The sequence below is a fragment of the Salegentibacter sp. genome, from assembly GCF_036568425.1.
Lineage (GTDB): Bacteria > Bacteroidota > Bacteroidia > Flavobacteriales > Flavobacteriaceae > Salegentibacter.
In genome coordinates this window covers 1-42695 of record NZ_DATCSO010000039.1, presented here as the reverse complement: position 1 = coordinate 42695, position 42695 = coordinate 1, and the positions used below count along the sequence as shown (strand labels likewise).

29 protein-coding genes and 1 tRNA gene are annotated in these 42695 nt (G+C 40.0%); 10 read left to right on the top strand and 20 right to left on the bottom strand.

The window, feature by feature from the left end:
• From VIM94_RS04505 to VIM94_RS04480, 6 genes are all read left to right on the top strand, one after another.
• The coding region (locus VIM94_RS04505; protein WP_332038094.1) for a 30S ribosomal protein S15 at window positions 1–93 on the top strand (93 nt) is incomplete at its 5' end.
• A gap of 217 nt (window positions 94–310) precedes the next feature.
• Entirely contained in the window at window positions 311–2557 is a 2247-nt protein-coding gene (locus VIM94_RS04500) for a polyribonucleotide nucleotidyltransferase (RefSeq protein ID WP_332038093.1), read from the top strand.
• A 241-nt stretch (window positions 2558–2798) separates the two neighbouring features.
• Window positions 2799–3662: a sigma-70 family RNA polymerase sigma factor gene (locus VIM94_RS04495; RefSeq protein ID WP_011708302.1), complete on the top strand. Its 864-nt coding sequence runs from the start codon at window positions 2799–2801 to the stop codon at window positions 3660–3662.
• Window positions 3663–4145: 483 nt separating this feature from the next.
• Window positions 4146–4550 carry a BLUF domain-containing protein gene (locus tag VIM94_RS04490; RefSeq protein WP_332038092.1) on the top strand — a complete coding sequence of 135 codons (405 nt, stop codon included), beginning with the start codon at window positions 4146–4148 and terminating at the stop codon, window positions 4548–4550.
• A 42-nt stretch (window positions 4551–4592) separates the two neighbouring features.
• A complete protein-coding gene (rpe, locus tag VIM94_RS04485; RefSeq protein ID WP_332038091.1) occupies window positions 4593–5255 on the top strand; it encodes a ribulose-phosphate 3-epimerase in 663 nt (220 codons plus the stop codon).
• Window positions 5242–6228, top strand: a complete 987-nt coding sequence (locus tag VIM94_RS04480) for a YpdA family putative bacillithiol disulfide reductase (protein WP_332038090.1) — start codon at window positions 5242–5244, stop codon at window positions 6226–6228. The genes rpe and VIM94_RS04480 overlap by 14 nt, the downstream gene beginning before the upstream one ends.
• 361 nt (window positions 6229–6589) lie before the next feature.
• Here the strand turns inward: VIM94_RS04480 and VIM94_RS04475 are convergent, their stop codons facing one another.
• A complete protein-coding gene (locus VIM94_RS04475; protein ID WP_332038089.1) occupies window positions 6590–6955 on the bottom strand; it encodes a hypothetical protein in 366 nt (121 codons plus the stop codon).
• A 526-nt stretch (window positions 6956–7481) separates the two neighbouring features.
• Here VIM94_RS04475 and VIM94_RS04470 point away from each other — a divergent pair.
• The gene (locus VIM94_RS04470) at window positions 7482–7613 is read left to right on the top strand and encodes a hypothetical protein (protein ID WP_332038088.1); all 132 of its coding nucleotides are present in this window, start codon (window positions 7482–7484) and stop codon (window positions 7611–7613) included.
• Window positions 7614–7707: 94 nt separating this feature from the next.
• On the opposite strand, the gene VIM94_RS04465 is transcribed toward VIM94_RS04470, so the two are convergent.
• The 9 genes from VIM94_RS04465 to VIM94_RS04425 form a co-directional block, all read right to left on the bottom strand.
• The gene (locus VIM94_RS04465; protein WP_332038086.1) at window positions 7708–8598 is read right to left on the bottom strand and encodes a carbohydrate kinase; all 891 of its coding nucleotides are present in this window, start codon (window positions 8596–8598) and stop codon (window positions 7708–7710) included.
• A gap of 89 nt (window positions 8599–8687) precedes the next feature.
• The gene (locus VIM94_RS04460; RefSeq protein ID WP_332038085.1) at window positions 8688–9845 is read right to left on the bottom strand and encodes a DUF4960 domain-containing protein; all 1158 of its coding nucleotides are present in this window, start codon (window positions 9843–9845) and stop codon (window positions 8688–8690) included.
• Window positions 9846–9856: 11 nt separating this feature from the next.
• Window positions 9857–11683 carry a DUF5018 domain-containing protein gene (locus tag VIM94_RS04455; RefSeq protein ID WP_332038084.1) on the bottom strand — a complete coding sequence of 609 codons (1827 nt, stop codon included), beginning with the start codon at window positions 11681–11683 and terminating at the stop codon, window positions 9857–9859.
• 30 nt (window positions 11684–11713) lie between these two features.
• Entirely contained in the window at window positions 11714–13417 is a 1704-nt protein-coding gene (locus VIM94_RS04450) for a RagB/SusD family nutrient uptake outer membrane protein (protein WP_332038083.1), read from the bottom strand.
• An 18-nt stretch (window positions 13418–13435) separates the two neighbouring features.
• Window positions 13436–16480 (bottom strand): TonB-dependent receptor, encoded by a 3045-nt coding sequence (locus tag VIM94_RS04445; RefSeq protein ID WP_332038082.1) that lies wholly within the window; start codon window positions 16478–16480, stop codon window positions 13436–13438.
• 16 nt (window positions 16481–16496) lie between these two features.
• The gene (locus VIM94_RS04440) at window positions 16497–18686 is read right to left on the bottom strand and encodes a GH32 C-terminal domain-containing protein (protein WP_332038081.1); all 2190 of its coding nucleotides are present in this window, start codon (window positions 18684–18686) and stop codon (window positions 16497–16499) included.
• 72 nt (window positions 18687–18758) lie between these two features.
• Window positions 18759–20360, bottom strand: a complete 1602-nt coding sequence (locus VIM94_RS04435; protein WP_332038080.1) for a glycoside hydrolase family 32 protein — start codon at window positions 20358–20360, stop codon at window positions 18759–18761.
• Between the two features lie 14 nt (window positions 20361–20374).
• Window positions 20375–21721 (bottom strand): sugar porter family MFS transporter, encoded by a 1347-nt coding sequence (locus VIM94_RS04430; protein ID WP_332038079.1) that lies wholly within the window; start codon window positions 21719–21721, stop codon window positions 20375–20377.
• A 241-nt stretch (window positions 21722–21962) separates the two neighbouring features.
• A complete protein-coding gene (locus VIM94_RS04425) occupies window positions 21963–24683 on the bottom strand; it encodes a substrate-binding domain-containing protein (protein ID WP_332038078.1) in 2721 nt (906 codons plus the stop codon).
• Between the two features lie 72 nt (window positions 24684–24755).
• Between VIM94_RS04425 and VIM94_RS04420 the strand changes: the two genes are divergently transcribed.
• A complete protein-coding gene (locus VIM94_RS04420; protein WP_332038077.1) occupies window positions 24756–24920 on the top strand; it encodes a DUF6266 family protein in 165 nt (54 codons plus the stop codon).
• A 368-nt stretch (window positions 24921–25288) separates the two neighbouring features.
• On the opposite strand, the gene VIM94_RS04415 is transcribed toward VIM94_RS04420, so the two are convergent.
• Window positions 25289–25362, bottom strand: a tRNA-Arg gene (locus VIM94_RS04415).
• A gap of 7 nt (window positions 25363–25369) precedes the next feature.
• Window positions 25370–25801, bottom strand: coding sequence for a GatB/YqeY domain-containing protein (locus VIM94_RS04410; RefSeq protein WP_414707149.1), 432 nt, complete (start codon window positions 25799–25801; stop codon window positions 25370–25372).
• 151 nt (window positions 25802–25952) lie between these two features.
• Between VIM94_RS04410 and VIM94_RS04405 the strand changes: the two genes are divergently transcribed.
• The gene (locus tag VIM94_RS04405; RefSeq protein ID WP_332038075.1) at window positions 25953–26852 is read left to right on the top strand and encodes an alpha/beta hydrolase; all 900 of its coding nucleotides are present in this window, start codon (window positions 25953–25955) and stop codon (window positions 26850–26852) included.
• Between the two features lie 28 nt (window positions 26853–26880).
• Entirely contained in the window at window positions 26881–29481 is a 2601-nt protein-coding gene (locus VIM94_RS04400) for a glycoside hydrolase family 2 TIM barrel-domain containing protein (protein WP_332038074.1), read from the top strand.
• Between the two features lie 434 nt (window positions 29482–29915).
• Here the strand turns inward: VIM94_RS04400 and bglX are convergent, their stop codons facing one another.
• The 8 genes from bglX to VIM94_RS04360 form a co-directional block, all read right to left on the bottom strand.
• Window positions 29916–32186 carry a beta-glucosidase BglX gene (gene bglX, locus VIM94_RS04395; protein ID WP_332038073.1) on the bottom strand — a complete coding sequence of 757 codons (2271 nt, stop codon included), beginning with the start codon at window positions 32184–32186 and terminating at the stop codon, window positions 29916–29918.
• A 37-nt stretch (window positions 32187–32223) separates the two neighbouring features.
• Window positions 32224–34032, bottom strand: coding sequence for a family 43 glycosylhydrolase (locus VIM94_RS04390; protein WP_332038072.1), 1809 nt, complete (start codon window positions 34030–34032; stop codon window positions 32224–32226).
• Between the two features lie 21 nt (window positions 34033–34053).
• Window positions 34054–34851, bottom strand: coding sequence for a dienelactone hydrolase family protein (locus VIM94_RS04385; RefSeq protein ID WP_332038071.1), 798 nt, complete (start codon window positions 34849–34851; stop codon window positions 34054–34056).
• Window positions 34852–34883: 32 nt separating this feature from the next.
• A complete protein-coding gene (locus VIM94_RS04380; protein WP_332038070.1) occupies window positions 34884–36251 on the bottom strand; it encodes a glucoamylase family protein in 1368 nt (455 codons plus the stop codon).
• A 23-nt stretch (window positions 36252–36274) separates the two neighbouring features.
• On the bottom strand, window positions 36275–37600 hold the full coding sequence (locus VIM94_RS04375) for a glucoamylase family protein (RefSeq protein WP_332038069.1): 1326 nt from the start codon (window positions 37598–37600) through the stop codon (window positions 36275–36277).
• 174 nt (window positions 37601–37774) lie between these two features.
• Window positions 37775–39505 (bottom strand): LamG-like jellyroll fold domain-containing protein, encoded by a 1731-nt coding sequence (locus VIM94_RS04370; RefSeq protein WP_332038068.1) that lies wholly within the window; start codon window positions 39503–39505, stop codon window positions 37775–37777.
• A gap of 2 nt (window positions 39506–39507) precedes the next feature.
• Window positions 39508–41073 carry a RagB/SusD family nutrient uptake outer membrane protein gene (locus VIM94_RS04365; RefSeq protein ID WP_332038067.1) on the bottom strand — a complete coding sequence of 522 codons (1566 nt, stop codon included), beginning with the start codon at window positions 41071–41073 and terminating at the stop codon, window positions 39508–39510.
• Between the two features lie 10 nt (window positions 41074–41083).
• A partial coding sequence (locus VIM94_RS04360; RefSeq protein ID WP_332038066.1) for a SusC/RagA family TonB-linked outer membrane protein occupies window positions 41084–42695 on the bottom strand: 1612 nt, incomplete at its 5' end.

Genomic DNA, 42695 nt, shown 5'->3' with positions numbered 1-42695 from the left:
GTAGGTAAGAGAAGAAGCCTGCTTGATTACCTAATGAAGAAAGATATTATGAGATATCGTGCTATCGTTAAGGAATTAGGATTAAGAAAATAAATTTCGAGGGGGCTTTACGCCCCCTTTTTTTATATAGAAGCAATTTGTAAATTGCCTTAAATTGTCACCCTGTAGCTCCAATATTGTCCGGAGCGAAAGGTAGTTTTTCATTGGTCTGCAACAACTACACACAACAACACAACCAGACCGTCCTGAAAGACGGAGACCATTGTTTAACACAGGCCTTGATACTACGGCCTGATTTGAAATTTTTATTATGATTCCACAAACATTTAAAGAGGTTATCGATCTTGGAGATGGAAGAGAGATCTCGATCGAAACCGGAAAATTAGCAAAACAAGCCCACGGGTCGGTTGTTGTGCAAATGGGAAAAGCCATGCTGCTGTGTACCGTTGTTTCTTCTTACAAAGAAAGCACCATGGATTTCTTTCCATTAACCGTAGATTACCGTGAAAAATTTGCTGCTGCCGGGCGTTACCCCGGAGGTTTCTTCAAAAGAGAAGCAAGACCAAGTGATGGTGAAGTTTTAACGATGAGAATCGTAGACCGGGTGTTACGTCCATTATTCCCATCAGATTATAGAACTGAAACTCAGGTGATGATCCAGTTAATGTCTCACGACGAAGAAGTAATGCCAGATGCTTTGGCAGGACTAGCTGCTTCAGCAGCTATTCAACTTTCTGACATTCCCTTTGAAACCGCTATATCTGAAGCCCGTGTAGGTAGAATAAACGGAGAATTTGTGATCAATCCAAGCCGAAGCCAGTTACTGGATTCAGACATCGATATGATTATTGGTGCTTCTGCAGATTCTGTGATGATGGTAGAAGGTGAAATGAAGGAGATTTCAGAAGAAGAAATGGCAGATGCCATCCAATTCGCTCACGAACACATTAAAAAACAAATAGACGCTCAGTTACGTCTTGCAGAAGCTTTTGGCAAAAAACCAGTTAGGGAATATGCCACTGCTGAGGAGAAAGAAGATATTGAGAAAAAAGTTCGCGATACTGCTTACGATAAAATTTATGAGATTGCTAAAGGCGGTCACGGTAAAAAAGAACGTAGCGAAGCATTTGCTGCTGTAAAAGAAGAAGTTTTGGCTTTATTTTCTGAAGAAGAATTAGAAGAAAATGAAAAGCTGATCAAAAAATATTATAGTAAAACCGAAAAGGAAGCAGTAAGAGAACTTACTCTTGCAGAAGGTGTTCGTCTTGATGGTAGAAAAACCGACGAGATCAGACCTATCTGGTGTGAAATCGATTACTTACCATCGGTTCACGGTTCGGCTATCTTTACCCGTGGGGAAACTCAGGCCCTGGCAACTGTAACTTTGGGAACTTCCAGAGAAGCGAATACTATCGACATGCCAACCCACCAGGGAGAGGAAAAATTCTACCTTCATTACAATTTTCCTCCTTTCTGTACCGGAGAAGCTTACCCAATAAGAGGTACTTCACGACGTGAAATTGGACATGGAAACCTGGCACAACGTGCCTTAAAAGGTATGATTCCTGAAAACAACCCATATACAGTAAGAATTGTTTCAGAAGTTTTGGAATCTAATGGTTCTTCTTCTATGGCTACTGTTTGTGCCGGAACTATGGCAATGATGGACGCTGGTATTCAAATGAAAAAACCGGTTTCAGGTATCGCAATGGGATTAATCTCTGATGGTGAGCGTCACGCTGTACTTTCAGATATTCTTGGTGATGAAGATCACCTGGGAGATATGGACTTTAAAGTAACGGGAACGGCCGACGGGATTACCGCCTGCCAAATGGATATTAAAGTAAAAGGACTTCCTTATGAGATTTTAGTTAAAGCACTAAAACAAGCTCGTGCAGGTAGACTGCATATTCTTGAAAAACTTACCGAAACCATTGCTGCTCCTAGTGAAAGCGTTAAAGCTCACGCTCCAAAAATTATCACCAGAAGAATTCCAAATGAATTTATTGGTGCATTAATTGGACCTGGAGGAAAAGTAATCCAGGAACTTCAAAAAACAACCGGAACCGAGATCGTGATCAACGAAGATCCTGAAACCGAAGAAGGTATTGTTGAAATTCTTGGTACCGATCAGGATGGTATTGATAAAGTTCTTGCCAAAATTGAATCTATCACCTTTAAGCCTGAAAAAGGTGCTACTTATAAGGTGAAAGTAATCAAAGTTCTTGATTTTGGAGCTGTAGTAGAATATCTTGATGCCCCTGGCAACGAGGTGTTGCTTCATATTTCTGAATTGGCCTGGGAACGCACCGATAATGTTACCGATATCGTAAATCTAGGGGATGTTATTGAAGTGAAATACTTTGGTGTAGATCCAAAAACCAGAAAAGAAAAAGTTTCCCGAAAAGCTTTGCTTGAAAAGCCTGAAGGTTATCAATCAAGACCACCAAGAGATAACGATCGTAACGACAGAGGTCGTGATAATCGTGGTTCTCGTGACAACCGTGGTCGTGATGACCGCCGTGGCAGAGACAACAGAGATCGCCGGGACAACTAATATGTCTGAGGTATATTAAAGTGAAATCCCCGGGAATTTTTTTCGGGGATTTTTTTTGCGTTAGGGATTGCAGTGAAAAGCCCACAGCGCGCGGAGCAAGCGAGGACTTGCAATGTAAAGCCCGGCCCGTAGGGAAACGCCCAAATAAAATTTATTAAGGTTCTTTGTAACATTTCGACTACTCTTTGCGTATAAACTAATACAAGAGCTATTCATAATTTAAAATCCAAGGAGACGATAGATGAGACAACTTAAAATTACGAAGCAGGTAACAAACCGTGAAACTGCTTCGCTGGATAAGTATTTGCAAGAAATTGGTAAGGTTGATTTGATTACTGCCGATGAAGAGGTAGAATTAGCGCAACGAATTAAAGCGGGTGATGACCGTGCCTTGGAGAAATTAACAAAAGCGAATCTTCGTTTTGTTGTTTCTGTGGCAAAACAATATCAAAATCAGGGCTTAACCCTACCCGACCTTATTAACGAAGGAAATTTAGGATTGATTAAAGCTGCTAAACGTTTTGACGAAACCCGTGGTTTTAAATTTATATCATATGCTGTTTGGTGGATTCGCCAGTCTATTCTACAGGCACTGGCCGAGCAATCACGTATTGTACGTTTACCATTGAACAAAATTGGATCTATTAATAAGATCAACAAAACTTTTGCTTTCTTAGAACAATCTCATGAGCGCCCACCAAGTGCTGAAGAAATTGCGAAAGAGCTGGACATGACGATTAATGATGTTAAGGAATCTATGAAGAATTCCGGGCGTCACGTATCTATGGATGCTCCTTTGGTGGAAGGTGAAGATTCTAACCTTTACGATGTATTGCGTTCCGGTGAATCTCCAAATCCTGATAAAGAATTACTACACGAATCGCTTAGAACCGAGATCGAGCGTGCTTTAGAAACCTTAACTCCGCGTGAAGCTGATGTTATTCGTTTGTACTTTGGTTTGGGAGACCAGCATCCAATGACCCTCGAAGAAATTGGCGAGACTTTTGATCTTACACGCGAAAGAGTTAGACAAATTAAAGAAAAAGCCATTAGAAGATTAAAACACACCTCAAGAAGCAAGATCCTGAAAACTTATTTAGGTTAAAATATTTAAGATGACAACAGTTAATACCGGCTGATTACCGGTTACTAATATAACTGTTCGTTTTTTGATTGATGAATGACCCCGGCGTGATGACCCGGGGTTTTTTTTACCTAATCCCGGCTTACTTTAAGACCTTCCCTACAAGCATTTTTATATAATTACCGATGGATATACTGTATCTAAAACCCTAAAAGAATAACTCCTTTATTGTAAATTAAAAAAAGGTGCAAAAGAACGAATTCCAATAAAACACCAGCTTATACCTGCGAAAATCATACAAGCCGAACATGGCAATTTAAACTTCAATCCTTTTAACTATATTTGAGATTGCTAGCAATTGGATTTTTAACTATAAAATGAACCTGCTCCCGTGATAGAAGCCTAGAGGTAGTTCCTTTATTAACCTTTTAAGCGTTTATTTTGGCCCCGTGGCGGGGGCTAAAAACATTTGGAAAACAGTTGAATTAAATTCATATATATGATATGAGATATGCAATATGCTATGTGAGCAACGCAAATACAAACTTAAGCAGAGAGGAAATTAAGAGGCTGCTTGAAGTTTCAAAGCAAACCAATACGCAGAAACAAATAACCGGAATTCTCCTTTTTTCTGAAGGGAATTTTTTTCAGGTACTCGAAGGGGAAAAGGAAATTGTTTTGGAACTGTTTGAAAAAATAAAAAAAGATCCGCGTCACTCTAACATTATCAAAATATTCAGCAAAGAAATTACTAAGAAGAAATTTGAAGAGTACCAAGTAGATTTTGTTGCAAATAAACATAATCCAGACAAAATACAGGACTATTTATATCACATACAAAGCCTTGACGAAAGTTCTCAAAAAGTAGTTAAAGAAGTCCTCTCAATTTTTATAGATAGTTACAAATAGTTATATTCTTCTTACTTTTGCCGCCAGAACAACACAATTACGATGACAAAAAAACTTATTGCACCATCTATTCTTGCTGCAGATTTTGCCAATCTCCAGCGTGATATTGAAATGGTAAATCAAAGTGAGGCAGATTGGTTTCACATAGATATTATGGACGGTGTTTTTGTTCCGAACATTTCTTACGGCATGCCGGTATTAAAAGCCATCAACCAACACGCCCAGAAAACCATCGATGTTCATCTTATGATAGTGGATCCTGATAGATACATCGGCGAATTTGCTAAACTGGGAGCAGATAACCTTACGGTACATTATGAAGCCTGCACGCATTTGCACCGCACGCTCCAGGCGATTAAAGCGGAAGGCATGAAAGCAGGAGTGGCTATTAACCCACATACAAGTGTAGATTTATTGCAAGATGTCATTAAGGACATAGATATTGTCTGTTTGATGAGTGTTAATCCGGGATTTGGAGGACAAAGTTTTATTGAAAATACTTACAAAAAGGTACAGCGCCTAAAAGAAATAATCATCACCCACAATGCTACCACGCTAATCGAAATCGATGGGGGCGTAACCGATGAGAATGCTGCCCGATTAATTGAAGTCGGTGCCGATGTATTGGTTGCCGGGAGCTTTGTTTTTAAGGCGAAAGATCAAATTGAAACCATTAAAAACCTAAAACTACTTGCAAACTCCTGAGGATATTTTTGATGTTATTATTATTGGTGGTGGTCCCATAGGAATTGCCTGCGGACTTGAAGCACAAAAAAAACAACTTTCATACGTCATTCTGGAAAAAGGATGCCTTGTAAATTCGTTGTACCACTACCCTACTAAAATGACATTTTTCTCTACTTCAGAAAAATTGGAGCTGGACAATATTCCCTTCATCAGTAATAACCCTAAACCGGTAAAAGCTGAAGCGCTTGAATATTACAGACGAATTACAACTTCAAATAAACTGAACATCAAATTATTTGAAAAGGTGGTTTCGGTAGAAAGCCCCGAGGAGAATCTGCATATGGTTCATACACCAAAAAATACCTACAGGACCAAAAATGTGGTCGTAGCGACTGGTTTTTACGATATCCCCAATTATCTGAATATTCCCGGAGAAGATCTTCCTAAAGTTGCACATTATTACGACGATCCACATTATTATGCTACGCAAAAAACTGTTGTGGTTGGCGCAAGCAACTCGGCGGTAGATGCTGCACTGGAAATTTATCGTAAAGGTGGAGAGGTTAGTATGATAGTTCGTAAGGAAGATATTGGCGAACGGGTAAAATACTGGGTTCGCCCCGATATAATCAACCGAATTAAGGAAGGTAGCATCAGGGCTTTTTACAAGTCAAATCTCAAGGAAATTAGAGAAAATGAAGTGGTTATAAGCAGTCCTGAGGGAGAAATTATTCTTGAAAACGATTTTGTTTTGCTTTTAACAGGCTACAGACCAAATTTTGAATTTCTGGAAGATATAGGAATTAAGCTATCAGATGACGGAAGAAAAATTCCTCAATATAATGAAGAAAGCATGGAGACTAATGTTAAAGGTATTTACCTGGCCGGTGTTATTTGTGGCGGAGTAGAAACACATAAATGGTTTATAGAAAATTCAAGGGTTCACGCAAAAATGATCATGGAAGACCTGGCCAATAAGAAAAAGGAATAGCTATAAATTTTCTAAAGAATATTTTATCACTTAAGGGTGTGCTCCCCTTTACGTCTATTGTCTAAACTCTTAAATTTTCAACAATCTTCTTCCATTTTCTGATAATTCCCCCTCTATTTTTTCCTGAATCATGCCACTGAATTCGCTCAGGATGAAATCATTGCTTGAATCATCTTTCTTAAACCAAGAACCCTGATCAGCATTTTCTTCGGGCTAAACCAAGGCCGGTTAATAAGTTACTGAATGCTGCTGAAGCCTTTTAAATCTAAGCTTCTGCCAGTTCTAAATCTCCCTAATAGAATAAAAAAAGCGATTTCAAAGTATATTTAAAAATCGCTTTTAGTTGGGGCAAAAAAAGGTATCATCTACTCATCAGGATAACCTCCGATGAACTTAAGATTTCATTACGGTTTAAGAGTTTTCCGTAAAATTCCATATCTCCTCTCGTGTTTTTAAAAGACCTATCGAGCCATTCTGATGCTTTCTTTACCGGGAATTTATACACTTTTATTTCGGGATAAGTTTCCGGGGAATTGGATTCATCGATCCCAATTTCAATATGTTTTTTCTCCTTATTATAGTAAACGTATTTTGCCAAAAAGTTATGTTTAATAAGGCTTATAAACTCCTCGGAAAGGCTACCACAATCTTCACACTCTTCAATGTATTGCTTTACGAGCTGCCTTAGGGAAGCTTTGATTTCAGTTTCATTTAAATAAGAAGCCATAATTATATTAGTTTAGGTGTTAGATTCTGGAGTAAAATTATGGGTTCAATGCGGAGTGAAAAACAATTTATGCCTAGTTTAACGCACATTTCTAAAAATTTCTAAATTATTCCGTCAAAACTTCAATAGATAAATACGCCTATAACCTGAGCCTCTTGCTCTAACAGTCCAGAGCCCGGGCCTTCAAAATTTAGACCTTAACTTTATACTAAGAGGCTTTTGTACCTTATTCCTATTTCTTCAAAAAATAAATTGAATGTATTCATAAAGCACAGTATTGAAGCTGTTGTAGGCCGGGGCTTATCCAATAAAGTTTTTTTATTATAGCAAAGGAGGCCGGGTGAGAGACAGTATTTTAATAATGAAGGATTGATATCTTTAGAACAGATTAAAAAATCTAATTCTAAACAGGGAAACTATCAGGTAGCTTCCATCGATCACCAGCCCTTTCGCTTTAAAGCAAATAAGACCAAAGAACACCCCCATATACTGGCAAATAAATAGGAACTTTTTCTCTATTTCAGCAATGTACAGAAATTTAATGTATACCGGCACAGCTCGCCAGCCAGAGGTGGCAAAACTTGTCCCGAAATTACTTTGGGAAAAGCAGGAATTTCAACATAACCCCAAAGTAGCTAATCCTCACCGCGATTCATAAATAATTAATTCAATTATAGCTAAACGGAAATAGGTAAAGCCTATTGAAATTATAAATAGGAAAATGAAAATATCAGCACTTCCTAGTCAAATAATTAAATATTCATAAATTCACTTATTTTAGCATTAGAGACAATTGGATTTGCGCCTTCTTCTGCTGCAACCAGCGCACCCATTGCACAAGCAAAATCTAAACTGTATTGTGGACCTTTCCCCTGAAATAAACCACTAATTAGGCTTGCCAAAAAGGAGTCCCCGGCACCTACGGTATCCTTCACTTTAATTTTATATCCACTGTTATAAAAACACTCACCATTATACAATAAAACCGCTCCGTGCCGACCCTTAGTTACACAAATGCTCTTAGTATTTGTTTTTTCGGCTATAAAATGCAGATTTTGCTCTAAGGAATTATATTTCGAGTCCATCATTTCCGCTATTTCAAAAAGCTCATCATCATTGAACTTTAAAAAATCGGCCTTTTCCATTAAGTCGATCAATAATTTTTTTTCGTAATACGGAGGTCGTAAATTAATGTCAAACACCTTATATCGGGCAATTTCCAATAGATCAATTAGGGTGCTTTTACTTTTTTCATCACGACAGACTAAACTTCCAAAAATAAATACATTACTATTTGAAACAGAAGATTTTATAGCATCAGTAACCTCTATTTTATCCCAGGCAGCAGGATGAGCAATCTCATAAGTGGCAGAACCGCTTGCAGAAAGAGTCACATTTACTAACCCGGTTTGGTATTCTCCTTTGATTTGAATATTCCCAGTTGAAATATTCTTATCCTGAAGATAGGATATAATTTTTTTTCCTCTTTCATCGTTCCCAATACTACTTATCATTTCGGTTTGTATACCCAGGCTACTTAGCCGCGAAGCAACATTTAAAGGAGCTCCTCCAATACGCTCCCCATTAGGAAAAATATCGAATAAAACTTCACCAAAACAGACGGCTTTAATTTCCTTATTCATCAGATCTAAAAATTTAGGTTTAATAAATAAAACACGGGATAACCTCCCGTGTTTTATAGCTAATTTACTTAAAATGAACCTCGAAGATTCTAAAGTGTTCCCAGATAATCAATTGAATTCTGGTATATACCTTCAATATTTCCACGGTAAGCGTTGGTACGCCCATCATTCATATTCCATTCCATACCGCCAACACCAATTGCTATAATGGTTCCGGCGTAAGGTGTTTTAGGTTTGAATTCTATAATACCGGGGCAACACTCGTCTGTCACACCACTCCAAACAGCTAAGACCTCACCCCCATAAAGACGATCAAATTCATTAAACTGGCCAAGCTGATTACCGGGTCCCAGAAGAGAAGATGCGTCCCAAAGATTGTTATGGTCTTCTCTGAAACCGGCATCTATAACGGGGAAATAACCTTCTTCATTTTCTTCAACTAATCCTTCATTAAAGGTATAGATTGGATGTGATTTTTTAGAACTCATGAAGTTAACTCCCCCATCGATGGCCCAGGTATCGGGTGAATCAAAACCTTCTCCATTGCCCTGGATAGTCAACAAACCGCTTTGATCTCTTCCTATGGTCTCAGCAAAACTTGTTGCCATACCTCCCAGAAGCATTTTTCCACCTTCAACCAAATACTGAATAAAAGCCGATTTGGCTCCGCCTTCGGTAAAAACTTCCGGTAATTCAGAACTTCCAACCTGGTCATAGTAAAAAACCACCACGTTTACACTTTGAAGATCTTCAAAGCTTACCTCGGCAGCATTTAGATATTCAAAATCTTCTGAATAGGTTTCCTGTACCCATTCTGCGGCCGCAACAATGTCGTCATCGGCATTTTCAAGAAGTTCCGCAAAGGTTTCCTGTTCTCCCAGAAAAGCAATTTTATTGGGTAAAACCCTCGTGATCAACTGGTAATTCCTGGTTGAATTTCCGTAGGTTGAAGTAATTTCTACTCGTTCAGACAGATCTAAAGTGGTGCCCGAAGAAGGATTTACCTCTACCCCTTTAGGAGCTGTAATCTCCAGTTCAACATTGGTAATATCGGTTCTTGGAGGAAGGACCAGATTAATCCTTCCCTGTAAATGGTCTATATTCGCCCGGGTTCCATTTCCTTGTAAAGTGGTAACAGAATTTAGCACCGGGCTCAGATCTTCGTCAAAATTTTCTCTTTCTTCACAGCCCAGTAAAATGGCCAGAGCAAAAAAGCTGAAAATTATATAGCTGAATTTATATTTCATGAGCTTTAGTTTTAGTCTTCAAGATTGTACAGGTAATCAAGAATATTCTTTGTAAAAGTTTCTATGTTAGACTGAAAATCATTTGTAGTACCATTTGAATCCCACTCATACCCTACAATAGTGTTTTCGATACTAAAGATAGAACCTTTAAAATCATTTGAAATTTGATCGTCGAAGCTTTCGTGAGTATTTTGATCGGTCCTGTTCCATAGAACAGCCCCATATCCAAAGGCATCACCTATGTGCCCCAAGGTTCCAAATTTTGTAGCATTTAAGGTCTGCTCAAATACTAAAGCAGCATCCTGACCACAGCAGCCCGGGTCAAGAATTCCATCGAAGTGCTGCCACCAGATTAAACGTACTTCCCTGGTTGCTGAATTTTGCAGCGCAAGAAATTCATCGTTCTGGAAACTTAATCCGTCAAAAATTGGATGAACTCTGCGATCTTCTGAATTGTTTTCTGGCCTCATTCCAAGTCCCCATATATCATCAGCTGGTTTTCCTGTATCTACACAACCGGAAGAACCGGCACAACCAAATTCAGAATAAACATAATTCCCCGGTTCCCTTGGTGCTGAAAAATCGGCTGGCACTCTGTCTATCGAAAAGATGAGAGGAGTTGCATCTCCTGCAATAAGCATATCGCCACCGGCTCTCACCCAGCTTTTCAAAGCCTGGGCCCTGGTTCCTCCGGGTCTCAATCCTGAAGGCAAGAGAGTGGAAACATTGTCGGGCGTAGCACTATAACCTACATCTTCAGCAGGGGTCAAATAATAGATCATCGCCACTTTTACATCCGCCATATTCTGTGCTGTAATTTCACTAAAAGACACGTATTTAAAATCCTCCCCATAAGTATCTCTCATCCAGATGGCAGCTGCTTTGGCATCATCGTCTACCAGCGCATCGATATCGTCCTGCTCTCCAAGGAAAGCGTAGTAGGTAGCCTCTACATCCTGGGCTTCAACAGTAACCGTATAGGTTTTTGTAAGGTCTTCGGTATTGGTTACAGTATATTCCACAGGCTCGGTGAAATCTACCTCTTCACCAGATTCAGGAGATATAGTTTGGCCTTCAGGAACCGTTATATCAGGGCTCAGGTTGGAAACATCGGTTCCTCCGGGGAGAGAAAGATAGATGGTATTCTTCTCGTTATCTATGATCCCTTCTGTTTCCCCAATTACAAAAGAATTGATTTTTGGACCTTCAATTTGATTCACGGTTACCGTGTATTCAGCAGCCGTAAAACCATCATTTGAGGTGATTGTATATACTACGGGACTTGAGAAATCTCTTGAAACCCCTGAAGCAATATCTACACTTGTTCCTTCTGGAATAACAAAGTTGGGAGTTAAGCTTTTTATATCCCCATCCTCACTACCAATATTTACCGTGATAGTATTTTCTTCATGGTCTATTTCTCCCGCATTTTCACCTATGGAAAAATTGAGAATTTTTGGATCCCCATAAGCAGCAACCATGGCCGTATATTCACGATTTGCACCATTTTGAGCCAGGGTTGTGAAAATAACTGGACCTTCGGAAAAATCCAAGACACTTCCGGATTCAGGCGAAACGCTTGTGCCCTGAGGAGTTTGAATATCTACTGTAACAGCGCTGAGATCTGTGCCTGCAGGCAGGGTCATGGAAATGGTTGCCGAGGTATGGTCTATATCGGCAAATTCACCATTTACTTCGAAAGACCGAATTATGGCCTGAGAAAAATCTGGCACTACATCGGTAAAATTATCATCATCGCTACAGGAATGCAGCACTACAAAGGGTAATATCAGGAATAACCCAATTGTAATCTTAAGTAATTTTTGGAATGATTTCATTTGATCAGTTTTATATTTTGATTTGTTTTATTAGTAACCGGGTCTTTGAGTGTAAACTCCGCCGCTGGCATCTATTTCTATTTGAGGAATAGGTAGGTAATATTCATGGGGCTCCAAATTAGCTCCCGACAAGTATGACCTTCGTGCCTGTTCTGTAGCTATATATTCACTTAGATAGCTATCGGCAATTCCCCATCGCACCAGGTCAAAAAACCGGTGACCCTCATTAGCTAATTCCAATCTTCTCTCAAAACGCAGTGCTTCAATAGCCTGTTCCTGAGATAAAGAAGTAGGATAGGTACTTATTAAATAATTTGCGGCATCCTCGGCAGGGTTTTCGAAATCCTTCACATAAGGAGAGTTTTTCGCCCGCAAACGAATCTCATTAATAATTTCAATCCCCTGAGAAACATCTCCTGTTTCAATGAGGGCTTCAGCTTTCCATAAAAGAAGATCTGAATACTTGATTAAAGGAAAGTCTAGATTTCCTAAAGCCCAGGGAAAACCATTGGGATTAGAGGCCATTCCATCGGAAGTCGGATAGATCATATTTTTTTTGCGTACCAAAAGGCCGTAGGTTCCGGCATCCCTGCTCCAATTGGGTTGCTGAGACATGGCGGTCCAGTCTTTCCAGGTAATTCCAGGTCTGCCTATGGTATGGTCTAATCTCGGATCTACTAAATCTTCCTCATCAATATTCTCTGAGTTAAAAGTATTGAACATAGGGAGACCCTGGTTATTTACTTTATAAGCATTGGCCAAATTCTGCGAGGGCTTGTGAAAATCATCTCCATTCAGGTAAGGATGATTTGGATCATCATTAGGGCTGTCTGGTGAATTTAAAAGGTCTCCGAAATTCACATTCCCGTATTGCGAACCATCATTAATGGAAAATTGAATGGCAAAAATATTCTCAGGATTTCCGTAACCAGGTTCAGAATATAATCTTTCGATATCCTCAACCAATCTATACTGACCAGAGTTTATTACCATATTGGTATGAGAAATCACTCCCTGCCAGTTTTCCTGGAATAAGTGTGCTTTTGCCAAATACGCGTGAGCTACGAGTGCATTGGCCCGGCCAAGATCAGGTTGACTTTCAGGAAGCAATGAAATGGCATTATTAAGATCTCCCTCGATTTTATCCCATATAAAATTCTCATCAAAGGTATTAGGAATAGACTTCAGTTCGGTTACCGGCGTATTTTCATCGTACCAAACAATGGAACCAAAGTTTTTCATTGCTTCGAAATAGAAATGAGCCCTAAGAACATATAATTCTCCAAGCCTGATATCACGCTTGTCGAATTCTCCTTCTTCCAGTTCAGTCAAAAATCTTAAAGCGGTATCTACTCTTTTTATTCCAAAGTAGATCGATCTCCAAAGGTTATATACATTATCACTGGAAGGAAAAAGGTCATGAGTTTCTAATTGGTGCATGCCGCCACCCGGATTATCTCCGGTACCACCTCCACCTTTATAGGCATCTCCAGAACGTATGTCTGAAGTTCCCCAATTGGAAGGCGCGTGGTCAAATGGCCAGAGATCTCTAAAATCTCCGGTATTATATCGGTAATCCAAAGCACTATATGCAGCGATTACCAGTGCTTCGGGTTCAAGGTTCTCTTCAGAAATCGTATTTTCTTCCAGAACATTCAGATCATCCTCTGAAACACATCCGATGATCAACATTAACCCTAATACGGTTAAAATGTGCTTTAATTTATTTTTCATTGTTTTCATAAGATGGAATTAAAAATTTGTAGATATGCCAAAACTTATAGTTTTGGTATGCGGGATTCCATAACCGGCTATCCCAATTCCCCCGGCACCTAAACCTGATACTTCATAATCAAATCCTGAAAAAGAAGTAAAATCAACCAGGTTTTGGCCCGATAAATAAAATCTCAGGTTTGATAAGCCTAACTGCCCTATAATATCTTCTGAAAAAGTATAGCCTACAGTTATATTTTTTAATCTGAAATAGGAACCGTCTTCAACAAAATAACTTGATGGCTGAATTTCATTATTCGAGTTATTTGTACTCAAAGCAGGAATATTGGAATTCGCTCTTTCTGGTGTCCATGCATCAAGGGTATTCTTCCCAAAATTAAAACTGAAGTAGGTGAAATCACCAAGGTTTCTTTGGGTATTGTAAATATCATGACCGTGTTTTCCGTCAAAATAAGCGCTAAAGTCAAAACCTTTGTAGGCAGCATTTAGGTTTAGTCCGTATATAAAATCGGGATGTGGATTTCCAATTATGGTCCGGTCGTCATTATTGATCACCCCATCATTATTGAGATCTTTGTACCTTATCCTTCCCAGGTCTTTTCCTGACTGGCGTGCATGTACAGCAACTTCTTCAGGGGTTCTAAATATCCCATCGGCAACAAGGCCGTAAAAAGAAGCAATTGGTGAACCTTGTTGGGTAATAGCTACCGCATTGTTCAGCAAAAAGTTATTATCGGTATCTAAAGACTCCACATTGTTCTTGTAATGAGAAAAGTTAAGATCAGCTCCAAAGGTGAAATCATTATCGCGCTTACTTTGATAGCTCAAAACACTTTCAAAACCAATATTAGAAACCTCTCCCGCGTTAATTGTCGGCGGATCAGATTCTCCGGTTATCGCCTGGGCAATTGGCTGCAGGATCAACTTTTTGGTTCGTTTGTCGAAGAAATCAGCGCTAAGGGAAAGCCTGTTTGCAAAAAATCCGATATCAAACCCAGCATTATACTGGGTGGTTTCTTCCCATTGAATATCGGGATTGGCCTGTCTCGCCTGAAGAATTCCTCCTACGGTACCAAAACCGTCTCCATCGATATCATAATCTGAAAACTCGATCACGTTTCCAACATTGTTATTCAGAAAAGCACTTAAGAAAAGGTAATTCCCGATAAGGTCATTACCATTTACACCCCAGGAACCTCTTAATTTAAGGTTAGAAACAGTTTCAGAATCTATAAGGAATTCTTCATTCGACATATTCCAGGCAACTGATGCTGCCGGAAAAACTCCGAATTTATTGTTGGGGCCAAACCTTGAAGAACCATCACGGCGAATACTCCCGGAAATAATATAGCGATCATCAAAAATATATTTTAATGATCCAAACTGGGATTGCTTACGGTATTCAACAGCACCTTCTATGGTTTGGAATTCAGCATCAGTTCTTACGATATATTCCGGGTAATTGGTGATATCCACACCTCTGATGCGATCATTGAGAAAATCTTCGTCTTCTTTGGTAAACTCAATACCCCCTAAAATGTTAAATCGGTGTTTATCGAGTTCGAAATCATAAGAAAGTAAACTTGTGAAAATAGTTTTGAAAAATTCATTCTCTATCTGGTCTACATCTATGTTTCGAAAAACACTCGGGATCTGATTCATCTGCACAAAAGGCTGAGTGCGGGTATCGAAATTATGTCGAACATAATCGAAGTTCAGGGAAGTATTGAAATTTAATCCTTCCAGAATCTCAAAATTGGCAAAAACATTCCCTAAAAATCTATTATTACGTTGTTGATTTTTACGGTTAGCCCAAAGATTGGCCAGGGAATTAGCTTTATCCTGAATTACTGGCGCCATATAGGTGCCGTTTTCAGTGTAAACCGGTAATAAGGGATTTTGCAAAATAGCATTTTCAAATTCATTGGCCTGGACTTCATTAAAATTTGAATAGAGGAAGTTCTCACCAATGGTTATGCGATCATCCCAAAATTCAAAGGTGGTATTTAACCTGGCGTTAAACCTGTCGTAATAGGTGTATTTCTGAATCCCATTATCCTTGGTATAATTAACTCCGGTAAATAACTGTATGTTCTCATCCCCGTAGCGGTAATTTGCATCAGTATTATAGGAGAAAGAATTATCAATAATTACATCCACCCAATCGGTATCAGAAGCACGTAGGAGTTGCTCGTCATCAAGAAATTCAGGAATATCAAAGCCATTTCCGTTATCGGTAAGCATGTTATAATTTCCAGAAATTCCACTATTGGCACGTGCCTGGTAATAAACATCGGCCCACTGCCTTGCATTCAAAACGTCTATGTCATCTCTTAGCATGTTTAAAGTAGTCTCCGACTTAATTGAAAATTCAGACATTCCTTCCTTTCCTTTTTTTGTAGTAACTACAATTACTCCGTTTGCGGCAGAGGTGCCATATAAAGCAGCTGAGGCTCCGTCTTTTAGGACCTGGATACTCTCAATTTCATCTGGATTCAAGGAAGAAGGATTAAAAGTTTGCACCCCATCTACTACCCAAAGAGGGCTCGAACCGGAGTTTACGGTGGTTAATCCTCGAATTAATATCTGAGAGTCATTACCTCCTGGGGTTCCTCCAGAATTTATCTGGATCCCCGGAACCCGACCCTGCAAAGAAGTTAAGATATTAGGACTGAATTCCTGAGAAAGTTCAGAAACATCAACCACCGTAATTGCTCCGGCAATATCAGATTTCCTTTCTGTGGTATATCCAGTCACAATTACTTCGTCCAACTGAGATACATCTTCCTGCAATACGATATTGTAAGTATTACGATTATCGATAATGACTTCCTGAGTGAGGTATCCAATAAAGGATATCACAAGAATTTCACCCTCATTTACGGCTAATTCAAAATTCCCATCAAAATCGGTCATTGTTCCCCGATTGGTACCTTTAATCAATACACTGGCACCTGGTACGGTTAAGCCAGTTTCATCGGTAACGGTTCCGGATATCTGCCTATTTTGGGCAAACCCGTGAAGAGAACAAAATAGAATTAATATTAAGATATAATTTTTCATATATAAGCGGGCTGATTTAATTATTTTCAATTTCGTAAATGATAACCTCGGCATTAGCAGATCCTCCTTCAACAAAAAGATCTACACCGTTGGCATCAGTACTTTCCGGGAAGAATCTTCCAGTAAAGTGTGACTTACCGTCAATAAATACTTCCAAAACAGATCCATCTACGAAGACTTGAACTTCTACGGTACTTCCCGGACTTAGATTGAAATCTCCTCTACGCACATCTCTTCTTACCAAATCAGAAGTTGAAGATTCTGAAGCATCTACTACCCATTCCTGGGTAGTGAAATCATAATACACCCTGTACTCTTCCCCACTGGTTTCAGATTTTCCTAAAACGAAACCAAACCTGCTGGCAGTACCAGTATCGAAAGTGGCGTTCATTTCAAAATATTTTCCGGCAAAGTCAATATTCCCCTCTTCACCTGGCTCAAGATTTACAGTTCCAAGATTTACCTGTTCTCCACGGTAATCGGTTAAATTAGGGTGAGGTTCAATAAGGATCGTTCCTTCATCGTCTAAAGTCCAAACCTGTGGAACGCTGAATAAGTGAGCATATCCCTGTTGCTGCTGAAATTCAGGCGAAACTTCATCGGGAATAATTCCTATTGCGGTCGTTCTGCCATCTGCATCAATAGATACTGCGGGCGAAAGGAAACCATTTACAACCTCAAGGTATTTAGGCGTTTCAAATTCAGGGATGAATTCACCGTTTTCGAAACTACCGGTCCAGTAAAAAGTGATTGCCGGAGAGGTGTTGTCTGGGGTTTTCTGAACCAGGAGAATGAATCTTCCATCAGAAACTTCATGTAATACAGGCATTTCCCAGAATTCTCCCTGGCCTTGGTTGATATCTCCCTGGAACAGGATTCCCTGATAAGTCCAGTCTTCAAAGTCCTCGCTGGTATAATAAACCACGTTTCCTCCTTCTGCAGCAATTCCGCTACCAATGATCATGTGGTATAAACCGTCTTTATGGATCACATACGGATCACGAAAATCGAGATCTACCTCTTCCGGGGCAGCGGCGATAACCGGGTTGTTAGGGTTTTTCTCTAAGGTTTGGTAATTATCTGAAGAAAACGCGGTTCCCATTCCCGCACGGTTTCCGTCTACCCCTGTATAAATCACGGCAGGAGTACCGTCCTCCAGAATTATGGCGTCACCAGACCAGATCCCGGCCTGATCCCATCCTTCAGTAGGCCATAAAACAGCATCTTGTTCTTCCCAGTCTACGAGGTCAGGACTGGTTAAGTGTCCCCAGTTCTGTTGAGCGATACCGAGGAAAACTTCATTTTTCTGAAAGAACATATGGTAAGTACCGTCAAGGTACACCAGGCCATAAGATTCATTTGTCCAGCCATAATCGGGGATAGGGTGATAGATTGGCCGGTGAGGGTCTCCGGAATAGTCGATTCCAAGGTTGTAATCTACTTCACCGGGAGTACCATACTGTTCGCCAATGAATTCGGCAACAGCAGGGGTAGCACTGCCGGAGTAAACCTGGATTTCATCAAGAGCCCCAGAATAGAAATCGATTTCAAAATCTCCCAGAGATTCACCCATAGTATTTTTTCCTATACTGAAAGGAGTATTGCCCGATGGCCATGTAATTGAACCTGATGGGGCGCTACCTGAAGTGATTTGTTGTTGATTAAGATATATATTCACCGATTGGGTAGCCGGACTAATTCCAACGATAATATGGCTCCAACGGTTTCTTGGAATACTGGTGGTGCTTACGGTTTCCGCAAAGGAACCATCTACAAAATACTGCACCACGATTTGTCCAAACTTGTTCAGCCCTACCATTATACCCGACTCAGACCCTTCTGAGGTCATAGCAAGCATAGCTGCAGTTCCTACGGGAAAAGATCTCGGCGAAGCCCAGAGTGAAATGCTTACTTCATCATCGGGAAGCAGACTGGAATCAATCTGGCCATTTATTTCATTGCTCAATCCATCAAAGAATAAGGCATTTCCCGATACTCCTTCCATTCGGTTTACCGATTTTCCTTCAACAGGAAAGGTCTCCCCGGTTGAAGTTTCTGTTACGGAATCGTCAGATGATTCATCAAAATTAAATTCCAGTAGTTTTTCGATTCTTAGGCTATCGATCTCATCTATAAATACGACATCGTCATCATAGCAGGAAGCAAACAAAGTGCTCGCTAAGAATATTTGTAAGAGAAAAATCATTTTTTTCATGGGTTTAAATGTGTAATTAATTAAAGGTCATTCGCAGTAACCTACTGGTTCTGGTACCAGGACTTACTCCTGATCATGTTTTAACTGGTTAATCTTTAAATTGTTTATTTCAAAATTTTGATCGCCTTCAGCAGAAAAGTTATTAAAGGCCTGCTGCGGAAAAAAGATCTCGGTCATCACAGTGTGACCGTCATCAAAGAAAAGCTCAATAGACATATTGTCGATTATTGCACGAACTTTAAGATTTTTTGCATCTGAAAGTCTGGGAGCAGTAGATATTTTATTAGCAAAATTTTCGTTGAAATCCACTAATCCGGAATTACTTCTATCGATAAAGAATTCTTCCTCCCCGTGGTCGTAACCAAACTTCAAGACATCTCCTTTATCGTTGCTAAGAGAGAATGTGTATTCCTGCTCCTGCAATTCTGGGATTTCAAAAAGTATTTCCGCTTTGCTTAAATCCAAATCTACTGAAGTGGCCAGGCTGGTGCTGTCCTCAATCTCAACCGAACTTTCTGAAATTCCTTCAGTACTATATTTTTCAAGTTCACGTACCGGCGTTGAAACAATTCGGTAAGTATTCTCCTGTTGGTTAAGGTTAAGATCCCGTGGAAGGGTCATGGCACTTCTCCAGGTTTCGGTAGGAACTTCATTGGCGTATTGCCAGTTAGACATCCAGCCGATAAAAAGGTGGCGACCATCGTCTTCCGGAATATTTGACCAGGTTACCCCGGCATAATTATCTTTTCCAAAGTCTAACCAATAGTCGTGCTCCGCTCCCATGTTGGCAATAGATTCATCGGGAGTAAAAGTGGAACCATCAAAATCTCCTACAAAATACTGTGTGGCAGAACCGCCGTTTGGTCCGCCGGGATTAATGCTTACCAAAAGTACCCATTTTTCTTCCCCGTTGTTATCTACTTCCATTTTGAAAAGATCGGGGCATTCCCAAACTCCGCCGTGGCCTCCAAGGTCTTGTCCGAAATCGCTTTCGTGTTCCCAGTCCAAAAGGTTAGGAGACGAATAGAAACTGATTCGATCCTGAACAGCCAAAGACATAATCCATTTCTTTTCCTCCTCATGCCATATTACTTTCGGATCTCTAAAATCCCTGATTCCCGGGTTGTCCAGGACAGGGTTTTCTTCATATTTGGTCCAGGTTTTTCCTGCATCAAGGCTATAGGCGATTCCCTGGGTCTGAAAATCATCCTCTCCCTCTTGTTCTCTTTCAGCATTGTGATAAGTGAAAATGGCAATAACCGGTGGGGTTTCCCCGTCTCCCAGGCCGGAGGTATTTTGATGGTCTACAATGGCACTACCCGAAAAAATAGTTCCGTGTTCATCGGGTTCCAGGGCAATAGGCTGCTCCTCCCAGTTTATCATATCGGTACTCGTGGCATGGCCCCAGTGCATAGGCCCCCAGACATTATCATCGGGATTATGCTGAAAAAAGAGATGATAAGTCCCGTCGAGGTAAAACATACCATTAGGATCATTCATCCATCCGGATTCTGGTGTGAAATGGAAATCGGGACGGAAATCTTCGTCGGCCTGTACTACTGTATCATTTCCTGAGTAAGACCTCTCGGTTTCACGATCTTTGCAAGACGTGAAGAGCATCCCTCCCAGAAAAAAGAAAAGTAAGCTTTGATAAATATATTTCATGATTTCTACTTTGATTATTGATTTTTATATGAAAATTCCCCGTTATCTTTTAATGCCAGTTCCTCGCTTAATTCTTCCAGGGATTTACCTTTGGTTTCTGGCATCATAAAGATTACAAAAAGAAGCTGTAGTACCATCATAAAGGCGAAAAAGGCAAATACGTAGCCCGCTCCAATAGTGGAAAACAGGAATGGGATGAGCGACGGAATTATTGCCGCCAGCACCCAATGTGTTGAAGAGCCGAAAGCTTGTCCCGATGCCCGTAAATGATTTGGAAATATTTCAGAAATAAATACCCAGATCACTGCCCCCTGACCAATAGCGTGGGCCGCAATAAAGAGGAAGAGAAATATAGGCACCCATAACCCGCCCCAATTAAGGAAAAACGCGGCTGCCACAAGTGACAGGGAAATTATATAGCCAATGGAACCGATAAACATTAATTGTTTTCTACCTAGTCTATCGATTAAGAAAACTCCCAATAAAGTAAATAGTAAATTCACTACCCCTATTCCTATGCTGCTTAGAAGAGCTGTACTTGCTACAAGACCGGCTTCCTCAAAAATTCTCGGAGCATAATACAGAAAAGCGTTTATCCCGGAAAGTTGGTTGAAAAAAGCAACTAAAAAAGCCAGTATAAGCGGAAACCGATATTTTTTCATAAAAATATTTTCCCCAGAAACCTTTGTTTCAGATTGCTGCTTTATTTCCTGCATCTTTGTCTTAAGGTCAGTTTCGGGATTTATAGACTGCAGAATATTTGCCGCTTCTGAATTTCTCGATTTGGAGATAAGCCACCTGGGGCTTTTGGGAATAAATAGTACAAAAAGGAAATAGATCAAGGCAGGAGCTGCCTCTATTCCAACCATCCATCGCCAGGGTTGTTCCCCGGTATTTCTTAGCAAATAATTAGAAAGAAAGGCGATTAAAATCCCCAAAACTATATTGAACTGGTACATAGAAACCAGCCTTCCCCGGTGTTTTGCAGGTGCTATTTCAGAAATATAAGTGGGAGCTGCAATAGTGGAAGCACCTACCCCTAAACCGCCAATAAACCGCAAAGCAGCAAAAATAACAGGATCATTCGCAAGCGCCGATCCAAGTGCCGAAATAAAATAAAGCACTCCTATTATTAAAAGCGTATTTTTTCTTCCGAATTTATTGGTGGGAATCCCACCAAAAATTGCTCCTACTACTGTTCCCCATAAGGCCATCGCCATCACTACCGAACCATGAAAGGCATCGGAGGTCCCCCAGAGTGCCTGAAGTTGTTTATCGGCCCCGGAAATCACCACCGTATCAAAACCAAAAAGAAAACCAGCAAGGGCTGCACTTAAAGACCAGGCAAATATCTTGTTCATATCTCAACTTATTATCGTGATTACTAAAGTATATTTATAATAGCCCTTTGAATTCTAAGATCTATTCAAAAAGTTACGATTTTGTTAAGAGAGTACAATAACAAAGATAAATATTTAAAAATCAATGAGTTACGAATAAAAAGAAAATTTAACGATAACGTTTTAGTTATAAATATGATACATATTATCCATTTCTGTTACCTTATTTCAGCAGAATTAAAAGGCGAGAAGTAACATTTTCTTAACTTCTGAATTGTTTTGGAGAAACCCCGTATTTATTCTTGAAAGAGGTAGAAAAATATCCGGGAGAAGAATACCCCAGCTTATAGGCAATTTCAGAGATATTCAGGCTGGACTCCTGAAGCAGGCTTTTAGCCTTTGCAAGTTTCTGAGAATTGATGTATTCACTAATGCTGATTCCTAATATCGCTTTAACTTTTCGGTAAAGCTGGACCCGGGAAATATGAAGTTGCTGTGCGAGATCTTCTACGGTAAAATTGGGTTGGGCCAGATTTTTCTCGATCAAGGAATTCAAATCTTTAAGGAAATTTTGTTCAGAAGTGTTGAATTCTTCATCTTTAATTTCATCGATTTTATTAGTATAGTAATACCGCAATTTTTCCCGGTTATATAACACCGAAATGATTGATTGCTCCAGCACCTCAAAATTAAATGGCTTGGTAATATACATATCGGCACCCGATTTCAGGGCATTTAACCTTGATTCTTCGTCGCTAAGAGCTGTTAAAATAAGCGTTGGAATATGGGAAGTACGTAAATCGTTCTTGAGTTCCTGGCAGATTTCAAAACCGGATTTTTCAGGTAAATTCAAATCGCAAATAATCACATCGGGAATTATTTCCAGGGCTTGTTCAATTCCGTCGGTACCGTCAGAGAGAAATACCCTGTAGAAGGGATGGAATTTTTTATAAAGAAGCTGGGAAAGATCATGATTATCTTCAATAATCAAGAGGCATTCCTTGTTTTCATCAGCTGAGGGGCGCGGGAACTCCGGTTTTTCTACTTCCTCAATAGGAATCGCATCTGAATGATCTGTTTTTAATGCTAAATCCTCTTCAGAAATCTGATATTCGGCCAGGTGTTCTTTACCTTTCTGCAGGGACACCTTGAATTCAGCCCCTTGACGTGAAGTAACACCAATATGCCCTTTATGTAATTCAACAAACTGCTTAGTAATATAGAGCCCCAAACCTGAGCTCACTTTCGCATTATTTGTAGCCTGTGTAAATGGATCAAAGATGCGCTGATATTCTTCTTTCGGGATCCCCATGCCTGAATCTTTAATGCTGATCTCAATAAGTTTTTCGGTTTCAGAAATATTTATAGCTATACTTCCGTTTTTGGGTGTAAACCTAAAGGCATTAGAAAGTAGGTTAAAAAAGACCTTATCCATCATATCTCTGTCTATATAAGCAATTGGAGATTTGGCACTGGAAGTAAGCTCCAGGTTAATCGATTTCCGCAAGGCCTCACTTTTAAAATCGGAATAAATATTTTCAATAAAATCGTAGAGATTTGTCTTTACCGGTTTTAACCTGAAAGAATTTCCTTCCAGTTTTCTGAAATCAAGTAATTCATTTATAAGACGTAATAAGCGTTTGGAGTTATTGATTATCAATTTGGTTTCATAATCAAAGGCTTTCAAGCTCCCTGAAGCGTTTTTGGAGATATTCTCAATAGAACTGGTTATTAGAGTGAGTGGTGTTTTGAACTCGTGGGAAAGCGCGGTAAAGAAATTGATCTTGCTTTCATTAGACTCCTTTAGTTTCTGAGCGAAATCTTCGATCTGGTTTCTTTGCACTATAATTTTACGATTGTTGAGTTCCAGCCTTTTTTTGCTTTTTTTATTCTTATAAAGAAGGTAAATACTCCAAAGCATCAGGAAAAAGAGAACAGCAGCAAGTGCCATCATAATTTTCACCAGGTTACTCTGGGAATTATAAGTAGCGATTTGCTCCTTAATCGTATGTTGTTGTCGCGCGATATCGTTTTGTTGCTGGTTAATTTTATCAAATTGATTTTGCATTATCCCAACATTTACCGAATCGATAATCACCGTTCGCAAAATATTATTTTTGCTAACACTATCCCCGTCTAAAATATGTTGAGCGAGTTTAATAGCTTCTGCACCACCCGTGGGATAAAGAACTGTGGCGTCAAGGATACCTTCTTTCACTAACTGAATTCCGCCACTTGGCCCGAAGAGCCCATCCACCCCAATAATTTTCACCTGATCCTCAAGAGAGTAATCCCTGGCTACTTCCCAGGCTCCAAGTGCCATCCTATCATTATGAGCGAAGATTATATCAGGAACCACTTCATCTTCAAAAAGGGAATCTAAGGCATTTGTGATTGAAGTTTTTTCCCAGTCTCCCTTGATACTATGGGTGACTTTAAAATTATTTACGGAATCTATAATACTTCTAAATCCCCTGCTTCTTTCATGAGCCGGAGAAGAACCCTCTGCTCCGGTGAGTTCAAATATTTCAGCACCGGTTTCCTCACCAGAAAGTATATAACGTGCAGCATTGGACCCAATTTCAAAATTATCGGCCCCCAGGTATGCAGTATAATTACTGCCCTCGATTTTACGGTCTATAATAATAGTTGAAATCCCCGCATCCATGGCCTTATCTATAGCCGGAGTAATTGGTATCGATTGGATAGGAGAAACAATAAGAATATCTACACCTTCTTCAATAAACCTTTCAATTTGTTCTATTTGCTTCTGAACTTCATTTCCAGCATCCCTTATTTCCAGTTGTAGTTCTGGATGCATGGACGCTTCCACCTGCATTGCCCTATTCATTTGTTTACGCCAGTTATCGGTAGTCATGGCTTGAGAGAAGCCTATTTTAAAGTTGGCAGTTTCTTTTTCAGGCTTACAGGAAAAAAGTGCCAGTATTATAAAAAAGAGAGATATTTTTCTTAATTGGGCCATCGGTAAGGACTTGGAAAAAATTGTTCTTTACGCTATCTATTTTATGAGTCGGTAAGATATAAATTTAAATTCTTGTTTTTAAAAAACTGCAAGTCTTTAAAAAGGGCTTATGTATTATCACGATTTTCCCCAAATTTAAATGCCGGTGACACTTTAGAAATGTTCATGGCTTTCGTTTCCGAAGATGGAAGCAAAGTTTCCAACAATGTCTACCTCGGTTCAGGAACCGCCAGTTAGATTGGTAATTTTGTGGGTATGAGAACCGTCTTTTCAGAAATGGAAAGGCGGTTTTTTAGTGAATTAAGTTGATAATAAATGAAGTAAATTTTCTCTTCGTCGGCTAAATATCGGCTAAAACTCATTTTTTATTTTTCTTAAAAAACAAAACCCCTTGATTTCTCAAGGGGTTCCAGCGTTTTGGAAGCTATCCAGTGTGACCCCGGCAGGATTAACTTTGTTTTTCCTTACGGCTCTCGCGTGAAAATAGAAAGTTGTCCTGCCCTACGGTCAGTGTTTTTTTTTATTTCCCATAAAAGCTTTGAGCAAACTCAGCTTTTTCTGGGAAATAAAAAAGTCTACACTCTCGTGTAGACTTTCTGCTTTAGTGACCCCGGCAGGATTCAAACCTGCAACCCTCAGAGCCGAAATCTGATGCGCTATTCAGTTGCGCCACGGGGCCATTTTATTTATTTACTCAATTTACTTTTTACAATTGTTGAGATCGTTCTACCATCGGCCTTACCGGCTAATTCATTGCTCGCCATCCCCATTACTTTCCCCATATCCTGCATTCCGCTGGCACCGGTTTTCGTAATAATCTCGTCTACTTTGGCTTCAATTTCAGCCTCGCTTAATTGCTCAGGTAAAAAAGACTCGATTACAGCCGCCTGTTTTTCCTCAGGCTCGGCTAAATCTGCCCTATTTTGTTCCCTGTAAATTGCAGCACTCTCTTTGCGCTGTTTTACAAGTTTTTGCAAAAGTTTCAGTTCCTCATCTTCAGTCAAACCATCTTTTGAAGAGCTTTCAGTATTGGCCAGTAAAATCGCACTTTTAACCGATCGTAAAGCCTCCAGCTTTTCGCTGTCTTTTGCTTTCATAGCAGTTTTCATCTCTGCCATTACCTTATCCTGTAAACTCATAGCTTTTAAGTGTCATTTCTGCGCAGGCAGAAATCTAATTTCAGCAGCGAAGATAAAATATTAAAATTAATTCCCCACTTATTCTCCCTGCAAAATTAAGTATATTGAGGCTGTATAAAATATCTTTCCTATGAAAAATTTCATTTTATTCAGCTTGTTTTTGCTAAGTTTTTCAATTTCAGCGCAACAGCGATTTATCGATAATTCTTTTGATCTAAAAAAGACTGAAACCAATATTTACGCTACAAAAAACGGAGAAGAATTAAAATTAGACATTTACCAGCCTGGAAATGACACTTTGCATCAAAGACCACTTATTATCTTCATGCATGGCGGTGGATTTGCAGGCGGCACCCGAACCAATCAGGCTGAAGTAAAATTCGCCGAAACCGCAGCGAAAAAAGGTTATGTAGCTGTACAGATCTCGTATAGGTTAACCAGAAAAGGGCAGTCCTTTGGTTGCGATTATGAAGCTTCCGGAAAGATAAAAACCTTTAAACTGGCTGCTGAAGACTTCATGGATGCCGTTAGTTTCATGGTTCAAAATAAAGAGAAATTCCGCATAGATCCTTCAAAAATAATTGTAGGCGGAAGCAGTGCCGGAGCTGAAGCTGTTCTTAACGCGGTCTATAACGACAGGCTAATGTTTCCAGATGCTACTAAATACAAAAAAATAGATTTTTCAGGTGTTTTCTCCCTTGCCGGGGCCGTGGTTGACGCCAGGTATATTGTTGAAGAAAATGCAATCCCCGGAGTATTTTTTCATGGAACAGAAGACAACCTCGTGCCTTATGGAACCGCACCGCACCATTGGTGTGATGCAAATCAGCCGGGTTACATAATGTTAGACGGTTCAAAAACAATCACTGAAAAACTGGCAAAATTAAATACCTCTTATATGCTTTATAGTTTTGAAGGTGGGAAACACGAACATTCAGGCATGCCTTTCAAGTATTTCCCCGAAGTTTTCAAATTCTTTAATTCGGTGTTTCTAAATAATGAGAAACAGCAAATTGAGATTTGGAAATAAGATTTGTTAGCCTCAAAAATTTATTCCTATGAAATTCTACTACCTATACCTATTTGCCATAGCATCTATTTGGAACTTTAACCTAACGGCACAGCGTAATATTCAAAGTATAAATTCTGCCTGGGAATTTTCTTCGGAAAAAAATAATAAAACTCAAATCATTAGTATTCCGCATACCTGGAATGCCGAAGATGCTTTTCGCGATGGGAAAGAATATTTCCGCGGAAAAGGAACCTATAAAAAAACAATTTTTGCACCTCAGGGATGGAAACAAAAAAGAATCTTTTTAAAATTTGAAGGTAGTAATCAAATCACTAGTGTTTTTGTGAATGATGATAAGATTGGGGAACATCGCGGCGGATACACCGGATTTGTTTTTGATATTTCTGAGGCCTTAAAGCTCTCAAAGGAAAATGAGATTAGAATTCAAGTAGATAATACCCATCATACCGATATTCCTCCCTTGGACGCCGATTTCAATTTCTATGGTGGGATATACCGTGATCTTCAACTCATAATTACTGATGAAATTCATTTTGAACTCGAAAATGAAGCTACCGGGAATATGCTTATTAAAACTCCTGAAGTGTCGGCAGACAAGGCCCTGGTATCTTTTAAAACTAAAATTGTAAATCATTCTAATGCAACAAAAAACCTCCAGGTGAGTGTTGATATTTTCAATCCTGGAAAGCAAAAAATTGAAACTTTAATCAAAAAAATCAAGCTTTCTAAGGGAGAAACTAAAACGGTAGACTTTAGCAGTAAGATCAATAAGCCAGAACTATGGTCTCCCAATTTCCCCAATTTATATGAAGCGATAGCAAAAATTTCCGAAGAAAGCTCTAAAAAAGTTTTAGACGAGATAGATTCAAGATTCGGCTTACGTTGGTTTGAAGTGAGCACCGAAAAGGGTTTTGTTCTTAATGGAGAACCCATAAAATTAATTGGTGTCAACCGGCACCAGGATTTTGAAAATTTAGGCAATGCTTTACCCAACAAACTTCATAGATCAGATTATAAGGCCATCAAAGAAATGGGTGCCAACGTGATTCGCACCGCTCATTATCCCCAAGATCCCGAAGTTTACAAAATTTGTGACGAACTTGGTTTATTGGTATGGACAGAAGTGCCTGTTATTAACGATGTAACTGATACCGATGCCTACCACGAGGTTTCCCTTAAAATGCAGCGCGAGCAGATTCTGCAGTTCTATAACCATCCATCTATTGTAATGTGGGGCTTAATGAATGAAATTTTTATCAGGCTGGTTTTTAATAATAAAATGACCGATGAAGAAAAAGAAGCTAAGATCCAAACCTCAGTAGAATTAGCAAAAAAACTGGAACAAGAAACCAAAAAACTGGATCCCGCGAGGTTAAGTGTTATGGCTTTGCACGAAAATGAATTGTACAACGAATCCGGCATTGCCGATATTCCTGATGTCATTGGCTGGAATCTTTATTTTGGTTGGTATTCCCCTGGGCTGGAAAATTTTGGAGCATTTTTGGATGAACAATACCGGCGCTATCCGGATCGCCCATTGTTTATTTCGGAGTACGGTCCCGGTGCCGACTCAAGAATTCAAACCGACGATCCAAAAGCCTGGGATTATTCTGAGGCATACCAGTTAAAACTGCATAAGAGCTACCTCAACCAGGTGCAGAAACGAAATTTTGTTTTTGGAATGACCGCCTGGAATTTTGCTGATTTCGGCTCGTCTTTCAGGCAGGATTCAAGGCCGTATATCAACCAAAAAGGCCTGGTGAATATAGATCGCACCAAAAAAGATATATACCATTATTACCAGGCGAGATTGCTTGAAGAACCTTTTATTTATATCGCCGGAAAAAATCACCAAAAACGATATCCAAAGGATGAAAATGATAATTTGATAATAACCGTATTTTCTAATGCAAACGAGGTAATCCTGAATGTAAATGATACTGAATTTACATCGGGAGTTGAAGACGGGATTGCTATTTTTAAGCTTTCGCTTCCGGAAGGAAATCATCAATTGGTCGCTACAGATGGGTGGGTTTCTCATACCCGTGAAATTCAGGTGAAATTCAGAAAAAATCTTGTCCCTGAAATTGATGATAATGGGCTACTGGTAAATGTAGGCACTCACGTAAATTTTACCGATGAAATTACCGGCGAAATCTGGATTAGTGACCAGAAATATAAAGAAGGAAGTTTTGGGTTTATGGGTGGAAGCGTTTACCAGAAAAGCAGCAGCAAATTCCAGGGAACTGCTTCAGATATTCAGGGTACAGAGAACGATCCGCTATATCAAACAATGCGTGAAGGTATTAAGGCTTATAATTTTGACGTAGAGAAGGGAAAATACCGTATTACATTGCTTTTTGCCGAACCTGATTTTAATGCTTCTGAAGAAAATATTTATAACCTCAGTGAGGCAAAAAAGAAAAAAACTACTGGATTAAGAAGTTTTGATGTAAAGATTAATGGAGAAACACTTTCTAAAGACCTCAACCTTGCCAGGGATTATGGAAGAATCCAAGCCGTGGAAATTTCATATGAAGTCAAAACAGAAAATAAGATATCAGTAGAATTTGGGGAAAATTCGGGAAAAGCATTATTATCAGGAATCAAAATAGAAAAATTGTAGCAGAAATGATTTCATTACGGTTAGTTTTTATTTAAGGATGTTCATCTTCGATCCAAAATATCATTTAGCTCCTCCGATATAAACAAAGCCCTATCCTAAAAACAGGAAAATCCCGCCAATAGCGGGATTATAACCTGGAGACCGTAGGGTGCCTCCAAATATGACATTAATAAAAAACCTATTCCACTAGTTTAAAAGTTCCAGCATTAACAAATTCAAATTCCATCTGATTTACCTTTTTCTAATGATTCCGCTTTTGTTAGAAATGTCATTTTCATTAAAAGTTTCTACTTGAAATAATATGCCCGATCAATATTTAAAGCTCTTAAACCGTAGTTTTAATCATCAAAGGCTTACAGTAAGTTTTCCTGCGAAAAGACGGGTAGGGCCGTCAACAAAAACCAGGCTGAGGGCATTTTTTAAATTTTGATGTTTTATTTCACTGTAAATGTTCCTGCAGGTTCAAGATTTGAAGTTCCTCCAACGAAAAACTCAAATTCACCAGGTTCTACTACATACTCCAGATCAGCATTATAAAATTTCAGGTTTTCCCGACTAATTTCAAATTCTACGGTTTTGCTTTCACCTTTCTTAAGGTAGATTTTTTTAAACATCTTCAACTCCTTACCGGGAGGAGTAATGCTTCTCACCTTATCATGAGTATAGAGCTGCACTACTTCTTCCCCGTCAAAATCACCATTATTGGCAACTTTCACAGAGATAGTCAGACTTTCATCTCCAGAGATTTCCTTTTTATCAATACTGGTTTGAGCATATTCGAAATCAGTATAGCTAAGTCCGTATCCAAATGGCAGGAGTGCTGAATTTGGCGCATCCAAATAATTTGACTTAAACTTTTGAAATTCAGTATCCGAAGGTCCCGGTCTTCCAGTGATTTTCCTACTGTAATAAACCGGTATCTGTCCCACATTATGTGGCCAGCTCATAGTAAGTTTTCCTGAAGGGTTATAGTTTCCAAAAAGCAAATCGGCAATAGCATTCCCTGCTTCTACTCCAGGATGCCAAACCTGCAGAATATCTACCGGTAATTGCATCTCTTCTGAAATATCCAGTGGTCGACCACTCATAAGCACCAACACTACAGGTTTCCCGGTTGCAGCAAGTTGACGAATTAGCTTCTTCTGGCTTTCAGGAATTCTTATATCGGTTCTGTTGGAAGACTCACCACTCATTTCACTGGCTTCACCTACCACTGCCACAACCACATCGGCAGCATTGGCAACTTCCAGAGCTTCATCCAGCAACTCTTCAGGAGATTCTTCAGAAACAATAATCTTTGGACCCAAAGCGTTCACGTTTTCAATAAACTGAGCATCATCACTTATGTTAGCTCCTTTAGCGTAAGAAACATTAACCTTTGGCATTACATTTTTAATCCCTTCCAAAACCGGTACCGAAAGTTTAAAATCTCCGGTTGGCGCCCAGGTTCCCAGCATATTATACTGATCATTGGCTAAAGGGCCAATTAAGGCAATATTAGCATCTTTTTTAAGCGGAAGTACTTCAGCATCTTTTTTCAACAAGACTGCTGCTCTGGTAGCAGCCTTTCTTGCGAGAGCGCGGTTTTCATCCGAAAGTATATCCTTTTCAGGCCTGCTCTCATCGGAATAACGATAAGGATCATCCAAAAGGCCTAACTTGTGCTTAGCTTCCAGGATTCGTCTTGCCGCCGTCGTTATTGTTTCTTCGGAAACTTTTCCTTCTTCAACCGATTTCTTTAAGGTGGTTAAAAATCCCTCACCCACCATATCCATATCGAGCCCGGCGTTTATTGCCAATGCTGAAACTGCCTGCAGGTCTCCCATTCCGTGGGCGATCATTTCATTTACCGAGGTGTAATCAGAAACCACAAAGCCTTCAAAGCCCCACTCTTCCCGAAGCAGATCGGTAAGTAACCATTTATTTCCGGAAGCCGGCACCCCGTGAATATCGTTAAAGGAGCTCATCACACTGGAAACTCCAGCATCTACGGCAGCTTTGTAGGGAGGCAGATATTCATTATACATTCTTATTTTACTCATATCTACGCTATTGTAGTCACGACCGCCTTCAGCAGCACCATATAATGCCATATGTTTTACTGTAGACAACATTGTGTTGGTTTGGGTAAGATCGTCTCCCTGATAGCCTTCAACCATAGCCTTGGCAACCTGCGATCCCAGATAAGGGTCTTCCCCAGCTCCTTCGGCTACGCGACCCCAGCGAGGGTCGCGGGCAATATCAACCATAGGAGAAAAATTCCAGTTAATCCCATCGGCGGTAGCTTCTTTAGCGGCTACCTCGGCGGTTTTCTTAATCAATTCCATATCCCAGCTGGACGAAAGACCTAGTGGGATAGGAAAAGTTGTTTTATAACCGTGAATAACATCAGATCCTATAAGCAATGGAATACCTAAACGGGAGTTCTCTACGGCAAGCTTTTGTGCCTGTCTAACTTTTTTAGGACTGGAAACACCAAAAACGCCTCCAACATTACCTTCCCTTATTTTGGCTTCTACACCTTCACTCACCACTGATCCCGTGGCTACTCCCCCACCGGGGGTTAGTAAGTTTAGCTGACCGATCTTTTCTTCGAGGGTCATTTTCGTAAGTAATTCCTCCACCTGTGGGATCTTCTCCTGTGCTTGTAGTGAGGAGAGTCCTATAAAAAACAGGATAACGACTGACAGATTAATTTTTTTCATATTAGTTATGCTTTAATAATTGATAATTAGCTTTTCTTTATTTCACTTCCTGAACCTCAGTTCTCTCTGAAATTCCATTTTCATTAAAGGCTTCAATACAGAAGTAATACTTTGTATTACGATCCAGGTTGCGCATAAAATGTTCATTTTCGTCATAAATTAACCAGGAGTGATATAATTTATCCGGAGCAATACCCCAGCGAATATTATAACCCTGGGCTCCTTTCACAGGATTCCAACTGAAAGATGCATCTCTGCGGTCTTCCTGTCTGGAAATTTCAAAGTTTTTTACCTTAGCCGGCTTTTTGCCGAAACCTTTACCAAATACCCGTATCTCAGATAATGCCAGGTTATTTCCGGGCACCTGAACATTCTTATACCTCACATATTTTGCCTTTTTCGGTTGGTTCAGGGTGAGGTAAGCATTAGGGGCATCTTCAAAACTATTACTTCGGTCTACCACAGGTTCCCAATCTGTTCCATTCACTGAAACTTCCAGGGTAAACCTGTGATGCAAGCCTTCGGTGCGGGTATAAATGCTTGCTTCTTCGTCATGAAAATTCAACTGAAACGCATAGATATTTCCGGGTGCAAGCATTTCGATCTCCACCCATTGTGTATCATCATTAGCTTCAGCAACCCAGAAAGATTTCGGACTTTCATCGGTTAATAATTTCGAAATAATCTCTCCTTCACTGTTTTTTTCCAAAGGCATTTTGGTGATATCGAAATCTCCATCGGTAGAAGTACTTTTTCTTACCTGTTTCTTTGAAGATGAAACGGTAGCTTTTCCTTTATAAGAAAGCAACATCCAGCCGCTATGTTGTCCGGCTTTTGTTGGATGCTCCGGACCAAATAACGGGTAATCCCCGTAGCTGGTATTGGTATACATTAAACCTTCATCATCAAAATAAGTGGGAAACATAGATAGCCTTCGTTCCCAATGAGAATTGGAGGCCAGGGCCATAGTAGCAAAATGCCAGTATTGTCCGTTGGTTTGTTTCATAGTCACTCCGTGTCCCGCACCATTAGCAAAACCGCCCGGCTTGAAACTCATAGGGTTATTTTTCATATACTCAAAGGGCCCCAGCGGACTATCGCCTACGTAGGCAGCATCGGCATAGACATTAAACTGGGTCCCGGGTGCCGCATACTGTAGATAATATTTACCGTTGTGTTTGGTCATAGAGGCACCTTCCATATAACCTTCTTTTAAGGTTGGATGAAAATTGTTTTCTCCAAAACGCTCCCAGCCGTGTTCTTCTTCAACGAGGTTAATAAGTTCTTTTTCCACTCCGGTTTCAAGAAATCGATCGTCTTTATCCAGCATTTTAACCTTAAGAGGATGCACATTTGATGAGCCCCAATACAAATAGGTTTTCCCATCCTCATCGATAAACAATTCTGAATCCTGAATGTTTGTGGAAATAGATGCGGTTGGTGTCCACTCCCCACTTTTTGGATCATCGGAGTAAAGAATGCTTCCATAACCTGCCGGATCTCCTGCAAAGTATACCAATGAATCTTTATAATTAAAAGCCGTAGGAGCATTGGAACCTTCGAAATACCATTGCTTAGGTTTTATAAATTCCCAATTAATCAAATCCGTGGAGTGCCAATAACCAAAAGAGCGTGTAACAAACATGTAGTATTCGCCACGAAATTCAATAACCGCCGGATCTGCACCCGAACGGTAGGAAATATTATTGCTGGAGTTATAAACCATATAGGTATAGTCTATATCCAGCGGATTGATATAGGTTTCGGGAACTATCTCCTCCTGCGCATTTAAGAATGCACTCAGGAGCAAGGCTGTTATGGCAATTATTTTTTTGAAATTTTTCATTTCTTTTATTTTAATCATTCCTTATTCTTCCTTTTTATGAGAGAATAACCAGGGTAATAAATTAGGTTCAGCAAAAGCCGAATCCCAGCTGTTATGATTATCATCCGGATATAAAGAAAGCTTGGCATTTCCTCCATAATGGTTGATAGCGCGAGCCATTGCTTCAGAGTATTCTGGAAGTACTACATCATCTTTTTTTCCGTGGAAAAGCCAAATATTAAAACCTTGCCGATATTCTCTAGCTATTTCGGGATTGGCACCGCCACATATTGCAAATGCTGCAGCGAACATTTGAGGCTTTTTATAAATGAGTTCGAAGGTTCCCATTCCTCCCATGGAAAGTCCGCCCACGTAAATTTGGTCTCTGTTTACGTAATCTTTAGAGGTCATTTCTTCCATTAAATCCATCACTAGTTGTAAGGATTTGGTAGCCGGTTTGTCATTCATAAAATCAAATTGAAAAGGAACGGTATCACGGTTCACCTCAACCTTCGCCCAATAATCGTCTTTTGGCGCCTGTGGAAATATAACTATGGCCGGAAACTTCTCCTGATTATTCAGAAATAGTTCGCTTCCGTGAGTTAATTGAGATTGATTATCGGCACCTCTTTCTCCTGCACCATGTAGAAATAAAACCACGGGATATTCTTTCTTTTCTGAAAAATCCTTCGGAAATAAAATGCGATAATTTAAGGTATCGGCATTCTTTATAAAATGTTCTTTTTTAAAGGCTTCCCGCTTTTGTGCATTAACCGTAAAAGGTATTAACATCAGGATTAATATAAATATCGCTAAAATGTATAAAAATCTTTTTTTCATTTTTTATTTTATAAAACCTTACAGGTTTGTTATTAATAAGAAAAACCCAGTTTATCCAATCCTTGCTGTACTTCCGGAGCTCCCATAAATAGGTCCCAGATAAGTCCGGAGCGATAATTTTCTATCATTACCACCGTTGGCCCCTGATCTATTGCCAAATATTTTTTAGCTGCCCAATCTTCACCTTCAAGGCTAAAAGCGTCGTAAAAACCGGCCGGGCCCCATAGCAATTCGTTTTGATCTTCAAAAAAATACCTCATCGCCCCCAAAGAAAGTTCAGGAGTATACGGTATAGAGCTAATTGCTGCAGTAGGAGAAACCACTCCCTTGTCATCATCTGGGGAATGGGCGGCATATCCAATTCCATCGTCATCCTTACGCGTATAACTTGCGGTTAGACCCCAGGAATTTTCGGTATAGGTTTCAAAATCTTTAGGATTTTCCCGGGAGTATTCATAATTGATTTTGGTATGATTTACATTCAAATCCCAGTAATTTGCATATTTATCTTCAAGTCCTTTTGGGTTCAAGCCTAAGTAGGAGTAATGTGCCCAAAAAAGCGGACCAGCCTTATCACCACGGGTATTGTGTTTAAGGATTAAAGGCATTCCATAGGCTTCTTTATCGGTTACAATATCACCTCCGCGGGCCCAGCCTTCGTGATAGACCTCGGACTCTATTGCGTGATTGGGGGACGAAGCGGCCATAACATAGGTGATCAAACATTCGTTATAACCTTCGATCATAAAGTCCATTTCCCACTGATAATCTGGTGACCAGTGCCAGTAAAGTCCGTCTTTATTATTCGTGTACCATTCCCAGTCAATTCCTTTCCAAAGCTCATCGTATTTTGCAGCAACCGCTTTTTCTTCTTCATTTCCATTTTTTAAATATTCCCGAACTACAATAAAGCCCTGGGCTAAAAATGAAGTTTCCACAAGGTCGCCTCCATTATCTTTATCACTAAAAGCCTGAACTTCACCGGTTTCTCCATTTAGCCAATGTGGCCAAACCCCGTGAAATCTTGGAGCATTATCTAAAAAATCAGCGATTTTATCCAGACGAGCTACTGCCGAATCACGCTGAATCCATTCCCGATCCATTCCAGATACGATAGCCATAAGTCCAAAACCTGAGCCGCCGGTGGTCACCACGTGGGCATCGTTTTTTGGATATTCGCCGTCGGGGTGCCAGCGCTCGCGAGCCATTCCTGAATTTGGTTCGGCATAATCCCAAAAATATTTAAGGCTTTGCTTCTGAACCGTGTCCAGCAAGGCTTCTTCGGAAAGTGTTTCAGTTTCAGTTTTTTCTATTCTGTCCTTATCAGATTTGTTTTTGCAACTAACAAACAACATACTGAATATGATAAAACTTAAGATTGATTTATAATTAGTTATCATTGTATAATTCTAAATTTTCGGTATTAATAATTAAACCCTAGTTTAATTAAGCCGGCTTGAACTTCTTCATCTTGCATAAAAAGATCCCAAAGCAAACCAGTTCTGTAATTTTCTATCATTGAAATTATTGGCCCCTGGTCTATAGCTAAATAACCATCGGCAACCCAGTTCTCTTCTTCAGAAAAAGCATCATAAAAACCATAGGGTCCCCAGAGCTCATCTCCTTTTTCCTCATAGAAATAGCGCAGTGCCTTCATAGATTCTTCAGGAGTATAAGGGAAAGAGGATATGGCCGCAGTAGGCGTAATTACCCCCAAATCGTTCGCAGGACTATGTGCTGAGTAGCCTTCATAATTATCACTGGCCGTTAAACCCCAGCTGTTCTCGCCATAGCCCTCATAATTCTTAGGGTTATCTATGGCATAATTATAATGAATAAGACTATGTGCGGTGTTTTGATCCCAGTAATTTGCATACTGATCGCTAAGATTTCTGGGATTCAGCCCCATAAACGAATAATGTGCAAAAAAGAGTGGTCCACCGTACGCAGGACCTAATGGGAGGGTTACACCATAATACTGCCTATTATTTACCATATTTCCATTAGATGCCCAACCCTGATGATAGACTTCAGGCTCAATAGAATAAGTTGGTGAAGCCGAAGCAAGCACATAGACAATAAGAGATTCATTCCATCCCCGTATCATAAGATCTTTCTGAAAATTATAAGTTGGGGACCAGTGCCAGTAAAGCACATTTTCTCCCTGGGTGTACCAATCCCACTCTACAGCTTCCCACAGTGCGGTAATTCGTTCTGAAATACTTGTTTCTTCGGAAAAATACTGTCGGTTTATAAGCAAACCCTGCATAAGGAAAGCAGTTTCTACAAGGTCACCACCATCATCCATATCTCCAAAGGGACGTGTTTGGGCAGCATCGTCTAAATACCAATGGGAAAAAGCGCCGTGATAGGTAGGAACTTCTTCCAAAAAGTCAAGAATTTTTTCAAGCCTTTCAACTGCTTCTTCTCTGCTTATCCATCCTCGTTCTACAGCGACAGGAAAGGCCGCCAGGCCAAAACCGGAGCCTCCAATGGTAACAATATTTCTTGCTTCACCTCCATAAGCTTCTTCCTGGGAGCGTTCACGCGCTAATCCGGAATTTATGCCGGCAAAATCCCAAAAATATTTAAAAGTAGTTTTCTGTACTTTTTCCAGTAGTTCCTTATCGCTAAGACTTTCTTCCTTGTCTTCATCCTTTCCTGCATCTGGATTATATGGTTCCTGAAATCCTGGGCCAGAGTCGTTAGAACAAGCCGTAAAAATCAAAAACAATCCTAATACATACATAGTCCGCAGCATAATTTGATTTTTTAAGTATTATTGAATTACCCAAAAAATTTCAGGTTAAAAAGCTAATAAAAGGGTTATTTAAATTTAAGATTAGGTCTTTCTGACAGAATTATCCTCAAAAAAACCATTAGAAAAAACCCGGCACCGGATAAGGGTGCCGGAAATTTTTATTTACTGGCCCATTGCGGCCTGAATCTCTTCCTGAGTAAGCGCTTTGTTGTAAAAACGCAGCTCATCCATATAACTCTGGTCTGAAAGGTGGTTCCATTCGGTAAACCTTGGCGCACCCGACATGATTGAAACTATATCGGTTCCTGTCCAGTCTACCCCACCAGATACTGCTCCGGTGTTCACCAATTCCCCGTCCAGGTAAATCTGGCTTTCTGAATCGGTAATCACAAAAGCTACATGTACCCAATCTCCATCTGCAACGGTGATTATACCACCATCGTTCCAGCTGTCTGCAGAACCATTTCCAACATTGGCTTTAATTCGCTGTTCCTCGGAATCTCCTTCTCTGAATAATCTGAACCCGCTGGTACGATTATTTTGAGCGTCCGGATTGTCTTCATCTTCAGGACCAATGGTGATAATTCCTGCACGATCTGGGCTGGCGTTTACTTTATACCAGAAAGTCGTACTGAATTCGTCGCTCAATAACCCATCTGAGGGCATCATTAAGTAAGCTCCTTCTGCACCGGCATAGGCATTACTTCCTGAAACACTCTCCCCGGCAAAGCCTGGAGAACCAACTTCGGTTACCTCACGATTTGCTACCAAATCATTGTAATTTCCATCAAATGGCATATCGAGAGTAATAGAAGAAGCATTGATCAAATCCTGGATTTCAGCCTGGGTTAACTCACGGTTAAATAGCCTTAATTCATCAATAACACTATTTATATCCGATCTATGATCCCAGTAACTAAAGGTTTCTCCACCTGCGCCAATTGTTAATTGCTCAACTCCGGTCCAATCTACCGCACCAGTCATCACACCGGTATTTACTGGCATTCCATTGAAATAAAGTACTGTTTCTGATTCCGTAATGCTAAAGGCAATATGCACCCATTCTCCTTCGGTGACATCAATCACTCCACCATCGTTCCAGCTTTCTCCCGATCCGGTTCCCACGTTCAGTTTAAGCCTTTGCTCTTCGGCCGATCCTTCTCTAAACAATCTGAAACCTTGCTGACGGTTTTCGCTGGCACCAGCCCCCTCAGCGCCGGCTACAAGAATTCCTGCACGGTCTGATTCAGCACTAACCTTATACCAGAAAGCACCACTGAGTTCACTACCCAGATCTTCTTCATTCAATTCAACATCAACATAGGAATCTGCAACTCCTAGATAGGCACCTGTACCTAAATAAGAATTAGAGGTAATCCCGGGATTTCCGGTTTCTTCCCCCATGTATATATTTACCAGCTCAGTAAAATCTGCATCAAAAGGCATATAGAAGAATTCTCCGGCATATCTGGGAGTATAAGGCGGTTCTTTACTAAAGTTCACAGTTTTGCTGGTAGTATTACCAGCGATATCAGTGGCTTTTATGGTGAGGGTATGCTCTCCATTGGTTACCTGATCAAAAGGAACTTCCTCTTTTACAATCCGGTAATCAAGAAAATCATTATATGTTGCGATCTGATTTCCATTTACCAGCACTTCAATATTATCTACTTCAATATCGTCTTTTACTTCGAAACGGATATCAATAGCAGCTACCGGTTCAGGAACCTTAATAGTTGTTCCTTCATTGGGATACTGAATATTAATTTCTGGTGCCCCCGCATCAGGTCCCGGATCTACCTGTGTAAGTGGATCTATATTATCATAATCACAGGAAGCAAAACCAATAACGAGGAACAAAAGTCCAATAGAAGATTTTATATAATTTTTCATACCTATCTGTTTTGCTGGTTTAGTATTGAATTCATCATGGCATTAGCTCCAAGAGGCAATGCATCTATCTGCGCCTGTGGATAAGGCAAGTATTCTTTATCGGCCGAGAAGTTTCTTCCGTCATAACTTAATTCCCCATACTTATCGTGGCGAATCATATCGAAATATCTAATACCCCATTCCATAGCGAGTTCAGCGAATTTCTCATCCAGTACCTGCTCGTGAGTTACTCCGTTTAAATCATTCAAACCGGCACGATCTCTTACTAAATTCACTGCTTCATCGGCTGAAATACTGGTTGGATTAGCCCCCAGGGTTACTGCTTCAGCATACATAAGGAGAATTTCAGCATAACGAATAACAATCATATTCTTTCCGGCGCTATAATCATTTCTACCATCGGTTAATTGGATAGAAGGCAAATAATGTTTGCCGCTGGAAAAAATCGCTCTTTCAAAATCATTGATCACATCTCCCGATGGGGTTTCATTGTTTACAAAAGATGGAAGGTCTGTATACCCATCTGCTTCCAGTTCAGCGATTCCACGGTTGGTAAATAAAACACTGGTTTGTAATCTAACATCTTCATCACGATCCAGCATAAACTCAATAAACTTAAGGCTAGGCTCATAAAAGCCCCAACCACTTTGGGCATTTTCCCTTGCAGGGGTCCAGTTTTGAGGTCCAAACGGGGCGTATAAATGATACAGGGCATCTCCAGCTGGAGTTCCGTAGTCTGAGTATTGCAACTCCAATAAGCTTTCATTGCTCAATTCACCAGGCTTTTTGAAAAGCTGATAAAAATCCGGATAAAGCTCGAATTTTCCGGAGCTGATTATTGCTCCTGCAGCATCTGCTACTTCCTGATGATTTCCCAGTTCCTGATGAGCCAGGGCCTTCATGGCATAAGCAGTATAGCTGGTGACTCCACCCTGAATATCGGTTCTTTCATTCGGTCTTAGGTCGGGAAGCTCCTGAATAGCCATATCCATCTGGTCAGAAATAAATTGCATAACCTCGACTTTAGAGGAAACACCGCGCTCCAATTCTTCTTCTGGTTGGTTGGAGGTAATGATAAATATATCTTCCCAAACCCTGGCCAGGTTAAAATGAAGCCATGCTCTCATGACCATGATTTCAGCTATATATTGGTCAGCTCTGGCTGCGTCAGCTTCATTGGCATATTCCCTGAAATTCTCAAGTTGTAAAATAGCCGTATTCATATTGATAATATCATTATAATGCACATTCCATAGTGAATTATACATCCAGTAATCCTTATCATATATATACCTATCGGTATCGGCAAAGGGTTGCTGGTCGCCTAAACCACCTGCATTAACATCATCCCCCCTAACTCCCATTAGAAGAGGTTCTTCCCATCCCCGGGTAGCAAGCTCATAATAAGCCCCAATTAATGGCTGGACCATGTTACTCGCATCGGTATAGTCAAGATCGCCAGTATTTAACTGACCTTCCCGCACATCCAGTTTATCATGGCAGGAACTAAGGCCTACTCCCATTAAAAAGAACAGAAGTAATATTTTTGTTGAATTATATCTTTTCATATTAATCTTTTTAGAATTTTAAATTAACTCCCAGGGTATATATAGCTGGAACCGGATAGGTTTGCCTGTCTACTCCGTTAGGAACTTCAGGATTAAATCCGTTATAATCAAAAATTGAAAGTGGTTTTTCCGCAGTAAAATAAATTCTAGTTTGCGGTAATCCTTCGGCTTCTATATTATATGCAACCTGAATGTTTTGTATCCGGAAGAAGTCTCCGTCTTCAACCCAGAAATCACTTAATTTCTGATTCCAGGCCTTTCTTAGTCCGGCTGAAGATGGATAAGAGTTACTGGTTCCCTCTCCATGCCATCTGTTAATGGCAAGATCTGCGTCCATGTTGGTGTCCTGGGTGAAAATAATTTCCCCTCTTTTACGGTTTAGGATCTTATTACCGGTTTGCGCATAGACATCCATAGAGAACTCGAAGGCCTTATAGTTTGCTCCAAAACTAGCTCCAAAGGTGTATTCAGGCAGGAAGGATCCAAGGATCACGCGATCGGCATCATCGATTACTCCATCTCCATTTTGGTCACGGTAAATTAAATCCCCGGGTACAAGTCCATTCTCTACAGCTATGGGATCGGCTTCAATTTGCTGTTGATTTTGATAGACGCCAATTCTTTCATACCCAAAAAAGCCTAACAAAGGTCCTCCAAGCTCAGTTCGTTGTCTGAATTCAGCCGAACCGGAATCTATATATCCTCTTTCATCTTCTATTTCGATAGCTTCATTCTTTAAGGTTGTAAAGTTGGCTCCGATTCTATAGCTAAAATCATCGTTAACCTGGTGATTCCAGTTAGCACTTAATTCGAGACCCTGGTTTCGAATTACTCCCGAGTTTCGATCAACACTTCGGTTTACAATAGGAATATAAACCGGTAAAATGGCATCCTGAGTATCTCGAATATAATAATCGGCATCTATGGATAACCTGCTGTCAAAAGTTTGCAGGTTTAAACCAAAGTTCTTTTCCTCGATCACCTCCCAGGTATTATTCGAGAATACACTCGTAGAAGTAAGCCCTGTTCGCGGCTGGTCACCAATGGGAGTGGTAATCACTTCAATGGTATTTGAACCTGCACTGGCAGCTACATTATCATTTCCTAACTTACCCCAACTTGCCCTGAATTTCAGGAAATCAAAAACCTCATTATCGGCAAGAAAATCTTCATCAGAAGCTACCCAACCAAGACCTACAGAGGGGAAATATCCCCAGGGATCTAATGTGAATTTCGAGGAACCATCGGCTCTGAGGGTTGCATATAATAAATACCTGTCTTTATAGTCATAAGCTACTCTCCCAAAGTAGGATACCCCATAAAACCTGGTACCTATTTCTTCTACATTATTACTAAAGGAATCCTGATCTGCAAAATCAAGGTACCAGCTGGTTTCAAGCCCTATTCCAGCAATATCATATCCCGTAGCTTCAAATTTATTACTGGCTTCATCTCTAAAGGAGGTACCTAGCATTACCGTGAGGTCGTGATCTCCAAAGTTGTCATTATAGGTAAGCACATTATCCCAATACTGATTGGAAAAGTTATTATTTTCTCTTTTAATACTGGACCTTCTTTCAAAATTATTTCCTAAGGTATACGGTAAGTCCACTTCCCTGTTT

Bases quoted from the DNA above. Each gene is read 5' to 3' on its own strand.
- VIM94_RS04500 (WP_332038093.1), top strand. From the start codon at position 311: ATGATTCCACAAACATTTAAAGAGGTTATCGATCTTGGAGATGGAAGA.
- VIM94_RS04495 (WP_011708302.1), top strand. From the start codon at position 2,799: ATGAGACAACTTAAAATTACGAAGCAGGTAACAAACCGTGAAACTGCT.
- VIM94_RS04490 (WP_332038092.1), top strand. From the start codon at position 4,146: ATGAGATATGCAATATGCTATGTGAGCAACGCAAATACAAACTTAAGC.
- rpe (WP_332038091.1), top strand. From the start codon at position 4,593: ATGACAAAAAAACTTATTGCACCATCTATTCTTGCTGCAGATTTTGCC.
- VIM94_RS04475 (WP_332038089.1), bottom strand. From the start codon at position 6,955: ATGGCTTCTTATTTAAATGAAACTGAAATCAAAGCTTCCCTAAGGCAG.
- VIM94_RS04470 (WP_332038088.1), top strand. From the start codon at position 7,482: ATGTACAGAAATTTAATGTATACCGGCACAGCTCGCCAGCCAGAGGTG.
- VIM94_RS04465 (WP_332038086.1), bottom strand. From the start codon at position 8,598: ATGAATAAGGAAATTAAAGCCGTCTGTTTTGGTGAAGTTTTATTCGAT.
- VIM94_RS04460 (WP_332038085.1), bottom strand. From the start codon at position 9,845: ATGAAATATAAATTCAGCTATATAATTTTCAGCTTTTTTGCTCTGGCC.
- VIM94_RS04455 (WP_332038084.1), bottom strand. From the start codon at position 11,683: ATGAAATCATTCCAAAAATTACTTAAGATTACAATTGGGTTATTCCTG.
- VIM94_RS04450 (WP_332038083.1), bottom strand. From the start codon at position 13,417: ATGAAAAATAAATTAAAGCACATTTTAACCGTATTAGGGTTAATGTTG.
- VIM94_RS04445 (WP_332038082.1), bottom strand. From the start codon at position 16,480: ATGAAAAATTATATCTTAATATTAATTCTATTTTGTTCTCTTCACGGG.
- VIM94_RS04440 (WP_332038081.1), bottom strand. From the start codon at position 18,686: ATGATTTTTCTCTTACAAATATTCTTAGCGAGCACTTTGTTTGCTTCC.
- VIM94_RS04435 (WP_332038080.1), bottom strand. From the start codon at position 20,360: ATGAAATATATTTATCAAAGCTTACTTTTCTTTTTTCTGGGAGGGATG.
- VIM94_RS04430 (WP_332038079.1), bottom strand. From the start codon at position 21,721: ATGAACAAGATATTTGCCTGGTCTTTAAGTGCAGCCCTTGCTGGTTTT.
- VIM94_RS04425 (WP_332038078.1), bottom strand. From the start codon at position 24,683: ATGGCCCAATTAAGAAAAATATCTCTCTTTTTTATAATACTGGCACTT.
- VIM94_RS04410 (WP_414707149.1), bottom strand. From the start codon at position 25,801: ATGGCAGAGATGAAAACTGCTATGAAAGCAAAAGACAGCGAAAAGCTG.
- VIM94_RS04405 (WP_332038075.1), top strand. From the start codon at position 25,953: ATGAAAAATTTCATTTTATTCAGCTTGTTTTTGCTAAGTTTTTCAATT.
- VIM94_RS04400 (WP_332038074.1), top strand. From the start codon at position 26,881: ATGAAATTCTACTACCTATACCTATTTGCCATAGCATCTATTTGGAAC.
- bglX (WP_332038073.1), bottom strand. From the start codon at position 32,186: ATGAAAAAAATTAATCTGTCAGTCGTTATCCTGTTTTTTATAGGACTC.
- VIM94_RS04390 (WP_332038072.1), bottom strand. From the start codon at position 34,032: ATGAAAAATTTCAAAAAAATAATTGCCATAACAGCCTTGCTCCTGAGT.
- VIM94_RS04385 (WP_332038071.1), bottom strand. From the start codon at position 34,851: ATGAAAAAAAGATTTTTATACATTTTAGCGATATTTATATTAATCCTG.
- VIM94_RS04380 (WP_332038070.1), bottom strand. From the start codon at position 36,251: ATGATAACTAATTATAAATCAATCTTAAGTTTTATCATATTCAGTATG.
- VIM94_RS04375 (WP_332038069.1), bottom strand. From the start codon at position 37,600: ATGTATGTATTAGGATTGTTTTTGATTTTTACGGCTTGTTCTAACGAC.
- VIM94_RS04370 (WP_332038068.1), bottom strand. From the start codon at position 39,505: ATGAAAAATTATATAAAATCTTCTATTGGACTTTTGTTCCTCGTTATT.
- VIM94_RS04365 (WP_332038067.1), bottom strand. From the start codon at position 41,073: ATGAAAAGATATAATTCAACAAAAATATTACTTCTGTTCTTTTTAATG.